The sequence below is a fragment of the Stenotrophomonas sp. AS012628 genome, assembly GCF_010608305.1.
GTDB classification, from domain to species: domain Bacteria; phylum Pseudomonadota; class Gammaproteobacteria; order Xanthomonadales; family Xanthomonadaceae; genus Stenotrophomonas; species Stenotrophomonas geniculata.
Genome location: NZ_VMBJ01000039.1, coordinates 1 through 46,765, shown reverse-complemented (window position 1 = coordinate 46,765; position 46,765 = coordinate 1). Strand labels below are relative to the sequence as shown.

The window sequence follows — 46,765 nt, the reverse complement described above, 5'->3', positions numbered from 1 at the left end:
GCGGCGACCGAGCTTACATGGACGTACTTGCAGCGACCCCTGCGCAGCCCACCCCGACCGGCCAAGCCCAGCTGCTGCTTCAAGCCACGAGGGGCTCCGCCGTTGGCCGTATCCCCGCCGGAGGCGCGATAATGACCGGATGGAAACCGTCCGCATCGCCACCCGCAAGAGCCCGCTCGCCCTCTGGCAGAGCGAACACGTCGCCGACCGCCTGCGCCAGGCCCACCCCGGCCTGCATGTGGAACTGGTGCCCATGAGCACCCGCGGTGACGAGGTGCTCGACCGTTCGCTGGCCGCGATTGGTGGCAAGGGCCTGTTCCTGAAGGAACTGGAGCTGGCCATGCTGCGTGGCGAGGCCGACTGCGCCGTGCATTCGCTGAAGGATGTGCCGATGGAACTGGACGCGCCGTTCGCGTTGCCGGCAATGCTGACCCGCCACGATCCCGCCGATGGCTTCGTCTCCAATCTGTACGCCTCGCTGGACGCGCTGCCGATCGGCGCGCGGGTCGGTACCTCGTCGCAGCGTCGTCAGGCCCAGCTGCGCGCGCTGCGCCCGGACCTGGAGCTGCTGGACCTGCGCGGCAACGTCAACACCCGCCTGGCCAAGCTCGACAACGGCGGCTACGACGCCATCGTGCTGGCCGTGGCCGGCCTGGAGCGTCTGGGCCTGGGCGGGCGCATCGTCGCGCGCCTGCAACCGCCGCAGTGGCTGCCGGCCCCGGCGCAGGGCGCGGTGGCAGTGGAGTGCGATGGCGGCGATGCGCGCCTGATGGCGTTGTTCGCCCCGCTTGATGACACGGCCACGCGTGCCTGCGTGGAAGCCGAGCGGGCGATGAACCGTGCGTTGCATGGCAGTTGCCATGTACCGGTTGCGGCCATCGCGCAGTGGCAGGGCGACGACCTGCACCTGCAGGGGCTGGTTGGCAGCGCCAGCGATGGCCGTGCGGTGCGTGCCGAGGCGGTGGGCCCGGCCAATGCCCCGGAAGTGCTGGGCCGGCGCGTGGCGAACATGCTGCTGGACGCCGGTGCCGGCGAACTGCTGAACGTCTAAACCATCGCAGGTAGTGTCGGCCGCTGGCCGGCAACCTCTTGCCCTGATTGAATGCGGTTGCCGGCCAGCGGCCGGCACTACCGAAAGAGAACGGGCGCCCTCGGCGCCCGTTCTGCTTATTTGAACTTGTAGACCACGTTCATCGTGGTCAGCGTATCGGTCTTGCGCTTGTCCTCGGCCACGTCACTGTTGTAACGCGCCTGCCAGCCGGCCTTCAGCGCCAGGTGCTCGTTCATGCTCACCGAGACACCGAAGTCGTTCTGGCCGAAGGTGTTGTACGAACCGGACTCGACCAGCAGGGTGTTGACCAGGTCGGTGTTGTCGGTCAGCGAGTACTTCATGTCGAACAGGCCGCGGCCGATCATGCCGGTGCGGGTGCGGTCGTCCTCGGTGCTGTGGGTGCGGCGCACACCGGGGCCGATCTGTGCGTCGAACGAGAAACGCTCGGTGTTCCACAGGCGGGTGCCGTAACCCAGACCGAACGAGCTCTGGCGGTCGTAGGTGGCGAAGTCATCGCGCTCGGTACGCACCGTGGCCGTCAGCTGGCGGTGCTCGCCCAGCTGCAGCGCGCTGCCGGCACTGCCGGTGTAGCGGTTGGCGGTGGTGTTGTTGCGGCGGCTGGTGGAGCCGTCGTCGCGGGTCTCGATCACCTTGGAGCTGGAACGCAGGCCGGCCAGGTCCATGCTGTGCACCCAGTCGCCATCGGTGTAGCGCAGGCGCAGGCGGCCGTTGAAGCTCTCGGTGCTGCTGTTGCCGCGTGCCGACGCAAAGCCGAGCTCGCCGCCACTGCCGCTCCACGGCGAGGACATCGCCGCCAGTTCGGAGGCATCCTGCGCATACGCGAGCGGTGCGCACAGCAGCAGGGGGATCAGCAGGGACACGCGCAGGGACATCGGGGCTTCTCCGAAGCGGTTGACAGCCGGTGATGATACTGGAAGCGTGATGGCGGTCCGAATCGATCCAAACGGTTTCTTCAGCAGACGTTGCCGCGATCGCCTATTCAGGGCAGATCGACGCGCAATGCCGGGTCGTTGAAGCGCGAATAGCGCAGGCGCAGCTGGAAGCTGCGGCCATTGCTGCTGCCGCTGCGGACGATCTGCCGCGGCAGGCCCTGCGCGTCCACCCAGTACTCCAGGCGTTCGCCGGGCTGCGCGCCACGCAGCCGGTAGTGACGCGTCTCGACCCCGTCCAGCGACTGGCTGCCCAGGTCTTCGGCCTGCAGATCGGCGGGCAGGGCATCGGCCGGCAGCGGGTTGCGCCATTGCTCGAGCAGGCCCGGTGGGGTCGGCACCTGCCGGATCGCGTCGTCGGCTTGCAGGAACATGGTGTCGCCGATGATCGTCTGCGGACCGGCCGGGGTCTGCACCCGGAAGCGGTCGGGGGCGACGAAGTCCATGGCGCTGCGCACCGGCTGCGGTGCACCCAGCACCTCCAGTTCGGCGTGGAAGCTGCGCAGGGCCGAGAAGCGCTGGCTGGCGCCCAGTACCGCCTGCGCCGGATCCGCCGCAGGCACGGGCGCGTCGGTGCTGGCCGGCGCGGGCGCGCGATCACAGGCGGCCAGCAGCAGGCAGGCCAGCAGGGACAGGGCAGGCAACCGGCGCATCGGGTGTTCCAGAGGGGTGGGGGCGACCACGATAGCCCAAACGTCCCACACAAGACCCGCGACTCGGACATAATCGGGGGTATGGACCGATACGAACGCATCACCGCCCTGCATCGTCTGCTCAAGTCCGCACGCTATCCGGTGACGGTGGCGACCCTGCAGGACAAGCTCGGTTGCTCCCGTGCCACCGTCTACCGCGATCTGGCCTTCCTGCGCGACGCGCTGATGGCACCGATCGAGGGCGACGGCGAGGCCGGCTTCCGTTACCAGGCCGACGAGAGCGACCGCTTCGAGCTGCCCGGCCTGTGGCTGAGCTCGGAGGAACTGCATGCCCTGCTGGCCTCGCAGCACCTGCTGGCGCGGACCGGCGGCGGCGTGCTGTCCTCGGTGCTGGCACCTCTGCAGCAGCGCATCGAGAGCCTGCTGGCAGCCCAGGCTGGTGTTTCCAGCTGGCCGGTGGACCGCGTGCGGGTAATTCCGCACCGTGGCCGCAAGTTCGATGAAGGCAGCTTCCGCAGCGTGGCTTCGGCGGTGCTGGAGCGCCGCCAGCTGGCGTTCGAGTACCGCGCCCGCTCCACCGACGAGCCGACCAAGCGCACCGTTTCGCCGCAGCGCCTGACCCACTACCGCGACAACTGGTACCTGGATGCCTGGGACCATGACCGCGAGGCGCTGCGCAGCTTTGCCGTGGATCGCATCCACAAGGCGCGGGTGATCGACAGCACCGCCCGCGACGTGGCCGACAGCGAACTGGACGAGCAGCTGGGGGCCAGCTACGGCATCTTCTCCGGCGCGCCGAAGGGCTGGGCGACCATCCTGTTCAGCGCCAAGGCCGCGCGCTGGGTGGCCGACGAGCACTGGCATTCCAAGCAGCAGGGCCGCTTCCTGGCCGACGGCCGCTATGAACTGAAGGTGCCGTACAGTGTCTCGCGCGAGCTGCTGATGGACGTGCTGCACTACGGCTCGGATGCCGAGATCGTCGAACCGGTGATGCTGCGCGAGCAGGCCAAGGCGCTGCTTGAGCTCGCCCTGAGCAACTACGACAACTCCTGACACTCCCCCCGAGAACCCTCCCGCCCATGAAGAAGACCCTGTTGCTGCCCCTGCTCGCCGCTGTGCTGGCCCTGACCGCCTGCGGCACGTCCGGCGAGCCCTCGCAGAAGCTGGTGGTGGCCGCCACGGCCGTGCCGCATGCCGAGATCCTTGAAGTGGTCAAGCCGATCCTCAAGCAGGAAGGCGTGGATCTGGACGTGCGCGTATTCAACGACTACGTGCAGCCCAACGACCAGCTGGTGCAGAAGCAGGTGGACGCCAACTACTTCCAGACCGAGCCTTACCTGGACGCCTACAACCGCGACCGCAAGACCGATCTGGTGAAGGTGATCGGCGTGCACATCGAGCCGTTCGGTGCGTACTCGCGCAAGATCAAGTCGCTGGCCGAGCTGCGCGAAGGTGCCGACGTGGTGATCCCGAACGACCCGAGCAACAACAGCCGTGCGCTGATCCTGCTGCACAAGGCCGGCGTGATCGAGCTGAAGGATCCGACCAACGCGCTGTCGACCCTGCGTGACATCACCGCCAATCCGAAGAACCTGAAGTTCCGCGAGCTGGACTCGGCGATGCTGCCGCGCGTGCTGGACCAGGTTGACCTGGCCCTGATCAACACCAACTACGCGCTGGACGCCGGCCTCAACCCGACCAAGGATGCACTGGCGATCGAGAGCAAGGACTCGCCGTACGTGAACTTCCTGGTCGCGCGCCCGGACAACAAGGACGACGCCCGCGTGCAGAAGCTGGCCAAGGCCCTGACCAGCCCGCAGGTGAAGGCCTTCATCGAGACCAAGTACAAGGGCGCGGTGCTGCCGGCGTTCTGATTGCCGGCGCCAATGTCCCTGTAGAGCCGAGCCCATGCTCGGCTCTGCTTTTTTGCGGCGCACCACCAACGGCAGCCGAGCATGGCTCGGCTCTACAAAGTCAGTCGACGTGGAAGGCGAGGGTGGCGGCAACGGCCTGCTGCCATCCTGCATACAGTTTTTCACGCCGGGCCTCGTCCATCTGTGGCTCGAAGCGCCGGTCCAGGCCCCACTGCGCGGCGATCTGCTCGCGGCTGGACCAGAACCCCACCGCCAGCCCGGCCAGGTAGGCCGCGCCCAGTGCGGTGGTCTCGGTCAGCCGCGGCCGCAGCAGTGGCACCCCAAGGATGTCGGCCTGGAAGCCGGCCAGGAAGTCGTTGCCGATCGCGCCGCCATCGGCGCGCAGTTCGGTCAGCGCGATACCGGCATCGGACTGCATCGCATCGAGCACGTCGCGGGTCTGGTAGGCCATCGCTTCCAGCGCCGCGCGCACGAAGTGTGCCTTGCGGGTGCCGCGGGTCAGGCCGAACATCGCGCCGCGCACATCGCTGCGCCAGTACGGCGCCCCCAGGCCGACGAAGGCGGGAACCAGATAGACGCCGCCGCTGTCGGGCACCTGCGCCGCCAGCGCCTGGCTGTCACTGGCGCGCTCGATCATCCGCAGGCCGTCGCGCAGCCACTGCACCACCGAGCCGGCGATGAAGATCGAACCTTCCAGCGCATATTCCACGCGGCCATCCAGGCCCCAGGCGATGGTGGTCAGCAGGCCGTTGCGTGAACGCACCGCCTGCGTGCCGGTGTGCATCAGCATGAAGCAGCCGGTGCCATAAGTGTTCTTGACCATGCCTGGCTGGAAGCAGGCCTGGCCGAACAGCGCCGCCTGTTGGTCACCGGCGATGCCGGCGATCGGGATCGGGTGGTCGAAGAAGAACTGTGGCCGGGTGTGCGCATACACCGAACTGGAATCGCGCACCTGCGGCAGCATCGCGCGCGGGATGTCGAGCAGGGCCAGCAGGTCGTCATCCCAGTCCAGCGTGTGGATGTTGAACAGCAGCGTGCGCGCCGCGTTGCTGTAGTCAGTCACATGCGCCTGGCCACCGCTGAGGTTCCACACCAGCCAGCTGTCGATGGTACCGAACAGCAGTTCGCCACGCTCGGCGCGCTGCTGCGCACCTTCCACGTGGTCGAGGATCCAGCGCACCTTGGTCGCAGAGAAATAGGCATCGATCAGCAGGCCGGTCCGCTCGCGGATCAGCGCTTCATGCCCGTCGGACTTCAGCCGCTCGCAGATGGCGTGGCTCTGCCGCGACTGCCAGACGATGGCATTGTGGATCGGCTGGCCGGTGGCACGGTCCCAGACCACGGTGGTTTCGCGCTGGTTGGTGATGCCCAGTGCGGCGATGTGGCGCGGGTCGATCTGACCACGGCTGAGCAGTTCGGTCAGCGTGGCATAGACGCTGGTGAGGATCTCGCGTGGGTCATGCTCAACCCAGCCCGGTTGCGGAAAGATCTGCGCGAACTCGCGCTGCGCACTGCCGACGATGTCGCCAGCGCGGTCGAACAGGATCGCGCGCGAACTGGTGGTGCCCTGGTCGATGGCCAGCACGTAGCGGGGCGTCATGCAGCGTCTCCGGTAGAACGGTCAGGGTAACTTACCTTTCTCTCTGTAGAGCCGAGCCATGCTCGGCTGCATTTGCACAGCGCAGCCGAGCATGGCTTGGCTCTACAGGGTGGGTTGCTCCATCCACGCCTGCAGCCGCGCCACCTGCGCCGCATCCAGCCGCAACCCCAGCTTGCTCCGCCGCCACAGCACGTCCTCGGCATCCAGGGCCCATTCGTGCTCACGCAGGAAGGCGACTTCCCGCGCATGCAGGCCGCCGCCAAAGTCCTCGCCAAGATCGTTCACACCCTGCAGGCCATGCAGCAGCTCCGCGCTGCGGCTGCCGTAGGCGCCGGCCCAGCGGCGTGCGATTTCCTCGGGCAACCACGGTGCCAGCGCCTGCAGGCGGGAGCGCGCCTGTGCGGCGTCACCCCAGTCGCTGCCCGGCAGCGGGTCTCCACCTGCCGTCCAGGCCGGTCCCATCTGTGGCAGGGCAGGGCGCAGCAGGTTCAGCGCTTCTTCGGCCAGCACCCGGTAGGTGGTCAGCTTGCCGCCCAGCACATGCAGCGCCGGCGCCGGGTCGGACTGCAGCTGAAGTCGGTAGTCGCGGCTCAGCTTCGCCGCACGCGGGTCCGGGTCGGCCAGCAATGGGCGCACGCCGGCGAACTGCCAGACCACGTCTTGCGCAGTGATCGGCTCGCGCAGATAACGGTTGGCGGCCGCGCACAGGTAGCTCACCTCGGAAGGCAGCACGCTGCAGCGTGCCGGATCGCCGCGGTAGTCGGTGTCGGTGGTGCCGACCAGCAGATGATCGTGGGCGAACGGCAGCAGGAACACCACGCGGCCATCGGGCTGCTGCAGCAGGCAGGCACTGTCATCGGGCCAGGGACGGCGCAGCACGATGTGGCTGCCTTGTACCAGCCGCAGTGACGGGCCGCCGCTGCGTGCCTCCATCTGCTCCAGCAGGCCGCCGGCCCATGGGCCGGCCGCATTGGCGACGGCGCGCGCGGTCACATGCTGCTGTCCGTCGGCGGATTCCAGCATGGCCTGCCAACGGCCCTGTACAGGGCGCAGCTCGATGCAGCGGCTGCGCACATGTACCTGCGCGCCACGTTGGGCAGCGTCCAGGGCGTTGAGCAGCACCAGGCGCGCGTCATCGACCTGCGCGTCGGCGTAGCTGAAGGCCTGCCGCAGGTCCGGAGAGAGCCAAGGGCCGAGCGGATCACGCTGAAGGTCCAGGGCGTGCGAGGCGGGAAATGCCGGGCTGCGCCGGCCCAGGTGGTCGTACAGCCACAGTCCCATGCGCAGCATCCAGCGTGGGCGCAGGTGGGGCTCCCACGGCAGTACGAAGCGCAATGGATGGACCAGATGGGGCGCCTGCCGGCGTACCACCTCGCGTTCGCCCAGCGCCTTGCGCACCAGGCCCAGCTCGCCCTGTTCCAGGTAACGCAGGCCGCCGTGGACCAGTTTGCTGCTGGCACTGGAGGTATGCGCGGCCAGGTCGTGCTGTTCGCACAGCAGCACGCGCAGGCCGCGGCCGCTGGCATCACGGGCGATGCCGGCGCCGTTGATGCCGCCACCGATCACCAGCAGGTCGACGTCGTGCATCGTGCCTCCGCATCCTGTTTATGTAGAGCCGAGCCGCGCCACCATTTACCGTGGGCGCCATTGAACGTAACGCATCGCAATGCGCGCGGAGCCCGCCGCTCGACTCGGGATAGGGGCTTGGCTCGACTCTACATAAAAGCAGCCGAGCATGGGCTCGGCTCTACAGGTGGAACGCGGGTGACAGAAACGACGACGGGCCCCGAAGGGCCCGTCGCGTTACATCAGTGAAGCAGGTGCAGCCTGGATCAGAAGCGGGCGCCGATGCCGAAGCCGACGGTCCACGGATCCATCTTGGCTTCGCCGATCTTCTCGCCGCCCACCTTCACGTCCGGGCGCGAACGCATGTAGCGGGCGTCAGCACGGGCGAACCAGGTGGAGTTGATGTTCATGTCCACACCGACGGTGCCGATCACGCCCTTGGCATCCTTGAAGCGGATGTCGGTGTCAGCGCCGTTGCCCAGCTTCTCGTTGCTGAAGCTCGACTGGTAGTAGCCCACGCCCACGAACGGGCGGAACACGTTGTCAGCCTGGCCGAAGTGGTACTGGCCGCTCAGCGCGATCGGCTGCTGCTCGACCGAGCCCAGGCGGGCGTTGTCCGGGCCCTTGAACTTGTTGTCGAACTTGTCGGCAGCGCCCCACAGCTCAACGGCCCAGTTGTCGTTGATGTAGTAGCTGAAGCTGACGGTCGGCGCCGGGCCACCATCGGTCTTCTTCACGCCGGTGATCGGGTCGTTCTTCGGTTCCAGCAGCGAGATGCCGCCGACAACGGCAAAATGCTTGCCCGAAGCGGTGTCGGTGCTGCTGCTGTCCTGGGCGAAAGCGGCCGGCGCGAAGGCGGCGGAGGTCAGCAGGGCGAGACTCAGGATACGGATGGAGCGCATGGGGGTATCTCCTAATGTTTCTTGTTTTGGGCCCCCGGTTGCGGGGCGAGCACACCGTAGTCGCCCCAACATGAATCGAATCCGACGCACGTTAAAAAATAGTTTTCCTTGTTCAGCGACCGGAGTGAAAAGCCTGTTTTCATGGGCTTTTCGGCCTTCGGCGACATTCATGCAGTTGGAGAAGATGTGAGCGAAGCAACGGTGTGCATCGGCCTGCAAGCGCAGGTGAACATGAAGTGCCGGGTGCTGCTGCTGGGTTCGATGCCCGGCGTTGCGTCATTGCAGGAGCAGCGCTACTACGCGCATCCGCGCAATCGCTTCTGGCCTGTGCTGGCCGATATCTGTGGCTTCGACGCGGGTCTGCCCTATGCGCAGCGACTGCAGGCACTACAGGCGGCAGGTATCGGCCTGTGGGATGTGATCGGCCAGTGCGAGCGGCGTGGCAGCCTGGATGCCGACATCGTGCGTGGCACGGAAGTGCCCAATGCGCTGCCGGCATTGATCGCTTCGCTTCCTGAGCTGGAGCTGATCGGCTGCAACGGTGCCGCTTCGCTGAAGGCATTCCAGCGTTGGGTGCTGCCCTGCCTGGAGACTCCGCCAAGGCTGCTGGCACTGCCGTCCACCAGCCCGGCCAACGCGGCCTGGTCGCTGCCGCGGCTGCGCCAGGCCTGGCAGCCGGTAGCCGACGCACTGGCGACATGAAGCGGACATCGTCCGGACAATACGCTACCGACTGGTCGCGGCCGCAACCCATGAGCAACAGCGTGTCCCGGCTGCGTGAGTACTGAAAACACCTGTAACGGTTGGCGCTGGCCCCCGCTGGCCGCACAATAGACGTTTCCCTACACCAGATTGCCGGAGTTATCCCCATGGCCGAAATCAAGGAAGCACTTGTCCCCGATATCGGTGACTACAGCGATATCCCGGTAATCGAGGTGCTTGTCGCCGTCGGCGACACGGTCAAGAAGGACCAGGGCCTGGTGACGCTGGAAAGTGACAAGGCGACCATGGAAGTGCCGTCGTCGGTGGCTGGCGTGGTCAAGGAACTGAAGGTCAAGGTCGGCGACAGCCTGTCCGAAGGCAAGGTCGTGGCGCTGATCGAAGTGGCCGAAGGCGAAGCCGCCAAGCCGGCCGCTGCTGCTCCGGCACCGGCCAAGGCCGCTGCCCCGGCCGCCGCTACCCAGGGCGCGCCGGCTCCGGCCGCTGCTGCCCCGGCCGCCAGCGGTGGCGCGGTGGAGGCGCTGGTGCCGGATATCGGCGATTACTCCGGCATCCCGGTCATCGAAGTGCTGGTCGCCGTCGGCGACACGGTCAAGAAGGACCAGGGCCTGGTCACGCTGGAAAGCGACAAGGCCACCATGGAAGTGCCGTCGTCGGTGGCCGGTGTGGTCAAGGAGATCAAGGTCAAGGTTGGCGACAATCTGTCGCAGGGCAATGTGGTCGCCATCATCGAAGCCGAGGGCGCTGGCGCACCGGCGCCGACCAAGGCTGCCGCAGCCGCCGCTCCGGCTGCCGCCGAGACCGCCACCAAGGTCGAGCCGGTCGCTGTGCCGGCGCAGCCGGACAAGCTGGCGGCCCGCGAGATCGCCTCGGCCGGTACCCCGTCCAGCCCGCCGGTGCAGTTCAACGCCGATGGCGTGCTGCCGGCCAAGGTGCCGTATGCCACCCCGGCGGTGCGTGTGTTCGCCCGCGAACTGGGCGTGGACCTGCTGCAGATCAACGGCACCGAGAAGGGTGGCCGCATCACCAAGGGTGACGTGCAGAAGTTCGTCAAGGCCGCACTCAGCGGTGGCGTGCCGGCTGCCGGCGGTGCTGCTGTCGCTGCCGGTGGTGGCCTGAACCTGCTGCCGTGGCCGAAGGTCGACTTCAGCAAGTTCGGCGAGACCGAAGTCCAGCCGCTGTCGCGCATCAAGAAGATCTCGGGTGCGAACCTGGCCCGCAACTGGGCCATGATCCCGCACGTCACCCAGTTCGAGCAGGCTGACATCACCGATCTGGAAGGCCTGCGCGTGGCGCTGAACAAGGAAAACGAGAAGGCCGGCATCAAGCTGACCATGCTCGCCTTCCTGATCAAGGCCAGCGCCGCGGCGCTGAAGAAGTTCCCGGAGTTCAACGCCTCGCTCGATGCCAGCGGTGAAAACCTGACCCTGAAGAAGTACTTCCACATCGGCTTTGCCGCCGATACGCCGAACGGCCTGGTCGTGCCGGTCATCCGCGACGTGGACAAGAAGGGCGTGGTGCAGATCGCGCAGGAAACCGGCGAACTGGCCAAGAAGGCGCGCGACGGCAAGCTGGGCCCGGCCGACATGAGCGGCGGCTGCTTCTCGATCAGCTCGCTGGGCGGCATCGGCGGCACCGCATTCACCCCGATCGTCAATGCACCGGAAGTGGCCATCCTCGGCGTGTCCAAGTCGTCCATCCAGCCGGTCTGGAACGGCAAGGAATTCGCACCGAAGCTGATGCTGCCGCTGTCGCTGAGCTACGACCACCGCGTCATCGACGGCGCTCTGGCCGCACGCTTCACCACGTACCTGTCGCAGGTACTGGCCGACATGCGCCGCGTGCTGCTGTAAGGCACCGCTTCGCCCCCACCGTGCGGCCGCAGCCCCTGGCGCGGCCGCGTGAACAGATGCAGTGACAGCCCGCCGGCCATGCCGGGCGGGCACGAGGAAAACCCACCATGGCCACGATTGAAGTCAAGGTTCCCGACATCGGCGATTACAGCGATGTGCCGGTGATTGAAGTGTTGGTCGCCGTTGGCGACACGGTGAAGAAGGATCAGGGTCTGGTGACCCTGGAATCGGACAAGGCCACCCTGGAAGTGCCGTCCTCGGCCACCGGCGTGGTCAAGGAAATCAAGGTCAAGCTGGGCGACACCCTGTCCGAGGGTGCCGTGGTCGTGGTGCTGGACGCTGAAGGCGCCGCCGAAGCCCCGGCCAAGGCCGCTGCGCCGGCTCCGGCAGCAGCTGCTCCGGCCAGCAAGCCGCCGGTGACCCCGTCGCACCGCGCCCCGGCCGAACCGGCCGCACCGAAGCCGGCGCTGTCCAGCGGCAAGCCGGCCGACATCGAATGCGAGATGGTTGTGCTGGGCTCCGGTCCGGGCGGCTACACGGCGGCGTTCCGCGCCGCAGACGTGGGCCTGGATACGGTGCTGGTCGAGCGCTACGCCAGCCTCGGCGGCGTCTGCCTCAACGTGGGCTGCATTCCGTCCAAGGCACTGCTGCATGCTGCTGCGGTGATCGACGAGGTCGCCCACGCCGGTGATTTCGGCGTCGAGTTCGGCAAGCCGACCATCACCCTGGACAAGCTGCGCGAGTACAAGGAAAAGGTCGTCAACCAGCTGACCAAGGGCCTGGCCGGCATGGCCAAGCAGCGCAAGGTCCGCAGCGTGCAGGGCGTCGGCAAGTTTGTTTCGGCCAACGAACTGGAAATCACTGCTGCTGACGGCAGCACCCAGCTGCTGCGCTTCCAGAAGTGCATCATCGCCGCCGGTTCGCAGGCGGTGAAGCTGCCGAACTTCCCGTGGGACGACAAGCGTGTGATGGATTCCACCGACGCGCTGGAGCTGGCCGAAGTGCCGGCTTCGCTGCTGGTCGTCGGCGGCGGCATCATCGGCCTGGAAATGGCCACCGTGTATGGCGCGCTGGGCAGCAAGGTCACCGTGGTCGAGTTCATGGACCAGCTGATGCCGGGCGCCGACAAGGACTTGGTCAAGCCGCTGGCCGACCGCCTGAAGAAGCAGGGCATCGAAGTGCACCTGAAGACCAAGGCCTCGGGCGTCACCGCCGATGCCAAGGGCATCACCGTGACCTTCGAAGCCGCCGAGGAAGGCCAGGCGCCTGCGCTGGCGCAGGGCACCTTCGACCGCGTGCTGGTGGCCGTGGGCCGCTCGCCGAACGGCAGGAAGATCGATGCTGAAAAGGCCGGCGTGCAGGTCACCGAGCGTGGCTTCATCCCGGTTGACCGCCAGATGCGCACCAACGTGCCGCACATCTTTGCCATTGGCGATATCGTCGGCAACCCGATGCTGGCCCACAAGGCCACGCACGAGGGCAAGCTGGCCGCTGAAGTGGCAGCTGGGCACAAGAAGGAGTGGGTGGCGCGGGTGATTCCGTCGGTGGCCTACACCAACCCGGAAATCGCCTGGGTCGGCGTCACCGAGACCGAAGCCAAGGCCAAGGGCCTGAAGGTGGGCGTGGCCAAGTTCCCGTGGGCCGCCAGTGGCCGCGCGATCGGCATCGGTCGCACCGAGGGCTTCACCAAGCTGATCTTCGACGAGGAGACCCACCGCATCATCGGTGGTGCGATCGTTGGCGTGCATGCCGGTGACCTGCTGGCCGAGATCGGCCTGGCCATCGAGATGGGTGCCGAAGCCGAAGACATCGGCCACACAATCCATGCGCACCCGACACTGAGCGAATCGGTGGCAATGGCCTCGGAAATCTACGACGGCACGATCACCGATCTGTACATGCCGAAGAAGAAGTAAGGCGTCAGCGCCGCTCCACACGAAAAGCCCCGGCATTTGCCGGGGTTTTTTTGTTGAGCCTCGATCACTCTCATTGCGAGCGTTCGGGCCGCAGCGCGGGTGGCAGGCATTTGGACAAATGTCCCCCGTCGCCCGCCTGTGGCGGTCGCCTCCTCCTTTACTTTGTCCAAACGCCTGCCACCCACGCAGCGGCTCGGCTTGCGGATAGTAAGAGCCAGTGCCAAAGCCACCCGGATGCCTGACACGCGGGGGGAGAGGGGCTTGCGTGCGAAGTAAAGGAGGAGGTGACGGCCGCAGGCCGGCGCCGGGGGACATTCGCTCGCAAGCCCCTCTCCCCCCGCGCTCGACCAACCCGCTTCTGCTTGACCGTGCAAACAAAAAAGCGCGGCCCCGATGTTCCGGAGGCCGCGCCAGGAGAGAGAATGCCGTGGAAGGGGCGGGGGATCAGAACACGAAGCTGACGCCGGCCACCGGGCCCTTGAATTCCTGCTTCAGGCCGATGGTGCCGTCGCTGCCCTTCTTGTCCGCGTCCAGCTTGAACCAGTCATAGCCGGCGAACACGCCGAAGTTCTTCGTGAAGCGGTAATCGACGATGGCGTTGGCGCGGCTCAGGTCGCCCTTGTAGTCATCAAAGCTGCCCCAGCGCGTGTTGAGGTACTGGCCCTGCAGCGTGATCATCCACTTCTCGGACGGGGTGAAACTCAGCCGCGCACCGACCACCGGCGCCACGCCGTCGGTCTTCTCGTTGAGGAACTGGCCTTCGTAGACGGTGCCCAGATCGGCGTAGGCCTTGGTGCTCACCTTGGCGTACTCGGCACCCAGCTGCAGGCCGAGGTCGAAGGTATCGGTGTCCACCACCGAGTAGTCATAGACCAGGCTGGCGACCTGGTACTTCAGCTCGCCCTTGACGAAACTGCCCGACGGCACGTTGACGTCACCGAAGGAAATGTCCTGGCCGAGAGTCTCGCGGCGGTCCTTGTCGTACTTGAAGTAGTTGAACAGCAGGCGCTGGCGGTTGCTGATGCGGAACATGCCGTCGATGCGTGGTTCCCACTCCTTGCCACCCAGCTTGAAGTCCTCGGAGAAACCGATGTCCTGGCCGGCCACGTTGGTCTTGCCGCGGAGAGTATTGTCCGAGTCGATGTTCATCGCACCCAGGCGCAGGGCGAAGCGGTCGTCGCCTTCAGCGGCGTGGGCGGCAGTGGCGAACGAGGCGCCGGCGGCGAGCAGGGAGAGGGCGAGCAGGGTGGGTACAGGGCGCATCGAAGAGTCCTTGCAGTGGTTCATCAGAATGAAGACCACTGTGCCGGACAGGCCCGTCCACCATCCGTGAACGTATGGTCCACGGCGTGTGCACGGTTCAGCGCTGTCGCTACGATGCAAAAAGATGGCCCCGGAGCCGGGCTTCGGGGCCATCGTGGGACCTGCGGGGCGGAGCGTCGACGAGGTTGCTGCAGGCAGGTCGAAAGATCGGACCGGCGCATTCGGCGAAAGTTCCGCCGGATGCGACCAAAGTTCAATATTGCGCCGCAGCATCATACGGACGTCATTGTCCCCCGGGTGGCACGCAAAAATGTAACCGTTACCGCAACTTGCGGCTTCCCGGGATGAACAGGCAGCGGTTGTCTCGCAAATTGTCCCATTGCTATAATTTGGCGGCTCGATGAGGCCCCCCTGCTGTAGCCGCCTCAGCCCTCCACTTGCAACCACGCGGGACGTCCTGTGCTGAACTCCGTTGATGCGGGTCGGCGACTGATGCTGCGCGCCGCGGTCTACCCGCTGGCCGCAGTGGCTGTCCTGGCCCTGGCCTTCCTGCTGGTAGGTCCGAAATATGCCCTCGGCGCGCTGGCGTCCGGTGTGGCCATTTCGGCCGGTGGCTGGGTGGCGGCACGGATGGCACTGGGTGGTGGGGCACTGGCCGCAGGATCGGCGATGGCTCGCCTGATCATTGCGATCGTGGCCAAGTGGGTGGTGGTTTTCGGCGTCCTGCTGGTGGGGTTCCTGGTCTTCAAGCTGCCTGCATTGGCGCTGTTGGCCGGTATCGCCGTCGGCTTGATGTTCCAGGTCCTGGCCATGGCCAGGCGTTGACAGAATTCAATTAACTGAAGGTTCCGGACACATGGCGGGCGAGGCTCTAACCCCTACCAGCTACATCCAGCATCACCTGCACAACCTGACCGCACCGGTCGGCAAGGGTGAGGGTATGTTCTGGCATATCCACGTCGATACCTTCCTCACTGCGGTCCTGATGGGCCTGGTGATCGTTGTCGCGTTCTGGCTGGGGACCCGCAAGGCCACCGCCGGCGTGCCGGGCAAGTGGCAGGCCTTCGTCGAGATCTGCCTGGAGTTCGTCGACCGCCAGGCCAAGGACACCTACCACGGCAAGAGCAAGCTGGTCACGCCGATCGCCATCACCATCTTCTTCTGGATTCTGCTGATGAATCTGCTGAAGATGATCCCGGCCGATTTCATCGCCAAGCCGCTGGAATGGGTGGGCGTGCACTACTGGAAGCCGGTCCCGACCGCTGACGTCAACGCCACCCTGGGCATGGCCATCAGCGTGTTCTTCCTGATGCTGTTCTTCGCGCTCAAGTCCAAGGGCCTGGGCGGCTTCATCAAGGAATTCCTGACGGCGCCGTTCGGCAAGTGGATGATGCCGTTCAACCTGATCCTCAACATCGTCGAGTGGCTGAGCAAGCCGATCTCGCTGGCGATGCGACTGTTCGGCAACATGTTCGGCGGCGAAATCGTGTTCCTGCTGATCTGGGTGCTGGGTGGTGCCGGTTTCTTCGGTGCCATTGCCGGTGGTGTGTTCGGCCTCGGCTGGATGCTGTTCCACCTGCTGGTGATCCCGCTGCAGGCCTTCATCTTCATGATGCTGTCGATCGTGTACCTGAGCCTGTCGGAAGACGCTCACTGAGTTTCAAGCTTCAACGCGTTTCAACCTTCATCCGTTTCATCACCCTTAGCAACTTAAGTTCCTGGAGATAACCATGTACTTCGCCGTCCTGACCAACTTCGCGCAGATTCAGAGCTCCACCGCCCTTGCCGTCGGCATCATGATCGGCCTGGCCGCGCTGGGCGCCGGTCTGGGTCTGGCCATCATGGCTGGTAAGTTCCTGGAGTCGGCCGCCCGCCAGCCGGAACTGATCCCGGTCCTGCAGGTCCGCATGTTCATCACCGCCGGCCTGATCGACGCCGCGTTCATCATCTCGGTCGCCGTCGGCCTGCTGCTGGCCTTCGCCAACCCGCTGTCGGCTGCCTTCGCTGGCGCCGTCACCAAGGCTCTGGCCGGCTGATACAGCGGTTTGAGACGACCGGGTGCTGATGCACCCGGTTTCGGATGAAGGCCGGATGCGCCGCTACGGCGGCGCGTCCACCCCGAAACCAGCGATCGAGCTAACCATGAATATCAATTTCACCCTTCTTGCGCAGGCGCTGGCCTTCGCTGGTCTGATCTGGATCATCGCGACCAAGATCTGGCCGCCGCTGATGAACGCGATCGAAGAGCGCCAGCAGAAGATTGCTGAAGGCCTCGCTGCTGCCGACCGCAGCCAGAAAGATCTGGCCCAGGCGCAGGAGAAGGTCAACGAAGCGCTGAAGGAAGCACGCACCAAGGCCAACGAGATCATCGATCAGGCCCACGCACGTGCCAACCAGATCGTTGATGCTGCCCGTAACGAAGCGATCACCGAAGCCACCCGTCAGAAGGAACTGGCCCAGGCTGAAATCGACGCCGCCGCCAACCGTGCCCGTGAAGATCTGCGCAAGCAGGTGTCCGCGCTGGCCGTGACCGGTGCCGAAAAGCTGCTCAAGCGCGAAATCGACGCCAACGCCCACAAGGCGCTGCTCGACGAGCTGGCCTCGGAGATCTAAGGATGAGCCAGGCCCTCACGCTTGCCCGCCCGTACGCCCGCGCCGCGTTCGCGACCGCGCGCGACGAAGGCGCGTTCGCGCCGTGGTCGGACGCCCTGGCGTTCTCCGCCCACGTCGCCGCCGACCCGCGCGTGGCGGCCCTGCTCGCCAACCCGGAGCTGGGTCGTGACGACGCCGTCGCCCTGCTGGCGCCGGTGTCGCACGGCGAGACCTACTCGCGCTTCCTGGCCATCCTGGCCGAATCGCATCGTCTGCCGCTGCTGCCGGAAATCTCCGGCATGTTCGACGCCCTGCGCGCCGAAGCCGAGCACGTGGTCAAGGCCACCGTCACCTCGGCCGCCGAACTGTCGGCCAGTGAGCTGGACGCGATCAAGGTCGCGCTGCGCAAGCGCTTCAACCGCGAGGTCGATGTGACCACCGCGGTCGATGCCTCGCTGATCGGCGGCGCCGTGATCGACGCCGGCGACGTGGTCATCGATGGTTCGCTGAAGGGCAAGCTGGCCCGTCTGCAGACCGCGCTCGCTAACTGAATTCATTTAACGTCCGGCCCCGCTGCCGGCACTAGGACTTGACGATGGCAACCACGCTCAACCCCTCCGAAATCAGCGAACTGATCAAGAACCGCATCGAGAAGGTCAAGCTGGCCGCGGAATCGCGCAACGAAGGCACCGTGACCAGCGTGTCCGACGGCATCGTGCGCATCTTCGGTCTGGCCGACGTGATGCAGGGCGAAATGATCGAACTGCCGAACAACACCTTCGCCCTGGCCCTGAACCTGGAGCGCGACTCGGTCGGCGCCGTGGTGCTGGGTGACTACGAGCACCTGCGCGAAGGCGACGTCGCCAAGACCACCGGCCGCATCCTGGAAGTGCCGGTTGGTCCGGAGCTGCTGGGCCGCGTCGTGAACGCGCTGGGCGAACCGATCGACGGCAAGGGCCCGCTGGGCACCGACCTGACCGCTCCGGTGGAGCGTGTCGCTCCGGGCGTGATCTGGCGCAAGTCGGTCGACCAGCCGGTGCAGACCGGTTACAAGTCGGTCGACTCGATGATCCCGATCGGCCGTGGCCAGCGCGAGCTGATCATCGGTGACCGCCAGACCGGCAAGACCGCGATGGCGATCGATGCGGTGATCAACCAGAAGGGCACCGGCATCAAGTGCGTGTACGTTGCGATCGGCCAGAAGGCTTCGACCATCGCCAACATCGTGCGCAAGCTGGAAGAGAACGGCGCGCTGGCCCACACCATCGTGGTGGCCGCGACCGCTTCCGAATCGGCTGCCATGCAGTACATCAGCGCCTACTCGGGCTGCACCATGGGTGAGTACTTCATGGACCGCGGCGAAGACGCGCTGATCGTGTACGACGATCTGTCCAAGCAGGCCGTTGCCTACCGCCAGATCTCGCTGCTGCTGAAGCGCCCGCCGGGCCGTGAAGCCTACCCGGGTGACGTGTTCTACCTGCACTCCCGCCTGCTCGAGCGCGCTGCCCGCGTGTCCGAGGAATACGTCGAGAAGTTCACCGAAGGCAAGGTCACCGGCAAGACCGGTTCGCTGACCGCGCTGCCGATCATCGAAACCCAGGCCGGCGACGTGTCCGCCTTCGTTCCGACCAACGTGATCTCGATCACCGACGGTCAGATCTTCCTGGAAACCGACCTGTTCAACGCCGGCATCCGCCCGGCCGTGAACGCCGGTATCTCGGTGTCGCGCGTCGGTGGCTCGGCCCAGACCAAGATCATCAAGAAGCTGTCGGGCGGCATCCGTATCTCGCTGGCCCAGTACCGCGAGCTGGCTGCGTTCGCGCAGTTCGCCTCGGATCTGGACGAGGCGACCCGCAAGCAGCTGGAGCGTGGCCAGCGCGTCACCGAGCTGATGAAGCAGAAGCAGTACGCGCCGATGTCGATCGCCAACCAGGCGCTGTCGATCTACGCCGTCAACGAGGGTTACCTCGACGACGTGCCGGTCAACAAGCTGCTGGCGTTCGAAGAAGGCCTGCACGCCCACTTCGCCAACACCCAGGGCGAACTGGTCAGCAAGGTCAACGCCACCGGCGGTTGGGACAACGACATCGAAGGTGCCTTCAAGAAGGGCATCGCCGAGTTCAAGACCACCGGCAGCTGGTAATCCAGCGCTCGTAGAGCGGGGCTCGCCCCGCTCAAACGGTTGAACAACGCGGGGCATCAGCCCCGCGCCACGGGAAACAAGAGATGGCAAGCGGACGCGAAATCAAAACCAAGATCAAGAGCGTGCAGAACACCCGCAAGGTGACGCGCGCCCTGGAAATGGTCTCGGCCTCCAAGATCCGCAAGGCGCAGGATCGGATGAAGACCTCGCGTCCGTACGCGCAGGCGATGAAGCAGGTGATCGGCCACCTGGCCCAGGCCAGCACCGACTACCAGCATCCGTTCCTGGTCGAGCGCGAGCAGGTCAAGCGGGTCGGGTTCATCGTGATCTCCTCCGATCGCGGCCTGGCCGGCGGCCTGAACAACAACCTGTTCCGCAAGATGCTGGGCGAAGCCAAGGCATGGCAGGACAAGGGTGCGGAAGTGGACCTGGTGACCATCGGCCAGAAGGCATCGACCTTCTTCCGCCGCGTGAAGGTCAACATGGTCGGCAGCGTGACCCACATCGGCGATGTGCCGAAGCTGGAATCGCTGATCGGTGTGATCAAGGTCATGCTCGACGCCTTCACCGAAGGCAAGGTCGACCGCGTGTACCTGGTCTACAACCGCTTCGTGAATACCATGGTGCAGAAGGCCAGCTTCGATCAGCTGCTGCCGCTGCCGCCGGCTGAGAAGCAGGTCGCTCACCACGACTGGGATTACCTGTACGAACCCGATGCCGCGACCGTGCTGGAGCACGTGATGACGCGTTACATCGAGTCGCTGGTGTACCAGGCACTGCTGGAAAACGTCGCCTCCGAGCATGCCGCACGCATGGTTGCGATGAAGGCGGCGAGCGACAACGCCAACAAGCTGATCGGCACCCTCCAGCTCGTCTACAACAAGGCGCGCCAGGCAGCGATCACCCAGGAAATCTCCGAAATCGTCGGCGGCGCGGCAGCAGTCTGACCGCGTTCGTTCAAAGCACACATTTAGAGGATGCAGCAATGAGTCAGGGCAAGATCGTTCAGATCATCGGCGCGGTCGTCGACGTCGAATTCCCGCGTGAGTCGGTGCCGAAGGTGTACGACGCACTGAAGGTCGACAACACCGAAATCACCCTCGAAGTCCAGCAGCAGCTGGGTGACGGCGTGGTGCGTACCATCGCCCTCGGTTCCACCGACGGCCTGAAGCGCAACCTGGTTGCCACCAACACCAACCGCGGCATCTCCGTGCCGGTCGGCGCTGGCACCCTGGGCCGCATCATGGACGTGCTCGGCCGTCCGATTGACGAAGCCGGCCCGGTGGCCGCCAGCGACAGCTGGGAAATCCACCGTGCGGCCCCGTCGTACGAAGACCAGTCCCCGGCCACCGAACTGCTGGAAACCGGCATCAAGGTCATCGACCTGATGTGCCCGTTCGCCAAGGGCGGCAAGGTCGGCCTGTTCGGCGGCGCCGGCGTCGGCAAGACCGTCAACATGATGGAACTGATCAACAACATCGCCAAGGCGCACAGCGGTCTGTCCGTGTTCGCCGGCGTGGGTGAGCGTACCCGTGAGGGCAACGACTTCTACCACGAAATGAAGGACTCCAACGTCCTCGACAAGGTGGCGATGGTGTACGGCCAGATGAACGAGCCGCCGGGCAACCGTCTGCGCGTCGCCCTGACCGGCCTGACCATGGCCGAGTACTTCCGCGACGAGAAGGACGAAAACGGCAAGGGTAAGGACGTCCTGCTGTTCGTCGACAACATCTACCGCTACACCCTGGCTGGTACCGAAGTGTCGGCACTGCTGGGCCGTATGCCGTCGGCCGTGGGTTACCAGCCGACCCTGGCCGAGGAAATGGGCGTCCTGCAGGAGCGCATCACCTCGACCAAGAACGGTTCGATCACTTCGATCCAGGCCGTCTACGTTCCCGCGGACGACCTGACCGACCCGTCGCCGGCGACCACCTTCGCCCACCTGGACTCGACTGTCACCCTGTCGCGTTCGATCGCCTCGCTGGGTATCTACCCGGCCGTCGATCCGCTGGACTCCACCAGCCGCCAGATGGACCCGCTGGTCATCGGCCACGAGCATTACGACACCGCCCAGCGCGTCCAGCAGACCCTGCAGAAGTACAAGGAACTGAAGGACATCATCGCGATCCTGGGCATGGACGAGCTGTCCGAAGAGGACAAGCAGGCCGTGTCGCGCGCCCGTAAGATCGAGCGCTTCTTCAGCCAGCCGTTCCACGTGGCCGAAGTGTTCACCGGTTCGCCGGGCAAGTACGTGCCGCTGAAGGACACCATCCGTGGCTTCAAGGCCATCGTTGATGGCGAGTACGACCACCTGCCGGAGCAGGCGTTCTACATGGTCGGCGGCATCGAAGAAGCGGTCGAGAAGGCCAAGAAGATGGCCGAGAAGGCCTGATCCGGGACGGGCGGGAGCGATCCTGCCCGACCTGACGCCGGCGCCGGGCAACCGCCCGCGCCGGTGGACCCCCACGGTGGCATTGCGCCGCCGCGAACAGCGAAGAGATTTGCATGAGCACGATCCGTTGCGACATCGTCAGCGCCGAGCAGGAAATCTTCCGTGGCGAAGCGACCCTGGTCGTGGCCACCGGTGAGCTGGGCGAACTGGGCATCGCGCCCAAGCACGCGCCGCTGATCACCCGCCTGAAGCCGGGCAAGGTGGTGGTGACCACGCCGAACGGCGAGCAGCTGGATTTCGCCATTTCCGGCGGCATCCTGGAAGTGCAGCCGCAGGTGGTGACCGTGCTGGCCGACACCGCGATCCGCGCGCAGGACATCGACGAAGCCTCGGTCCGCAAGGCCAAGGAAGAAGCCGAGCGCATCCTGGCCAACCGCGGCGAGGCGATGGAAGTGGCTGAGGCCCAGCAGAAGCTGGCTGAAGCCGTTGTCCAGCTGCAGGCGCTGGAGCGCCTGCGCAAGAACCTCAAGCACTGACGTGCTCGGGAACCATCGGCAGCAACGCCGGTAGTGATGGAAGATCGCCGGCTCAGTGCCGGCGATTTTCGTTGAGGAGAAGGGAGGCATGCACGGAATGCAGTACGCATCGACCACGAGCATCGGCGCCACGGATGCAGCCCGCACCCGATGGGCTCGGCCTGAAACGCTGTGGGTGGCAAGCTGGCTGCTGCTGTGCCTGCCGTGGCTGATCGGTACCAAGGTCATTCCGTACGACGCCGTGCAGCAGTTCTTCCCGGCGGTCAGTTTCAGTGCCGAGCAGCTTCGGAACCTGCAGGCCCCTTGGTGGAATCCCTACCTGTTCGGTGGCTATCCGCAGATCGCCGATCCGCAGATGATGACGCTGCAACCGACCATGGTCCTGCCGATGCTGCTGGCGCCCGCGTCGTTGCATCTGTTCACCGCGGTGGTGCTGCTGCATGTGCTGGCGGGTGGCTTCGGCGCCCTGCGCCTGGCGCGTTCATTCGGTCTTTCTGCACCCGCACAGTGGTTCTTTGCGATGGTGCTGATGTTCGGTGCGGTGGCAGCCTCCCGCCTGCAGCACACGCCGATGATCGTCAGCTACAGCCTGCTTCCCTGGATCTGGCTGGGCCTGTCGAATGTTCGGAACCAGGGCCGCGCGCGTGACGTGCTGCTGGCGGGACTCGCAGGAGGCCTGTGTGCGCTGCAGCTGACCCAGGTGACCTATTTCATCATCCTTGCGTGTGCCGTGTATGCCGTAGGTGCAGTGCTTTGGGCAACGGGCAAGCGACTCCTCCTCGCATTGCAGCTGTCCGCGGTCGCCCTGATCGCCGCAGCAGTGAGCGCCCCCCAGTGGCTTTCCACGTTGGCCTGGCTGGGGGACACCAATCGAGATGGCATGAACCTGGAGACGGCGCTGGCCGGTGCGATGCACTGGCAGGGACTGGTGACAGTGCTCTCGGGGAATGTGTTCTCACAGGTGCGTGGGACCAGCTGGTCCTTCGGCGACATCAGCACCGACTACCTCTATTTCGGCGCGGTGCCTCTTGCGCTCTGGCTGGCCTGGGGTGGCAGCGTTGTGCACCGGCAGCGACGCGCCACCTGTGTGGCACTGACCGTACTGCTGTTGACGACGCTGGTCGCCCTGGGTGACGTCACGCCGCTGTTCGCGTGGCTCTTCAACGGGTTGCCCGGTCTTGATCTGTTCCGACGGCCCTCCGATGCGCTGTTCCTTGCGGTACCGGCGGCGGCCTGGCTGGGGGCACAGGCGTTGCAGGTCGCGCTGGAAAAGCGCGCACTGCGCCCGCATCGGGTGTCGTTTGGGGTGGTCGTTGTCCTCGTGTCCGTTGCCTCCTGGCTGGCCGTGAGCCACGGGCATCTGGACGCCTTCGCGTGGCTGGCGGCCAGTGCCGGCATCGGCATTGCCGCAGTGCAGCTGCTGCGCCGGCACCCGGCTCCGATGCGGTGGCTGATCGCACTGGTCGTGTTCGACATGCTGCTGTTCAACGTAGGAGCACGCTTCAATACATCGGGTGCCCGTCCGCCGGTAATGACGGCCGAGCGCAATGGCGCCACGCAGCGCGCGTATGCGTTGCTCGCTGCCGAGCGGAGCGCAGGCCTGCCCGAGCGCGCCATCGTTTTCGGCATCGGTGTGCTGACCAATGGCGCGGCCGTGCACGCGATTCCACTGGCCAATGGCTACAACCCGCTGCTGTCCAGTGACTACCAGCAGATGGTCGGCATGCCGACAGAGCCCGTGGCTGCCTTCCAACAGAAGGCAACGACCCCTTGGGCGCCAGACATGGATGCCCCCGTGTACGACCTGCTGGGGGTCCGCTGGCTGCTGTCACCGGAGCCGTTTGCAGGGTCCGATGACCAAGGCAGCGACGTGCAGCTGGCGCTACGTGGCAGTGTGCTGCCGCGTACGCTCAACCCGCAACGCGTGCAACGGCACCTTGAACGCCTGCCACCGGCCGCTGAGTTCAACCAGACGGACTTCAGCCAGGTGGTCTGGCTGCCCAGCGGGCAGCAGACGGACTGCCCTGATCGTGAGGCAGGCCAGCTGAAGGTGCTCTCGCAGGCCTATCAGCCCGGATGGATTGCCCTTGACGTGAACGCCGAGCATCCGGCGTGGCTGGTGATCAATGAGGTGACCGCCCAGGGTTGGCAGGCCCGCCTGGATGGCGGAGCGTCGTTGCCGCTGATGCGTGCCAATGGGCTTTTCCACGCGGTGTGCGTGCCCGCGGGGCGGCATCGCGTGGAACTTGGATACAGTCCCCTGCAGCTATGGCGGGATGGGTTGCGGAAGCGATTCGCGAAGGGTGGAGCAGGCTGAAGGTCTCAGCGGAAGACCACATGGCGCAGGAGCAGGAAGGAGATCAAAGCGATCCCACCTTCGATCAGCGGCTTTGCCAGCCAGGCCCAATCCAATCCAAGGTGGCGGCTGGTCAAAGCGACCAGCACCGTGCTGGCCGCGGTAAGGGCGGCCCAGATCCCCAGGAAACGTGAAAATCGACGCCAGCCATGGCGCGCGTCACCTGCGTTGGCAAAGGTGTAACGGCCGTTGAGCCAGAAGCCCAGCAGCATCCCGGCCAGTCGACCGGCAATGTTGGCTGGCACCACGGGTAGGCCCAGCGCGGTCGCGGCGACGAACACCAGCCAGTCGAGCAGCAGCTGCACGAGCCCGATGACGAGATAGGTGCTTCCCTGGCGAACGAGGCCCATCAGCGTGGTGAAGGAGGTGGGATGCACATGTTAACGGCCCACGCTCTAGAATCACCGGCAACGAACTACGGACTGCTGCTCCCATGACCCAAGCCCTGCACGTCATCATCCTCGCCGCCGGCGCGGGCAAGCGCATGAAGTCGGTGCTGCCGAAGGTGCTGCAGCCGATCGCTGGCCAGCCGATGCTGGCGCATGTGATCGATGCCGCCCGCGAGCTGCAGCCGGCCGCGATCCACGTGGTCTACGGCCATGGCGGTGAAGCGGTGCGCCAGCACTTCGCCGACCAGCCCGATCTGCAATGGGCCGAGCAGGCACAGCAACTCGGTACCGGGCACGCCGTCGCGCAGGCGATGCCGCAGGTGCCCGACGCCGCGCAGGTGCTGGTGCTGTACGGCGACGTGCCGCTGATCCGCGCGCAGACCCTGCGCGACCTGCTGGCACAGCCGGGTCGACTGGCGGTGCTGGTCGCCGATGTCGATGACCCGACCGGTTACGGCCGCGTGCTGCGCGATGCCGAAGGCAAGGTCGGCTCGATTGTCGAACAGAAGGACGCCACCGACGACCAGCTGCGTGTGCGCACGATCAACACCGGCATCATTGCCGCCGAGTCGACCGCGCTGCGGCGCTGGCTGTCGCAGCTGTCCAACAGCAACGCGCAGGGCGAGTACTACCTGACCGACGTGTTCGCCTTTGCCGCGCACGAGTACACCCCGGCCGAGATGGCGCTGGTGGCCGACGCGCAGGAAGCCGAAGGGGCAAATGATCCCTGGCAGCTTTCGCAGCTGGAGCGTGCCTGGCAGCGCCGTGCGGTTCGGGCCCTGTGCGCGCAGGGCGCGCGCGTGCGTGACCCGGCACGCCTGGATATCCGTGGCACCGTCACCGTGGGCAGCGACGTGCTGATCGATGTCGACGTCGTTCTGGAAGGCAATATCGTGCTCGGCGACGGCGTCACCGTGGGCCCGTTCAACCGGCTGAAGGACGTCAATCTTGGCCCGGGCACCGAAGTGCGCGCGCATTGCGACCTGGAAGGCGTGGTCACCGAAGGTGCTGCATTGGTGGGGCCGTTCGCACGGCTGCGCCCGGGTACAGTGCTCGCCGATGGCGTGCATGTCGGCAACTTCGTCGAGACCAAGAAGGTCACTCTCGGTGTTGGCAGCAAGGCCAATCACCTGACCTACCTGGGCGACGCGGTGATCGGCAGCAAGGTGAACATCGGTGCCGGCACCATCACCTGCAACTACGACGGCGTGAACAAGTCGACCACCACCATCGGCGACAACGCCTTCATCGGTTCCAACAGCGCATTGGTGGCACCGGTGCTGATCGGTGAGGGCGCCACCATCGCTGCCGGTTCGGTCATCACCCGCAACGCCCCGGATGGCAAGCTGACGCTGGCACGTGCACGACAGGAAACCATCGATGGCTGGAAGCGCCCGCTCAAGAAGTCCTGAGCCACGCATCCCGCACGCCGACGAACTCGACATGCTGCCGGCAATTGAGCAACGTGCCGGTGAACTGCTGAAGGGGCACCAGGCCTACCCGGTATTTGCCGGGCATGGCCTGGACCTGCCGACGCTGCAGGATGGCCTTCAACGTGGCCAGTTGTGGGTGGTGGATGCGGCTGACGGTGGCATCGCGGGCTACCTGCTGGCCGGTGAGCTGTGCGGTGACTTCCATGTGCTGCAGATGGACGTGGATCCCGCGCACGCGCGCCGCGGTCATGGTCGCGTGTTGTTGCGCCATGCGTTGGCACAGGCCAGGGCTGGCGGCTACGGGGCAGCGGTGCTGACCACGTTGTCCGACGTGCCGTGGAATGCGGCCTTCTATGCCAGTGAAGGGTTCGAGGTAGTGCCCGAGGCGCAGTGGAACGATGGCCTGCGTGCGGTGATGGCCGAAGAAGCCGCGCTTGGGTTCCCGATGCACCTGCGGGTGGCGATGCGGCAGGTCTGGTAGGTGCCGACCTTGGTCGGCACGTCCACGCATGGCGTGGATCTGCCCGCTCAGCCCACCGGCAACAGAATCGACACGCACAGCCCGCCATCGCCGCGGTTCTGCAACGACACCCGACCACCGTGGGCCTCCACGATCTCGCGGGTCAGGGCCAGCCCCAGCCCGGTGCCATTGCGCTTGGTCGAATAGAACGGCATCAGTGCGTTCTGCAGCACCTGCTCGTTCATGCCCTTGCCACGATCCAGCACGTCCAGCCGCAGCCACTGCGGCAGCCGCGTCAGCTGCACCTGTACGTCATCGTTTGGGGGCTCTGCTTCGGCGCAGGCTTCGTGCGCGTTCTTCAACAGGTTCAGCAGCGCCTGCCCGAACTGCGCGATGTCGATGCGGCTGCTCAGTTCTTCGTCCGGCTCGCGCTCCATGGTAAACGGGATCTGCTGGCGCAGGCTGGACAGGAAGGGGGCCCAGTGCACGGTCTGCAGTTGCGGCTGCGGCAACTTGGCAAAGCGTGCGTAGCCACGGATGAAGCCTTCCAGGTGACGCGCCCGGTCCTCGATGGTGGTGAAGATCTCGGGCAGCCGGTCAAAGCGCTCACGCTGCACCAGCACGCCGCCGGAATGGGCGAGCGAAGCGATCGGCGCCAGCGAGTTGTTGAGCTCGTGGCTGATCACCCGGATCACCTTCTTCCAGGTCTGCACTTCCTGGCGGCGCAGTTCGGCGGTCAGCAGCCGCACCAGCAACAGGTCGTGCGGGCGGCCGTTGAGCTGGAACGCGCGGCGCGAGAGGTGGTAGACCTGCTCGTCATCCTCGTCGCCGTCCTCGCCCTCGGCATGCACCGCGAACAGGCTGTCACCGCCACGGGCGATGGCATCGCGCAGTTCCACCGGCACCTGTTCCAGCACGTCCTCCAGGCGCTGGCCTTCCAGCTTCCAGCCGCCATGCAGCAGCTTGCGTGCCGCCAGATTGGAGAACACCACCCGGGCGATGCCATCACCGCCGGAGGCGATCAGCAGCATCGCCACCGGCGTGTTCTGCACCATTGTGTCCAGCAGCAGTTCACGCTGCACCAGGCCCTGCCGCTGCTCACGCAGTACATCGCCCAGTTCGCGGTGGGCCTGCACCAGGTCGCCCAGCTCGTCGTTCCCCGGCCAGTGCACGCCGAAGTTGTACTCGCCGTCGCGATAGCTGCTGGTGGTACCCGCCAGGGCCCGCATCAGAGATCGCACCGGGGCGGTCGCCCGGCGCAGGGTCCACCACATCAACGACAGCAGGATCAACGCCGACACCGTGGTCACCACCCAGCCATGGTCCATCCAGTAGGCCAGCAGCCACGGCAGTGCCGCCGCCAGTGCCAATACCGGCAGCAGGCGCAGGAACAGGCGGAAAGTGAACGAGCGCCGTTTCATTCGCGGGGAATACCGTGGCGGTCCATGCGCCGGTACAGCGCCTGGCGGCTCAGGCCGAGTTCTGCGGCGGCCTGGGCGATGACGCCATGGTTGCGCGCCAGCACATCCTCGATGCGTGCACGGTCGGGATCATTGCCCGCACTGGGGGCCGGGCGCGGTGTGGCGGCTGCGCGCGGCAGGTTGAGATCGGCCACTTCGATGCGGTTGCCGGTGGCCAGCAGCTCGGCGCGCTGGATCACGTTGCGCAGCTCGCGCACGTTGCCCGGCCAGGGGTGCCGCTGCAAGGCCGCGGTGGCCGCAGTGGACAACGGCTTGCCAGCGGTCAGGAAGCGCTCGGCCAGCGGCACGATGTCGCCCGGTCGTTCGGCCAGCGGCGGCAGCACCAGTTCCACCGTGTTGAGGCGGTAATAGAGGTCTTCGCGGAAGGTACCGTCGCGGATCATCGCCGGCAGGTCGGCATTGGTCGCGCTGACCACGCGGACCTTGACCTGGCGCTCGCGGTTGGAGCCCAGGCGCTCGAAGCGGCCGGTTTCCAGCACGCGCAGCAGCTTCATCTGCCCGCCCAGTGACAGGTTGCCGATCTCATCCAGGAACAGGGTGCCGCCATCGGCGGCCTCGAACTTGCCTTCGCGGGCCTTGTTGGCGCCGGTATACGCACCGGCTTCGGCACCGAACAGTTCGGCTTCGATCAGTTCCGAGGGCAGCGCGCCGCAGTTGACTGCCACGAACGGCCCTTTGGCCACCAGGGAATTGGCCTGGATGATCTGCGCGATCTTTTCCTTGCCGGCACCGTTCGCGCCGGTGATCAGTACCGGCAGTTCCGAGCGTGCGACCTGGCAGGCCAGCGCGATCACGCGCTCGCTGGCGGGGTCGGCGAAGACCGCGCCGCACAGGTCGTACTTCTCTTCCAGTGCGTTGCGCTGGTGCAGTTCACGGCTGCGGCGCCGGTCCAGTTCGCGGCGCGCCTCGGACAGTTCCAGCAGGTTGTTGACCGTGGTCATCAGCTTGCGGTCGTCCCAGGGCTTGGCCAGGTAGTCGGCGGCGCCGGCCTTGACCAGGTCCACGGCGCTGCTCAGATGGGTCCACGCCGTGAGCAGGATCACCGGCAGGTCCGGATGGCGCGCGCGGATCTGCGCGAACAGGGCCTCGCCTTCCTCGCCGGAGGTGGTGTCCTCGCTGAAGTTCATGTCCTGGATGACCAGGTCGACCGGCTGAGATTCGAGCAGCGCCAGCCCGTCGGCGGGCGTCTGCGCCTGCAGGGTGTCGATGTCGTGCAGGGAGAACAGTACGTCCAGCGCGGTACCCACGCTGGCGTTGTCGTCGATGATCAGGATCGCAGGCATCAAACGGTTCTGCAGAAAGGGATGGGCGGCGCCGTTGGAGCCGTTCGTGTCCACGCACCGGGAGAGCCCGGCGCCACCCATCAAGCATAGCCAAACCCGTGGCTGTGCAGGAGCGGCCCCTGCTCAGCGCCGGGGGGGCGCCGGGGGCGCTGGCGGCGCAGGTGGCGGCGGCACTTCCAGTGCCTGGCGCCAGGCTGCGGCGTCGACCGCCACCGTCAGTTCGCGTCTGTCGCGGCGCAGCAACAGATAGGCGGTGGCAGCGTGGGAATGGCGCAGTGCCTCGGCCAGATGTTCGACCCGGCGCACCGCCGTGTCGTCCACGCGGAGGATGCGATCACCGCTGCGCACGCCGAAGCGTGCTTCCGGGCTGGCAGCCTCCACGCGCACCTGGCCCTCGGTCGAGCGCAGTGACAGCCGCGCGGCATCCTGGCGCCATTCCAGTGTCTGCGCGTTGCCACCGCCGGCCAGCGCCGGCAGCGGCAGGAGCAGCATCAGGCACATCGCGCAGGCACGCATCTCAGGCGCCCCGCGTGGCGACCGCAGGCGGTACCGCCGCCGCGCGCCGTGCCGGACCGAACACCGCGATCTGGCCCAGCACCCACAGCAGCAGCGCACCCAGCGGCAGGTAGTACAGCGGCATGCGCGGCAGCTCGTACAGGTTCATCAGCGCCAGGTTGATCGCGTAGGCCGCCAGCATGCCCAGCACGATGCCCAGCGAGGCCAGCAGGAAGTTCTCGGTCTGGAAGTAGCGCAGGATCTGCCCGCGGGTCGCGCCCAGCGCACGGCGGATGCCGATCTGCTTGCTGCGCTGCTGCACCCAGAAGCTGGCCAGGCCGATGATGCCCAGCGCAGTGACCACCAGCAGCGAGATGCTGACGGTGATCAGCAGGCCGACCATCGCGCGGTCGTTCTTGAAGAAGTCCTTGCGCTGGTCTTCATAGGTCAGCTTGTCGCGCATCAGCCGGTTGGGATCGTTGCGTTCCAGCGCGGCGGCACCGGCATCGAGGACCTCCTGGCGGCGCTCTGGCGAAGTGCGCAGCACATAGGTGCCACCTTCATCGAAGGTGCGCCGCATGGGCAGCAGCATCGAGTTGGTCCAGTTGTCATTCCAGCCATTGGGCGTGCTGAGCGTGTCGACGATGCCGACCACATGCAGCGGCTGCTTGCCCATGTAGTAGGTCTTGCCCAGCGCACTGCCGTTGGGTTCCATCTTGGCGGCGGTGGCCTGGGTGAAGATCACCGGAATCGCCTTTTCCTTGGCGCCGCCCTTGCTGGCGTCTTCGAAGTTCTGGTATTCGTCGGGCAGGAAATCGCGGCCTGCGATCAGGTTGATGCCCATCGTGGCCAGCCCGTTCTCGGACAGGGTGTACATCGAGGCGTTGGTGGTCGGCCGTTCCTGGTCGACCTCGCGCGAGATGCTGCTGCTGGAGGAGCCGTTGCGGAAGGGAACCTGGTTGATGATGGTGACGTTGCTGACGCCAGGAATCGCGCGCAGCGATGCCAGGTCCTCGCGGGTGCGGGCCATGGCGTCGGTCTGCTTGCCGATGCCACTGACGCGCAGCATCACCAGTTCGCTCTCGGCGATGCCGCTGGGCATGCTGATCTTCTCCACGCGCTGGCTGACCAGGAACAGCGCGTTGCAGACGATGGCGCAGGTCAGTGCGACTTCCAGCACGATCAGGGCAGCGGCAGTCTTGTGCCGGCGCAGCGTGCTGAGGATGGGGCGGATGTCCATGGGAGTCCTCGTTCGGGTGCTTACTGCGACTTGAGCTGGATGGCCGGGGTGACCTGCATGGCGCGCCAGGCGGGCAGGAAACCGGCAGCAAGGCTGGCGAGCAGGGTCAGGCCCAGTGCGAGCAGCAGCATGTTGCCGTCCAGGTGGGCCAGCTTGGCGTATTCCACCGGTTGCTGGCGCACCGCGAACAGGCCGAGCAGCGCCAGGCCGATACCCAGCACGCCACCGACCACGCCGACCGCACCTGCTTCCACCAGGCATTGCAGGAAGATCTGGCCGCGGCTGGCACCGAGCGCGCGGCGTACGCCGATCTCACCGCTGCGACGCAGGAACTTGGCCAGCAGCAGGCCCACCGTGTTGACCAGGCAGACACCCAGGAAGCCCAGTGCCAGCCACAGCTGCAGGCGCACGTCGCTGGGCACCGCGCCGTTGAAGTCAAGCCATTCCATCACGGTGCGCAGGCGCACGTTCGGCGGATGCTTGAAGCGGCCGGCCTCGCGCTGCTGGGTCGAGTAGTTCTCCAGGTAACGACGGTAGTCGCCAGCCTTGGCCGGGTCCATCTCCACCCAGTACTGCAGCCACGCGCACGGTGCGTTGAGCGAATAGCTGTTGCCGTCCGGATTCTCGCCGAAGCAGTTCATGTTGCCGTTGCTGCCCAGCTTCAGGTCGAAGGAGGTGGAGATCGGCAGCAGCAGGTCTTCGTTCTTGCCGTAGCTGCCGGTGGTCAGGTCGTAGAAGTGCGGTTCCGGGCTCCATTCCTTCATCACGCCGACGATGCGGTAACTCTGGCCTTCCATGCGCAGGTCGCGGCCCACGCTGTTGGCGCCCTGGTACAGCTTGTCATTGAGCGCCTTGGAGATGACCACCACGCGCGCACGGCCTTCATCGTCCTCGCGCGTCCAGGGGCGGCCGTACTGCATGGGCACCTCGAACATCGGGAAGAAGTCGGCCGAGGTCCAGCGGGTGTCGATGCTGAAGGGCTTGAGGGTGCTGTTGTCCGGTTCGATGGTGCCGCCGCCGCCGCTCATCAGCGCCTGGCGCTCGCCCTTGGCTTCGCGCAGCAGGGCTTCACCGTCGAAGCGGGTCAGCTGGGTTTCCGGTTCCTCGCCGGCGACGTAGGCGCCGGTCGCGGCGTCGAGCTGGACGTAGAACAGGCGGTCGCTCTTGCCGGGAATCGGGTCACCGGACAGCACGTGGAACACGGTCAGGGTGGTCATCGAGGCGCCGATGCCGAGCGCGATGGCAACCACCATCAGCGCGGTCAGGACCTTGTTGCGGCGGAAGCTGCGCACCGCCAGTCGGGCGTAGTAGGCGAACATGGTGGGGCCCTCACTCGTTGACGGCGACGATGTGGCGCGGCGGCGTGACCAGCACCGGCTCGCGCACCAGGTCGGTCACCTGGCCATCAACGATGTGCACGTTGCGCTGCGCGCGCGCGGCCAGTTCCGGATCGTGGGTGACCATCACGATGGTGGTGCCGGCAGCGTTGATCTCCTCCAGCAGCTCCATCACGCCGCGGGCCATCTGCGTGTCCAGGTTGCCGGTCGGTTCGTCGGCCAGCAGCAGGCGCGGGCTGCCTGCCAGGGCACGTGCGATCGCCGCGCGCTGCTGCTGGCCGCCGGACAGCTCGTTCGGGTAGTGCTTCATGCGCGAGCCGAGGCCGACCTGGGTCAGCGCCTTCTCGATGCGTTCGCGGCGCTCGTTGGCGCTCATCTTGCGATAGCGCAGCGGCACGTCGACGTTGTCGAACAGGTTCAGGTCGGGGATCAGGTTGAAGCCCTGGAAGATGAAGCCGATCTTCTGGTTGCGCAGGCGGCTGCGCGCATCATCGCCCAGCGTGCTCACGTCCTGGCCGTCCAGCATGTAGGTGCCACTGGTGAAGGTTTCCAGCAGGCCGGCGATGTTGAGGAAGGTGGTCTTGCCGGAGCCTGACGGGCCGGTGACCGCGACGAACTCACCTTCCTTGACCTGCAGTTCCAGTGAGCGCAGTGCGTGGGTTTCCACCTGTTCGGTGCGGAAGACCTTGGCGACCGAACGCATTTCGAGCATGTACATGGGGTGTCCTCTCTCCAGGATTCAGGGTTCAGGTATCAGTTGACGGAGACGCGTTCGGCGTCCTTGAACAGGTCGCTGCCGGAGACCACGATGCGGTCGCCCGGTTGCACACCCGACTTGATTTCCACTTCGCCCAGGCTGCTGACGCCCAGTTCGACCGGACGGCGCACGGCGGTGCGGCCATCCATCACGTAGGCCACGCCGTTGCCCTGTTCGACGAACGGACCGCGCTCGATCTTCAGCACGTTCTTGCGGGTGTCGAGCAGCACGCGCACCGACATCCGCTGGCTCTGGCGCAGGCCTTCCGGCTGCGCGCTGGCGAAGCGCACGCGGGCATTGACCTCGCCATTGACCACTTCCGGCGACACCGCGCTGATCTCACCCGGGAACGGCTGGCCATTGCCGCCGGTCAGCTGTGCCGGCATGCCGATCGCCAGGTCGCGGGCGAAGCTTTCCGGCACCTTGATCTCGACCTCGAACTTGGACAGATCGACCACGCCCAGCACCGGCGCATTGGCGGCCAGGTTGGTGGACTGGACGGCCTGCACCTGGCCGACCTGGCCATCGAACGGGGCGCGCAGGGTCAGTGCATCGACCTGGCGCTGCACCTCGGCCACCACGGCCTTCTGGCGGTCGGCCAGCAGGCGCTTGTTGCGGGCATCCAGGTCGGCGCCCTGGCTCTGCAGGCGTGCGTCGGTGGTGGCGTTGGCCAGGGTGATGTCGGCCTTCTTCAGCGAGTCCTTGGCTTTGGCCAGATCGATCTGCGGTACTGCACCGCCGTCGTAACCGCGCTGGTAGCGCTGCAGGTCGCGGTCGGCGGCCTGCCGCTCGATGGTGGCCTGGTCGGTTTCCTTGCGCGACTTGGCGCGGGCCAGGGTGGCGTCCAGCGCGGCGCGGCTGGCCTCGGCTTCCAGGCCGGCCAGGGTGGCCTGTTCCTGGGCCAGCTTGCTGCGCAGTTCCGGGCTGTCGATGATGGCCAGCTCCTGGCCCTTCTTCACCACATCGCCGGCGACCACCTTCAGGTCCACGGTACCGGCCGAGATGGCGTACAGGATCGGGCTGTTGGCGGCGATCACGCGGCCGTCGGCGGCGATGTCGCGGACCAGGTCGCCGCGCTTCACTTCGGCGATGCGCACGCGGCTGCTGTCGAAGGAGCGGCTGGCGTTGGACCAGGCGTGCACGGCCCAGCCGATGCCGGCGAGCAGCACGATGGCGCCCAGTGCCGGCCAGCGGTAGCGCTGCCAGTTGGCGCGGGTGGTGCCGGCCGGGGCGGAGGAAACGATCTGGTCCTGTGCGGAAGTGTCGCGGATCATCGGGTGCGTGCCTGACGGTGGTAGCCAGTACCAAGCACGTAGCGTGCCAAGTTTATTTCCTTTCAGGTCAATGGGTTGGGCGGCGTGCTGAAGTGTCCGGGTGTCCGCGGACACCTTTCCGGACACTTTCATTAAGCGGACAGGAGGGGGAGCGCGGGCCCGCAGGCTAGAATGCGCCGATCGTCTTCAAGGAAATGCGTGACATGTGTGGAATCGTGGGTGCGATCGCTGATCGTGACGTAGTGCCGGTGCTGATCGAGGGTCTGAAGCGCCTTGAGTACCGTGGCTACGATTCCTCGGGCATCGCGGTGATCGACCAGGGTGAGCGCCGCGATGTGCGTCGTGTGCGTCGTACCGGTCGTGTGTCGGAAATGGCCACTGCGGCCGAGGCCGAGGGCTTCAACGCGGTGCTGGGCATCGGCCACACCCGCTGGGCCACCCATGGCGGTGTCACCGAGGCCAACGCGCATCCGCACATCAGCCACGGCGTGGCGCTGGTGCACAACGGCATCATCGAGAACCACGAAGAGCAGCGCGAGAAACTGCGCGCGCTGGGCTACACCTTCGAGTCGCAGACCGACACCGAAGTCATCGCGCACCTGATCCACCATCACCTGAAGGACGGCGACGACCTGCTGGTGGCGCTGCAGCACACGGTGAAGGAACTGACCGGCGCCTACGCGCTGGCCGTGGTCAGCCGTGCCGAGCCGGAGCGCTTCGTCTGTGCGCGCATGGGCTGCCCGCTGCTGGTCGGCCTGGGCGAGGGTGAGAACTTCGTCGCCTCCGACGTCTCGGCGGTGATCTCGGCCACGCGGAAGGTGATCTTCCTGGAGGAAGGCGACACCGCCGAAATCCGCCGTGACGGCGTGCGCATCTTCGATGAGCATGACCAGCCCATCGAGCGCGACGTGCATCTGTCCGATGTGTCGCTGGCTTCGCTGGAGCTGGGCCCGTACCGCCACTTCATGCAGAAGGAAATCCACGAGCAGCCGCGCGCGCTGGGCGACACCATCGAAGCGGCGATCGACGCCGGTGGTTTCCCGGCCGAGCTGTTCGGCAAGAACGCCGAAGCCGTGCTGTCGGGCATTGAAGGCGTGCAGATCATCGCCTGCGGTACCAGCTATTACTCCGGCCTGACCGCGCGCTACTGGATCGAGGCCATCGCCGGCCTGCCGTGCAGCGTGGAAATCGCCAGCGAGTACCGCTATCGCGCGGCCTATGCGAACCCCAAGCATCTGATCGTGACCATCTCGCAGTCCGGCGAAACGCTGGATACGATGGAAGCGCTGAAGTACGCCAAGTCGCTGGGCCATAAGCACACGCTGTCGATCTGCAACGTGCCGGAAAGCGCGATTCCGCGCGCCAGCGAACTGGTCTGCTACACCCGCGCCGGCGCCGAGATCGGCGTGGCCTCGACCAAGGCCTTCACCACCCAGCTGGCCGCGCTGTTCCAGCTGACCGTGGTGCTGGGCAAGCTGCATGGCCGCATCGACGCCGCGCAGGAAGCGGACTACCTGGAGCAGCTGCGCTTCCTGCCGGGCAGCGTGCAGCACGCGCTGAACATGGAGCCGCAGATCGCTGCCTGGGCCGAGCGTTTCGCGCGCAAGAGCAGCGCATTGTTCCTGGGCCGCGGCCTGCATTACCCGATCGCGCTGGAAGGCGCGCTCAAGCTCAAGGAAATCTCCTATATCCACGCCGAGGCCTACCCGGCCGGTGAACTGAAGCATGGCCCGCTGGCGCTGGTGGATGAGGACATGCCGGTGGTGGTGATCGCGCCCAACGACAGCCTGCTGGAGAAGGTGAAATCGAACATGCAGGAGGTGCGTGCGCGTGGCGGCGAGCTGTTCGTGTTCGCCGACCAGGACAGCAACTTCAACGCGTCCGAAGGCGTGCACGTGATCCGTACGCCGCGTCATGCCGGCGTGCTCAGCCCGATCGTGCACACCATTCCGGTGCAGCTGCTGGCGTACCACACCGCGCTGGCACGCGGCACCGACGTGGACAAGCCGCGCAACCTGGCCAAGAGCGTGACGGTGGAGTAAAGCACTCCCGGCGCTGTTGGATGCTGTATGCGAAAGGGGCCTGCGTGGCCCCTTTCGTTTGCGTCGGTAGCCGTGGAAAGTGGGACAGCCGCCGCGCGCTTTGTCCGCCTTCGGCAGGGCGCACTCAATCTTTAACGCGTGGCACCGCCAGTATTCAGCGGCGGTTTCAGCCGCGGTGCCATTCTCTGGATCGTCAGTTGGTTCCCACGACGAACTGTCCCATCGATGCCGGTAGTGACCGATGGTCGCAGTCGTAGAATCACTTTGACCGAGGGCCGGGTTGCGCCGTTGAGCCCACCTCGTTCGCGTTGCAGCACGTCGTCTGCCGATCCATTCCAAGCGGCAGCCGGGTGCGCCAGACGTGCGCTGAAAGGTCTGTTCCCGGGGAGGGGGCGTATCGGAAGAGCACACTTTTTGACTTAGTGACCTGCACCAGGAAACAAGAATGAACGTCCGCGAACTCCTGCAATCCAAGAAAGAAGCTGTCATCACCATCGACGCCGAAGACACCATCGGTGCCGCCGCCCACAAGATGAGCGCGAACAGGATCGCTGCGCTGGTGGTGATGAAGGACGATGCCCCGGTCGGCATCATTTCCGAAAAGGACATCGTGCGCACCCTGGCCGACGACGGCCCGCAGGCGGGCCGCCGGGTGATTTCCAGCGTGCCGACCACCGGCCTGGAAGGTATCGCGCCGGAGGCCACCCTGAAGCAGGCCATGTCGTTGATGACGTACTCGCGGCGCCGTCATCTGATGGTCACCGAAGGTACCCGTCTGGTCGGCATCCTCAGCCTGGGCGACATCGTGAAGAACCTGCTGGGCGAGCTGGAACTGGAAAAGGCCGTGCTGCAGGACATCTACATGGCGGCCCACTGAGGGCTGGATCCTTGGACGCAGAGAAGCCGGGCATTGCCCGGCTTCTTCGTTCACGGCATCGGTGAAATCAGAAAGTGACCTTCACCGAGTCGGCGCTGTACTTGGCTGGGCCGTGGTAGACCACTTCAATGTTGTTGCCATCGGGATCGAGCACGAACGCGCCGTAGTAGCCCGGATGGTAGGGGCGTTCGCCCGGTGCACCGTTGTCGGTGCCGCCGGCGGCGATGGCTGCAGTGTGGAAGGCATCAACGGTGGCGCTGTCGCGCGCTTGGAACGCCAGGTGGTGGCGGCCGGTCAGCTGGCCGGCGGCAGCCTCGCTGCTGGCGCTGGAAATGAACAGCTCATCGGCCCAGAAGTAATCATCGCCTTCGCCGGCGATTGGAATGCCGATCGTATCGAACACCGCCTGGTAGAAGCGGCGGCTGGCGGCCAGGTCACGCACCACCAGCTGGATGTGGTCGATCAATCGCCCACGGTGCAGTTCCATCGTTTCCATACGAACCTCGTAAAAAAGGGGACGGAGTCGGTAGCGCCGGGCCGTGCCCGGCGAGCGCGCAGCGCGGCCTGCTCAAGGCCGCCGGGCATGGCCCGGCGCTACCGGAATTGTGCCCCTTTCCGGGTCAGACGTTGGAGATGATCTCGACCCAGTAGCCGTCCGGGTCCTTGATGAAGGCCAGGTTCTTCATGCGGCCGTCGGTCAGGCGCTTCTGAAAGGTCACGCCCAGGGCCTCGAAGCGCTGGCAGGCGGCCTCGATGTCCGGCACCGACACGCAGATGTGGCCGAAGCCGCGCGGGTCGCTGTTGCCGTCGTGGTAGACCGCGCCGTCCTGGGTCTCGGTGCCGTGGTTGTGGGTCAGCTCCAGCACGCCCGGCAGGCCGGCCATCCACAGGCGGCGCTGGGCATCGTCTTCCGGCACCACCGTACCGGCCGGTACGTAGGCCAGGAAGTACAGGCTGAACTGGGCGTCCGGGAAGTCGCGCTTGTCGATCAGCTGGTAGCCGAGCACGCGGGTGTAGAAGTCCAGCGAGGCGGTGATGTCCTTGACCCGCAGCATGGTGTGGTTGAACACGAAGCCGGTGGTTTCGGCCGGGGCCTGGGCGGCGACGCCGGGGACATCGCGCAGGGCGGGAATGGTCATGGGGGAGGTCCTTCAGACAGGGCCGTTGCAGGCCGGATGGGGTCATTCTACCGGCCGTCACCTGACGGCACCGCGACGTACAATGGGCGGATCGCACCGTTCCGTTCTGAGCATTGCCCGCCATGTCGCAGCGTGAATGGGTGGCTGCTGCCATCCGCAAGATCGAAGCCGATTTCAACCGTTCCGCCGATACCCACCTGATCCCGTTGGCGCTGCCCGGGTTCGAGGGCATCGACCTGTACCTGAAGGATGAATCGAGCCATCCCACCGGCAGCCTCAAGCACCGGCTGGCGCGCTCGCTGTTCCTGTATGCGCTGGCCAATGGCTGGCTGCGCGAAGGGCGACCGGTGATCGAGGCGTCCAGCGGCTCGACCGCTGTCTCCGAAGCCTATTTCGCGCGACTGCTCGGTTTGCCGTTCATTGCGGTGATCCCGGCCACGACCTCGCCGGAGAAGATCGCGGCGATCGAATTCCATGGCGGTCGCTGCCATCTGGTCGAGCGTGCCTGCGACCTCAACGGTGAGTCGGAAAAGCTGGCCCGTGAAACCGGCGGCCACTTCATGGACCAGTTCACCTATGCCGAGCGCGCCACCGACTGGCGGGCCAACAACAACATTGCCGAGTCCATCTTCAAGCAGATGGCGGAAGAGCCGAGCCCGGTTCCGGAATGGATCGTGTGCAGCCCCGGCACCGGCGGTACCGCAGCGACGCTGGGCCGCTATGTCAGCTACCGTCGGCATGACACCCGCATCCTCTGTGCAGACCCGGAAGTATCGGTGTTCTTCGACGGATACCAGTCCGCCGTGGCCGGTGAGCAGGACTGGCGTGGCCTGACCTGCAGCGGTGGCTCGCGCGTGGAAGGCATCGGCCGGCCGCGGGTGGAGCCGAGCTTCATCCCGACCAGTGTGGATGCGATGGTGAAGGTGCCCGACGCGCTGAGCCTGGCCGCGATGCGCCATGTCAGCCGCCAGCTCGGCCGCCGCGTCGGTGGCTCCACCGGCACCAACTTCATTGGTGTGCTGCAGGCCGCGCAGTGGATGCGCGAGGCGGGCCATCAGGGCAGCATCGTCAGCATTCTGTGCGACAGCGGCGAGCGTTACGCGCAGAGTTACTACGACCCGGCATGGTACGCGCGGCAGGGCATTGATGTTGAGGGCGCCGATGCACAGCTGGCCGCCGCAGTGGCCGGGCAGGGGTTGCCGGAACTGCCGTGGTGCAGCCTGGAGGCGCTGTAGGTCGGTCGACGTTGTCGCCGGGCCACGCCCGGCGATCACGAGGGCGTCTCAATACCCCGCCGCGGTGAACGCATCCAGCACCGCATCACGCAGCGCATCGGGCAAGGCCTCGATGTCCATCGCGCGATCATCCAGGTGCAGGCTCGGGTCCAGCATGCTGGCGCGGCCTTGGGCCAGCGCCTGCAGCCACAGCAGCACGCAGATCACGAACTCGCGCTCATGGCCCAGCCGCAGCTGGCTGGCGCCGCGTTCGATCACTTCGAACGGGTACCACTCCTGGGCATCGCTGAACGTGCCGCCCTGCTGCAGCACAGCCTGCAATTGCTGCAGGTGACGCGGGGCGTCGTCGTCGGCATCGCACAATGCGGCGATCCAGGTCAGTTCGGCCGGGCTGGCGGACAATGCCAGTGACCGGGCCGGTGAGGCGGATGCAACTGCAGCCAGACCTTCCATGTAGGGCCTCGTTCGGTGCGTACCGCTGCGGACTCCCCCGCAGCCAGAGCTTCGAACCGCGACCGTAAGGCCGACGTGAATACCGGGCCGCGCCCCCTTGTCAGCCCCGCCTGCCAGCGCCATATCTACTGGGCTGCCCGCCTGCCGGGCCCGTACCCTGGAGATCTGCCGTGACCGTTGCCAACCCCCTGCTCGATTTTTCCGGCCTGCCGCGCTTCGAGGCCATCCGCCCCGAGCACGTGGCGCCGGCGCTGGACGTGCTGCTGGCCGCGGCCGAAGCCGCCGTCAGCGCGGCCGAGCAGGTGCAGCCGGTCACCTGGCAGACCTTCGTTGCCCCGCTGGACGATGCCACCGAGCGGCTGTGGCGTGCCTGGGGCCTGGTCGGCCACCTGCAGGGCGTGGTCAACACCCCGGAACTGCGTGAGGCCTACAACAGCAACCTGCCACGGGTGACCCGCTTCGCCAGCGCGCTGGGCCAGAACCTGGCGTTGTACCGGCAGTACCAGACACTGGCCGACAGCCCGGAAGCCGCAGGCTTTGACGAATCCCAGCGCAAGGTGCTGGACAACACCTTGCGCGATTTCCGCCTCGGTGGTGCCGAGCTGGCGCCGGAGGCGCAGCAGCGCTTCGCGGCGATCAAGGAGGAGCTGTCGGCACTGTCGGCGAAGTTCTCGCAGAACGTGCTGGACGCTACCGATGCGTGGTCGCTGATCATCGAGGACGAAGCGCGACTGAAGGGCCTGCCGGAAGATGTGAAGGCCGCCGCGCATGCCGCAGCACAGAAGGATGGCAAGGCCGGCTGGAAACTGACCCTGCAGATGCCGTGCTACCTGCCGGTGCAGACCTGGGGCGAGGACCGCGACCTGCGCGAGATCCTGTACCGCGCCAGTGCGCAGCGTGCGTCCGAATTTGGCGACGACGCGCTGGACAACAGCGGCAACATCGACCGCATCCTGGCCCTGCGCGCGGAACTGGCCGCGCTGCTCGGCTTCGGTTCGTATGGTGATTATTCGGTGGCGACCAAGATGGCGCATGACCCTGCCGAAGTGCTCGGTTTCCTGCGTGACCTGGCCTCGCGCGCCAAACCGTTCGCGGCCAAGGACCGTGCCGAGCTGGAGCAGTTCGCGCGCGAGCAACTGGGTATCGGGCAGCTGCAGGCCTGGGACCTGGCGTTCGCCGCCGATCGCCTGAAGCAGGCGCGTTACAGCTATTCCGAGCAGGAAGTGAAGCAGTATTTCACCGAACCGAAGGTGCTGGGCGGCCTGTTCTCGGTGATCGAGCAGCTGTACGGCCTGCGTGTGCAGGAGGACAGCGCGCCAGTGTGGCACGAGGATGTGCGCTTCTTCCGTCTGGTCGATGCGCAGGGCGCACTGGTTGGCCAGTTCTACCTGGACCTGTACGCGCGCGAAGGCAAGCGCGGTGGCGCGTGGATGGATGATTGCCGCAACCGCCGCGTGCGCGCGGACGGCAGTGTGCAGACGCCGCTGGTCTACCTGGTGTGCAACTTCGGTCGCGGTGCCAATGGCAAGCCGGCTACCTTCAGCCACAACGAAGTGACCACGCTGTTCCATGAGATGGGCCATGGCCTGCACCAGCTGCTGACCCGCATCGGCGAGCTGGGCGTGGCCGGCATCAACGGCGTGGAGTGGGACGCGGTCGAGCTGCCGAGCCAGTTCATGGAGAACTTCTGCTGGGAATGGGAGCACCTGCAGGCGATGACCGCGCATGTGGACAGTGGCGAGCCGCTGCCACGCGCGCTGTACGAACGCATGCTGGCTGCACGCAACTTCCACAGCGGCATGGCGACCGTGCGCCAGCTCGAATTCGGCCTGTTCGACATGCTGCTGCACAGCCAGTTCGAACCGGCGCAGGACAGCGTGCTGGCGCTGCTTGATCGGGTGCGCGCGGAGGTAGCGGTGAACCATCCGCCGGCCTGGAACCGCTTCCCGCACCAGTTCAGCCACATCTTCGCGGGGGGCTATGCGGCCGGCTACTACAGCTACAAGTGGGCCGAGGTGCTGAGCGCCGATGCCTACGCCGCGTTCGAGGAAGCGCCGCAGGCGCTCGCGGAAACCGGTGCACGCTTCCGCGATGAGATCCTGTCGCGGGGTGGCAGCCGCCCGGCGGCGGAGAACTTCAAGGCCTTCCGCGGCCGCGCACCGCAGATCGACGCGCTGCTGCGCCATTCGGGCATGGCGTAAACCGCTCTGGTAGGTGCCAACCTTGGTTGGCACTTCCTGGCAATGGTGCGGACCAAGGTCCGCACCCACCGGAAAGCGGTGATTATTCGGCGTAGATCATCTTCCGGGTCATGCCGCCGTCGACGACGAAGTCCTGGCCGGTGGTGAAGCCGGACAGTGACGACAGCAGGTACACCGCCAGCGCGCCGATGTCCTCGGGCTGGCCGACCCGGCCGACCGGGTGCTGCGCATGGTCGATGGCCGAGTACTCAGGCTCATGGCGCCGTGAGGGTGCCTGCCACGCAGTGGTGCCGATCCAGCCAGGGCTGATGCTGTTCACCCGCACCGCCGGGCCGCTGCTGATCGCCAGCGCATGGGTAAAGGCCACCAGTCCGCCCTTGGCCGCGGCATAGGCTTCGCTATGTGCTTCGGATTGCCAGGCGCGGGTGGAGGCGATGTTGATGATCGCACCGGCAGCGCTGGCGGTCAGCGCGGGCAATGCATGCTTGCTGCACAGGAACGCGCCGTGCAGCGAGGACAGCCGGCGCTGCCACTCATCCCACTCCATGTCCTGCAGCCGCGTGCCGTGCGGGCCGGCGATGCCCGCGTTGTTGACCAGTCCGTCGATGCGGCCGAAACGCTGCAGCGCCACGGCGATGAAGTCGCGCACGCTGGCTTCGTCGGTGATGTCCAGGCGCTGGAACGCGGCGTCATCACCGCGCTGCCATTCCGCCAGGCACGCCTCGCCGGCCTCCATGTCCAGGTCGCCGATCAGCACGCGGCCCCCGGCACCGAGCACGGCCTGGGCGATGCCGCGGCCGATGCCGTTGGCGCCGCCGGTGATCAGCGCCACCTTGCCCGACAGCGGCGCGACCGGCCATGCGGCAATCGGCGGCACGCGGCTCATGACAGGTCGTCGCCACGCAGGCGGCGATGCCAGCCGTCCACGCCGATGCGGTCCAGCGTCTGGATGTTGCGCTCGACGATCACGTCCGGGTCCGGATAGACATCCACTGCGCGCGCCACGCTGTCTTCGCGCAGCAGGTGCAGGGTGGGGAAGGGCGCACGGTTGGTGTAGTTGCTGGCGTCGTTGGCGGCCACGCCTTCGAACTGGTAGTCCGGATGGAAGCTCGCCACCTGCAGGATGCCCTGCAGGTCCAGCGCTTCGATTGCCGCGTCGGCGTTGTCGAGGAAATCGTTGTAGTCGAGGAAGTCGGTCAGCACCTGCGGATGCACGATCAGCGTCGTGTCGATCTGCTCGGCCGGCGTATCGCGCAGCAGCACCAGCTCCTCGGCCAGCTGTTCGACCAGCGCTTCGGGCGTGGTCGCATCACTGAGCACGAAACGGACCTGGTCCTTCACGTACACCGCCTTGGCGAACGGGCACAGGTTCAGGCCGATGACGATGCGCTCCAGCCACAGGCGGGTGGCGGCGATCGGGTCATCGGTGGGCAGGTGGGTGTCGGTCATGGCGGGCACGTCGGCTGGCGGGGCGGACATTGTAGGCAGTGTGCCGCTGCCGCGCTGTTCACTGTGCAGGAACTGGACAGTCGCCATGCTGGAAATTCCCGCCGATTCAAGCCCTTGCGGGCGACCGCTGGATGGCCGATTGCCTGTCGCGGACGGCGGGCGTGGAATGGACGCACGACACAGGAGGACACCCATGACTGCATCTTCTCCGTGGCTGCCGGATGCCCTTTGGGCCGGCGCCTTCTTCGATGGTCACTGGCAGGCGGCCGAGCAACGGCAGCCGGTGATCGAGCCGGCCACCGGCAACACCCTCGGCGAAATCGGCCTGGCCGACCCGGCGCAGGTAGCGCGTTCGGCGGCGGCCGCTGCACAGGCGCAACAGGCGTGGGCGTCAGCGCCTTACGAGCAGCGCGCGGAGGTGCTGCGCAACGCGGCACGCCTGGCCGAGGAACACATCGACACCCTGGTGGAGTGGCTGGTGCGCGAAAGCGGCTCGACACGGCTCAAGGCCGGCTTCGAAGCGAAGGTGACGATCAAGGCGCTGCACGAAGCTGCGGCGCTACCGTCGCGCAGCACCGGCGAGATCCTGCCCTCCGAGCCGGGTCGGCTGAACCTGGCGCGACGCCGGCCGCTGGGCGTGGTCGGCGTCATCTCGCCCTTCAACTTCCCGCTGTACCTGGCCATGCGCGCGGTGGCGCCGGCCATCGCGCTGGGCAATGCCGTGGTGCTCAAGCCGGACCCGCGCACGGCGGTGTGCGGCGGCGCGGTGATCGCACGCCTGTTCGAACAGGCCGGTCTGCCGGCCGGCGTGCTGCACATGCTGCCCGGCGATGGCGCGGCCGGTGCAGCGCTGACCAGCGATCCGCACGTGGCGATGATCCAGTTCACCGGTTCCACCGCCGCTGGACGCAAGGTCGGCGAAGCGGCGGGCAGGCACCTGAAGAAGGTCTCGCTGGAGCTGGGCGGCAAGAACTCGCTGATCATTCTCGACGATGCCGACCTCGACCTGGCGGTGGCCAACACCGCGTGGGGCGTCTACCTGCACCAGGGCCAGATCTGCATGGCGACCGGCCGCGTGCTGGTGCAGCGGAAGATCCATGCCGCGTTCCTGCAGAAGCTGGTGGCCAAGGCCAATTCGCTGAAGGTGGGGGATCCGGCACGCGAAGAGGTGGCCATCGGCCCGCTGATCAATGCTGGCCAGCGTGACCACGCCACGCGCGTGGTCGAACAGGCGGTGCAGGCCGGCGCCTCGCTGGAGGCGGGCGGTACCCATCGCGATCTGTTCTTCGCACCGACCGTGCTTGGCAACGTCTCCGCCGACAATCCGGCGTTCAACGAGGAGATCTTCGCACCGGTGGCGGTGGTGGTGCCGTTCGACGATGACGAGGATGCCGTGCGCCTGGCCAACGACAGCGAGTACGGGCTGTCGATGGCGATCGTGTCCAGCAACGTCGGCCGCGCGCTGAAGATCGGCGAGCGCCTGCGTACCGGCCTGCTGCACATCAACGACCAGACCGTGAATGACGAGGTGATCAATCCCTTCGGCGGCGTCGGTGCGTCCGGCAACGGCACCAGCATCGGTGGCCCCGCCAACGGGGAAGAGTTCACCCAGTGGCAGTGGTTGACCGTCAAGGGCGAAGCGCCCGCTTACCCGATCTGATCGAAGGAGCCATCACGATGAACGACAACAACGCAACGCGTGAGATCACCGCCGCCGTGGTACGCGGCAAGGAGCAGCCCTTCGTCATCGAGCAGGCGACGCTGCGCGGCCCGCAGGACGACGAGGTGCTGGTGAAGGTGGTGGCCACCGGCCTGTGCCACACCGACCTGATCGTGCGCGATCAGTACTATCCGGTGCCGCTGCCGGCGGTGCTCGGCCATGAGGGTGCGGGCATCGTCGAAGCGGTTGGCCCGAACGTGCGCGACCTCAAGGCGGGGGATCACGTGGTACTGACCTATGGCGCCTGTGGTCACTGCAATCCCTGCCGGGGCGGACACGGTGCCTATTGCAGGGATTTCTTCGCCCTGAATTTCGGTGGCGACGATGGCCACGGCCATACCGCGATCACCGATGCGCAGGGCCAGCCGCTGCACGATCACTTCTTCGCGCAGTCCTCGTTCGCCACCTACGCGCTGGCCCGCGAGATCAATGCGATCAAGGTGCCTGATGACGCACCACTGGAATTGCTGGGCCCGCTGGGGTGCGGCATCCAGACCGGTGCCGGTGCGGTACTCAACTCGCTGCAGGTGCGCTCGGGCAGCAGCTTTGCAAGCTATGGTGCCGGTGCGGTGGGCCTGAGTGCGGTGATGGCGGCCAAGGTGGCCGGCGCCACCACCATCATTGCCATCGACGTGGTGCCTTCGCGCCTGGAGCTTGCGCTGGAACTGGGGGCCACCCACGTGGTCAACAGCCGGGAGACCGATGTGGTCGAGGCGGTGCGCGCGATCACCGGTGGTGGTGCTGACTTCGCGCTGGAATCGACCGGCCGTCCGGACGTGCTGTCCGCCGGCATCGAGGCGCTGGGTGGGCTGGGCATGATGGGCGTGGTGGGCGCGCCGAAGCTGGGCACCACCGCCAGTTTCGATGTGAACAACCTGCTGCTCGGCGGGCGCAGCATCCGCGGCATCGTCGAGGGTGACAGCGTGCCGCAGGTATTCATTCCGCAGCTGGTGACGCTGTATCAGCAGGGGCGCTTCCCGTTCGACAAGCTGGTGAAGTTCTACCCGCTGGAACAGATCAACCAGGCGGCGGAGGACAGTACGAAGGGAATCACGCTCAAGCCGATCCTGCGCATCGCGGCGTAAGGGTGGGGGAGGGTTTGCAGGGCTGCGCCCTGCACCCGCCGAAGCAAC

Annotated in this window: 43 protein-coding genes; 24 read left to right on the top strand and 19 right to left on the bottom strand. The window is 66.3% G+C overall.

Features of this window, described 5'->3' with window-relative positions:
* Positions 1–139: 139 nt before the first annotated feature.
* The gene (gene hemC, locus G5A07_RS16165; protein WP_191863610.1) at positions 140–1,051 is read left to right on the top strand and encodes a hydroxymethylbilane synthase; all 912 of its coding nucleotides are present in this window, start codon (positions 140–142) and stop codon (positions 1,049–1,051) included.
* 116 nt (positions 1,052–1,167) lie between these two features.
* Here the strand turns inward: hemC and G5A07_RS16160 are convergent, their stop codons facing one another.
* Both G5A07_RS16160 and G5A07_RS16155 read right to left on the bottom strand, forming a co-directional pair.
* Positions 1,168–1,944 (bottom strand): DUF481 domain-containing protein, encoded by a 777-nt coding sequence (locus tag G5A07_RS16160; RefSeq protein WP_010481298.1) that lies wholly within the window; start codon positions 1,942–1,944, stop codon positions 1,168–1,170.
* A 107-nt stretch (positions 1,945–2,051) separates the two neighbouring features.
* Positions 2,052–2,654: a hypothetical protein gene (locus G5A07_RS16155; RefSeq protein ID WP_010481299.1), complete on the bottom strand. Its 603-nt coding sequence runs from the start codon at positions 2,652–2,654 to the stop codon at positions 2,052–2,054.
* Positions 2,655–2,735: 81 nt separating this feature from the next.
* Here G5A07_RS16155 and G5A07_RS16150 point away from each other — a divergent pair, with 81 nt between their 5' ends.
* Entirely contained in the window at positions 2,736–3,707 is a 972-nt protein-coding gene (locus G5A07_RS16150; protein WP_010481302.1) for a YafY family protein, read from the top strand.
* A 26-nt stretch (positions 3,708–3,733) separates the two neighbouring features.
* Complete coding sequence (locus tag G5A07_RS16145) at positions 3,734–4,528, top strand: MetQ/NlpA family ABC transporter substrate-binding protein (RefSeq protein ID WP_049452875.1); 795 nt, start codon at positions 3,734–3,736, stop codon at positions 4,526–4,528.
* Between the two features lie 100 nt (positions 4,529–4,628).
* Here G5A07_RS16145 and glpK read toward each other — a convergent pair whose 3' ends face one another.
* The 3 genes from glpK to G5A07_RS16130 all read right to left on the bottom strand — a co-directional run bounded on the left by glpK (position 4,629) and on the right by G5A07_RS16130 (position 8,596).
* Positions 4,629–6,128, bottom strand: coding sequence for a glycerol kinase GlpK (gene glpK, locus G5A07_RS16140; protein WP_049452873.1), 1,500 nt, complete (start codon positions 6,126–6,128; stop codon positions 4,629–4,631).
* A gap of 102 nt (positions 6,129–6,230) precedes the next feature.
* Positions 6,231–7,715 carry a glycerol-3-phosphate dehydrogenase gene (gene glpD, locus G5A07_RS16135; protein ID WP_191863609.1) on the bottom strand — a complete coding sequence of 495 codons (1,485 nt, stop codon included), beginning with the start codon at positions 7,713–7,715 and terminating at the stop codon, positions 6,231–6,233.
* Between the two features lie 245 nt (positions 7,716–7,960).
* The gene (locus tag G5A07_RS16130) at positions 7,961–8,596 is read right to left on the bottom strand and encodes an OmpW family outer membrane protein (RefSeq protein ID WP_010481310.1); all 636 of its coding nucleotides are present in this window, start codon (positions 8,594–8,596) and stop codon (positions 7,961–7,963) included.
* 186 nt (positions 8,597–8,782) lie between these two features.
* On the opposite strand from G5A07_RS16130, the gene G5A07_RS16125 reads away from it, so the two are divergent.
* The 3 genes from G5A07_RS16125 (at position 8,783) to lpdA (ending at position 13,085) form a co-directional block, all read left to right on the top strand.
* Positions 8,783–9,298, top strand: a complete 516-nt coding sequence (locus tag G5A07_RS16125; RefSeq protein ID WP_029379745.1) for a DNA-deoxyinosine glycosylase — start codon at positions 8,783–8,785, stop codon at positions 9,296–9,298.
* Between the two features lie 167 nt (positions 9,299–9,465).
* A complete protein-coding gene (gene aceF, locus G5A07_RS16120) occupies positions 9,466–11,169 on the top strand; it encodes a dihydrolipoyllysine-residue acetyltransferase (RefSeq protein WP_159360609.1) in 1,704 nt (567 codons plus the stop codon).
* 107 nt (positions 11,170–11,276) lie between these two features.
* Positions 11,277–13,085, top strand: coding sequence for a dihydrolipoyl dehydrogenase (gene lpdA / locus G5A07_RS16115; RefSeq protein ID WP_191863608.1), 1,809 nt, complete (start codon positions 11,277–11,279; stop codon positions 13,083–13,085).
* A gap of 444 nt (positions 13,086–13,529) precedes the next feature.
* On the opposite strand, the gene G5A07_RS16110 is transcribed toward lpdA, so the two are convergent.
* Complete coding sequence (locus G5A07_RS16110; RefSeq protein WP_010481314.1) at positions 13,530–14,348, bottom strand: hypothetical protein; 819 nt, start codon at positions 14,346–14,348, stop codon at positions 13,530–13,532.
* 459 nt (positions 14,349–14,807) lie between these two features.
* Between G5A07_RS16110 and G5A07_RS16105 the strand changes: the two genes are divergently transcribed.
* The 10 genes from G5A07_RS16105 (at position 14,808) to G5A07_RS16060 (ending at position 24,328) form a co-directional block, all read left to right on the top strand.
* On the top strand, positions 14,808–15,173 hold the full coding sequence (locus tag G5A07_RS16105; protein WP_006394654.1) for a hypothetical protein: 366 nt from the start codon (positions 14,808–14,810) through the stop codon (positions 15,171–15,173).
* 31 nt (positions 15,174–15,204) lie between these two features.
* Positions 15,205–16,005 (top strand): F0F1 ATP synthase subunit A, encoded by an 801-nt coding sequence (gene atpB / locus G5A07_RS16100; protein ID WP_010481316.1) that lies wholly within the window; start codon positions 15,205–15,207, stop codon positions 16,003–16,005.
* 73 nt (positions 16,006–16,078) lie between these two features.
* Positions 16,079–16,384, top strand: a complete 306-nt coding sequence (atpE, locus tag G5A07_RS16095) for a F0F1 ATP synthase subunit C (RefSeq protein WP_005411133.1) — start codon at positions 16,079–16,081, stop codon at positions 16,382–16,384.
* A 106-nt stretch (positions 16,385–16,490) separates the two neighbouring features.
* Positions 16,491–16,961 (top strand): F0F1 ATP synthase subunit B, encoded by a 471-nt coding sequence (locus G5A07_RS16090; protein ID WP_005419512.1) that lies wholly within the window; start codon positions 16,491–16,493, stop codon positions 16,959–16,961.
* Positions 16,962–16,963: 2 nt separating this feature from the next.
* The gene (locus G5A07_RS16085) at positions 16,964–17,491 is read left to right on the top strand and encodes a F0F1 ATP synthase subunit delta (RefSeq protein ID WP_010481321.1); all 528 of its coding nucleotides are present in this window, start codon (positions 16,964–16,966) and stop codon (positions 17,489–17,491) included.
* A 44-nt stretch (positions 17,492–17,535) separates the two neighbouring features.
* Positions 17,536–19,083, top strand: coding sequence for a F0F1 ATP synthase subunit alpha (gene atpA, locus G5A07_RS16080; protein WP_005411130.1), 1,548 nt, complete (start codon positions 17,536–17,538; stop codon positions 19,081–19,083).
* Positions 19,084–19,166: 83 nt separating this feature from the next.
* A complete protein-coding gene (gene atpG / locus G5A07_RS16075; protein WP_010481324.1) occupies positions 19,167–20,030 on the top strand; it encodes a F0F1 ATP synthase subunit gamma in 864 nt (287 codons plus the stop codon).
* Between the two features lie 38 nt (positions 20,031–20,068).
* Complete coding sequence (gene atpD / locus G5A07_RS16070; RefSeq protein ID WP_010481327.1) at positions 20,069–21,475, top strand: F0F1 ATP synthase subunit beta; 1,407 nt, start codon at positions 20,069–20,071, stop codon at positions 21,473–21,475.
* A gap of 113 nt (positions 21,476–21,588) precedes the next feature.
* The gene (locus G5A07_RS16065) at positions 21,589–22,011 is read left to right on the top strand and encodes a F0F1 ATP synthase subunit epsilon (RefSeq protein ID WP_005419509.1); all 423 of its coding nucleotides are present in this window, start codon (positions 21,589–21,591) and stop codon (positions 22,009–22,011) included.
* Between the two features lie 175 nt (positions 22,012–22,186).
* The gene (locus G5A07_RS16060) at positions 22,187–24,328 is read left to right on the top strand and encodes a hypothetical protein (RefSeq protein ID WP_262102409.1); all 2,142 of its coding nucleotides are present in this window, start codon (positions 22,187–22,189) and stop codon (positions 24,326–24,328) included.
* Between the two features lie 5 nt (positions 24,329–24,333).
* On the opposite strand, the gene G5A07_RS16055 is transcribed toward G5A07_RS16060, so the two are convergent.
* The gene (locus tag G5A07_RS16055; protein WP_049481458.1) at positions 24,334–24,717 is read right to left on the bottom strand and encodes a GtrA family protein; all 384 of its coding nucleotides are present in this window, start codon (positions 24,715–24,717) and stop codon (positions 24,334–24,336) included.
* An 83-nt stretch (positions 24,718–24,800) separates the two neighbouring features.
* On the opposite strand from G5A07_RS16055, the gene glmU reads away from it, so the two are divergent.
* Together glmU and G5A07_RS16045 are read left to right on the top strand one after the other, a co-directional pair.
* Positions 24,801–26,168 carry a bifunctional UDP-N-acetylglucosamine diphosphorylase/glucosamine-1-phosphate N-acetyltransferase GlmU gene (gene glmU, locus G5A07_RS16050; RefSeq protein ID WP_010481330.1) on the top strand — a complete coding sequence of 456 codons (1,368 nt, stop codon included), beginning with the start codon at positions 24,801–24,803 and terminating at the stop codon, positions 26,166–26,168.
* Positions 26,137–26,670: a GNAT family N-acetyltransferase gene (locus G5A07_RS16045; RefSeq protein ID WP_191863607.1), complete on the top strand. Its 534-nt coding sequence runs from the start codon at positions 26,137–26,139 to the stop codon at positions 26,668–26,670. Before glmU ends, G5A07_RS16045 begins: the two co-directional genes overlap by 32 nt.
* 47 nt (positions 26,671–26,717) lie before the next feature.
* Here G5A07_RS16045 and G5A07_RS16040 read toward each other — a convergent pair whose 3' ends face one another.
* The 7 genes from G5A07_RS16040 to G5A07_RS16010 all read right to left on the bottom strand — a co-directional run bounded on the left by G5A07_RS16040 (position 26,718) and on the right by G5A07_RS16010 (position 34,516).
* On the bottom strand, positions 26,718–28,070 hold the full coding sequence (locus G5A07_RS16040; protein ID WP_010481333.1) for an ATP-binding protein: 1,353 nt from the start codon (positions 28,068–28,070) through the stop codon (positions 26,718–26,720).
* Positions 28,067–29,413, bottom strand: coding sequence for a sigma-54 dependent transcriptional regulator (locus G5A07_RS16035; RefSeq protein ID WP_010481334.1), 1,347 nt, complete (start codon positions 29,411–29,413; stop codon positions 28,067–28,069). The genes G5A07_RS16040 and G5A07_RS16035 overlap by 4 nt, the downstream gene beginning before the upstream one ends.
* Before the next feature lie 123 nt (positions 29,414–29,536).
* On the bottom strand, positions 29,537–29,914 hold the full coding sequence (locus tag G5A07_RS16030) for a PDZ domain-containing protein (RefSeq protein WP_019338856.1): 378 nt from the start codon (positions 29,912–29,914) through the stop codon (positions 29,537–29,539).
* Positions 29,915–29,930: 16 nt separating this feature from the next.
* A complete protein-coding gene (locus G5A07_RS16025; protein WP_010481336.1) occupies positions 29,931–31,148 on the bottom strand; it encodes an FtsX-like permease family protein in 1,218 nt (405 codons plus the stop codon).
* Between the two features lie 20 nt (positions 31,149–31,168).
* Complete coding sequence (locus G5A07_RS16020) at positions 31,169–32,467, bottom strand: ABC transporter permease (RefSeq protein WP_049411040.1); 1,299 nt, start codon at positions 32,465–32,467, stop codon at positions 31,169–31,171.
* A gap of 10 nt (positions 32,468–32,477) precedes the next feature.
* Positions 32,478–33,203, bottom strand: a complete 726-nt coding sequence (locus G5A07_RS16015; protein ID WP_010481339.1) for an ATP-binding cassette domain-containing protein — start codon at positions 33,201–33,203, stop codon at positions 32,478–32,480.
* 35 nt (positions 33,204–33,238) lie between these two features.
* The gene (locus G5A07_RS16010) at positions 33,239–34,516 is read right to left on the bottom strand and encodes an efflux RND transporter periplasmic adaptor subunit (protein ID WP_191863606.1); all 1,278 of its coding nucleotides are present in this window, start codon (positions 34,514–34,516) and stop codon (positions 33,239–33,241) included.
* Between the two features lie 203 nt (positions 34,517–34,719).
* Here G5A07_RS16010 and glmS point away from each other — a divergent pair, with 203 nt between their 5' ends.
* Together glmS and G5A07_RS16000 are read left to right on the top strand one after the other, a co-directional pair.
* Positions 34,720–36,558: a glutamine--fructose-6-phosphate transaminase (isomerizing) gene (glmS, locus tag G5A07_RS16005; protein WP_010481343.1), complete on the top strand. Its 1,839-nt coding sequence runs from the start codon at positions 34,720–34,722 to the stop codon at positions 36,556–36,558.
* A 445-nt stretch (positions 36,559–37,003) separates the two neighbouring features.
* Entirely contained in the window at positions 37,004–37,435 is a 432-nt protein-coding gene (locus tag G5A07_RS16000) for a CBS domain-containing protein (protein WP_053450852.1), read from the top strand.
* A 67-nt stretch (positions 37,436–37,502) separates the two neighbouring features.
* Here the strand turns inward: G5A07_RS16000 and G5A07_RS15995 are convergent, their stop codons facing one another.
* Together G5A07_RS15995 and gloA are read right to left on the bottom strand one after the other, a co-directional pair.
* On the bottom strand, positions 37,503–37,931 hold the full coding sequence (locus G5A07_RS15995) for a VOC family protein (protein ID WP_019338853.1): 429 nt from the start codon (positions 37,929–37,931) through the stop codon (positions 37,503–37,505).
* A 124-nt stretch (positions 37,932–38,055) separates the two neighbouring features.
* Positions 38,056–38,574 (bottom strand): lactoylglutathione lyase, encoded by a 519-nt coding sequence (gene gloA, locus G5A07_RS15990; RefSeq protein ID WP_019338852.1) that lies wholly within the window; start codon positions 38,572–38,574, stop codon positions 38,056–38,058.
* Positions 38,575–38,696: 122 nt separating this feature from the next.
* Between gloA and G5A07_RS15985 the strand changes: the two genes are divergently transcribed.
* The gene (locus G5A07_RS15985; RefSeq protein WP_010481349.1) at positions 38,697–39,809 is read left to right on the top strand and encodes a PLP-dependent cysteine synthase family protein; all 1,113 of its coding nucleotides are present in this window, start codon (positions 38,697–38,699) and stop codon (positions 39,807–39,809) included.
* A 48-nt stretch (positions 39,810–39,857) separates the two neighbouring features.
* On the opposite strand, the gene G5A07_RS15980 is transcribed toward G5A07_RS15985, so the two are convergent.
* Entirely contained in the window at positions 39,858–40,262 is a 405-nt protein-coding gene (locus G5A07_RS15980; protein ID WP_010481352.1) for a hypothetical protein, read from the bottom strand.
* A gap of 170 nt (positions 40,263–40,432) precedes the next feature.
* Between G5A07_RS15980 and G5A07_RS15975 the strand changes: the two genes are divergently transcribed.
* The gene (locus G5A07_RS15975) at positions 40,433–42,463 is read left to right on the top strand and encodes a M3 family metallopeptidase (protein WP_191863605.1); all 2,031 of its coding nucleotides are present in this window, start codon (positions 40,433–40,435) and stop codon (positions 42,461–42,463) included.
* 82 nt (positions 42,464–42,545) lie between these two features.
* On the opposite strand, the gene G5A07_RS15970 is transcribed toward G5A07_RS15975, so the two are convergent.
* Both G5A07_RS15970 and G5A07_RS15965 read right to left on the bottom strand, forming a co-directional pair.
* The gene (locus G5A07_RS15970) at positions 42,546–43,349 is read right to left on the bottom strand and encodes an SDR family oxidoreductase (RefSeq protein WP_010481356.1); all 804 of its coding nucleotides are present in this window, start codon (positions 43,347–43,349) and stop codon (positions 42,546–42,548) included.
* Positions 43,346–43,912: a DUF1415 domain-containing protein gene (locus tag G5A07_RS15965; protein WP_029379749.1), complete on the bottom strand. Its 567-nt coding sequence runs from the start codon at positions 43,910–43,912 to the stop codon at positions 43,346–43,348. The genes G5A07_RS15970 and G5A07_RS15965 overlap by 4 nt, the downstream gene beginning before the upstream one ends.
* A gap of 193 nt (positions 43,913–44,105) precedes the next feature.
* Here G5A07_RS15965 and G5A07_RS15960 point away from each other — a divergent pair, with 193 nt between their 5' ends.
* Positions 44,106–45,572 carry a benzaldehyde dehydrogenase gene (locus G5A07_RS15960; protein ID WP_191863604.1) on the top strand — a complete coding sequence of 489 codons (1,467 nt, stop codon included), beginning with the start codon at positions 44,106–44,108 and terminating at the stop codon, positions 45,570–45,572.
* 17 nt (positions 45,573–45,589) lie between these two features.
* Positions 45,590–46,717, top strand: coding sequence for an NAD(P)-dependent alcohol dehydrogenase (locus G5A07_RS15955; RefSeq protein ID WP_191863603.1), 1,128 nt, complete (start codon positions 45,590–45,592; stop codon positions 46,715–46,717).
* Positions 46,718–46,765: the final 48 nt, after the last annotated feature.

Bases quoted from the DNA above. Each gene is read 5' to 3' on its own strand.
- hemC (WP_191863610.1), top strand. From the start codon at position 140: ATGGAAACCGTCCGCATCGCCACCCGCAAGAGCCCGCTCGCCCTCTGG.
- G5A07_RS16160 (WP_010481298.1), bottom strand. From the start codon at position 1,944: ATGTCCCTGCGCGTGTCCCTGCTGATCCCCCTGCTGCTGTGCGCACCG.
- G5A07_RS16155 (WP_010481299.1), bottom strand. From the start codon at position 2,654: ATGCGCCGGTTGCCTGCCCTGTCCCTGCTGGCCTGCCTGCTGCTGGCC.
- G5A07_RS16150 (WP_010481302.1), top strand. From the start codon at position 2,736: ATGGACCGATACGAACGCATCACCGCCCTGCATCGTCTGCTCAAGTCC.
- G5A07_RS16145 (WP_049452875.1), top strand. From the start codon at position 3,734: ATGAAGAAGACCCTGTTGCTGCCCCTGCTCGCCGCTGTGCTGGCCCTG.
- glpK (WP_049452873.1), bottom strand. From the start codon at position 6,128: ATGACGCCCCGCTACGTGCTGGCCATCGACCAGGGCACCACCAGTTCG.
- glpD (WP_191863609.1), bottom strand. From the start codon at position 7,715: ATGCACGACGTCGACCTGCTGGTGATCGGTGGCGGCATCAACGGCGCC.
- G5A07_RS16130 (WP_010481310.1), bottom strand. From the start codon at position 8,596: ATGCGCTCCATCCGTATCCTGAGTCTCGCCCTGCTGACCTCCGCCGCC.
- aceF (WP_159360609.1), top strand. From the start codon at position 9,466: ATGGCCGAAATCAAGGAAGCACTTGTCCCCGATATCGGTGACTACAGC.
- lpdA (WP_191863608.1), top strand. From the start codon at position 11,277: ATGGCCACGATTGAAGTCAAGGTTCCCGACATCGGCGATTACAGCGAT.
- G5A07_RS16110 (WP_010481314.1), bottom strand. From the start codon at position 14,348: ATGCGCCCTGTACCCACCCTGCTCGCCCTCTCCCTGCTCGCCGCCGGC.
- atpB (WP_010481316.1), top strand. From the start codon at position 15,205: ATGGCGGGCGAGGCTCTAACCCCTACCAGCTACATCCAGCATCACCTG.
- atpE (WP_005411133.1), top strand. From the start codon at position 16,079: ATGTACTTCGCCGTCCTGACCAACTTCGCGCAGATTCAGAGCTCCACC.
- G5A07_RS16090 (WP_005419512.1), top strand. From the start codon at position 16,491: ATGAATATCAATTTCACCCTTCTTGCGCAGGCGCTGGCCTTCGCTGGT.
- G5A07_RS16085 (WP_010481321.1), top strand. From the start codon at position 16,964: ATGAGCCAGGCCCTCACGCTTGCCCGCCCGTACGCCCGCGCCGCGTTC.
- atpA (WP_005411130.1), top strand. From the start codon at position 17,536: ATGGCAACCACGCTCAACCCCTCCGAAATCAGCGAACTGATCAAGAAC.
- atpG (WP_010481324.1), top strand. From the start codon at position 19,167: ATGGCAAGCGGACGCGAAATCAAAACCAAGATCAAGAGCGTGCAGAAC.
- atpD (WP_010481327.1), top strand. From the start codon at position 20,069: ATGAGTCAGGGCAAGATCGTTCAGATCATCGGCGCGGTCGTCGACGTC.
- G5A07_RS16065 (WP_005419509.1), top strand. From the start codon at position 21,589: ATGAGCACGATCCGTTGCGACATCGTCAGCGCCGAGCAGGAAATCTTC.
- G5A07_RS16055 (WP_049481458.1), bottom strand. From the start codon at position 24,717: ATGGGCCTCGTTCGCCAGGGAAGCACCTATCTCGTCATCGGGCTCGTG.
- glmU (WP_010481330.1), top strand. From the start codon at position 24,801: ATGACCCAAGCCCTGCACGTCATCATCCTCGCCGCCGGCGCGGGCAAG.
- G5A07_RS16045 (WP_191863607.1), top strand. From the start codon at position 26,137: ATGGCTGGAAGCGCCCGCTCAAGAAGTCCTGAGCCACGCATCCCGCAC.
- G5A07_RS16040 (WP_010481333.1), bottom strand. From the start codon at position 28,070: ATGAAACGGCGCTCGTTCACTTTCCGCCTGTTCCTGCGCCTGCTGCCG.
- G5A07_RS16035 (WP_010481334.1), bottom strand. From the start codon at position 29,413: ATGCCTGCGATCCTGATCATCGACGACAACGCCAGCGTGGGTACCGCG.
- G5A07_RS16030 (WP_019338856.1), bottom strand. From the start codon at position 29,914: ATGTGCCTGATGCTGCTCCTGCCGCTGCCGGCGCTGGCCGGCGGTGGC.
- G5A07_RS16025 (WP_010481336.1), bottom strand. From the start codon at position 31,148: ATGGACATCCGCCCCATCCTCAGCACGCTGCGCCGGCACAAGACTGCC.
- G5A07_RS16020 (WP_049411040.1), bottom strand. From the start codon at position 32,467: ATGTTCGCCTACTACGCCCGACTGGCGGTGCGCAGCTTCCGCCGCAAC.
- G5A07_RS16015 (WP_010481339.1), bottom strand. From the start codon at position 33,203: ATGTACATGCTCGAAATGCGTTCGGTCGCCAAGGTCTTCCGCACCGAA.
- G5A07_RS16010 (WP_191863606.1), bottom strand. From the start codon at position 34,516: ATGATCCGCGACACTTCCGCACAGGACCAGATCGTTTCCTCCGCCCCG.
- glmS (WP_010481343.1), top strand. From the start codon at position 34,720: ATGTGTGGAATCGTGGGTGCGATCGCTGATCGTGACGTAGTGCCGGTG.
- G5A07_RS16000 (WP_053450852.1), top strand. From the start codon at position 37,004: ATGAACGTCCGCGAACTCCTGCAATCCAAGAAAGAAGCTGTCATCACC.
- G5A07_RS15995 (WP_019338853.1), bottom strand. From the start codon at position 37,931: ATGGAAACGATGGAACTGCACCGTGGGCGATTGATCGACCACATCCAG.
- gloA (WP_019338852.1), bottom strand. From the start codon at position 38,574: ATGACCATTCCCGCCCTGCGCGATGTCCCCGGCGTCGCCGCCCAGGCC.
- G5A07_RS15985 (WP_010481349.1), top strand. From the start codon at position 38,697: ATGTCGCAGCGTGAATGGGTGGCTGCTGCCATCCGCAAGATCGAAGCC.
- G5A07_RS15980 (WP_010481352.1), bottom strand. From the start codon at position 40,262: ATGGAAGGTCTGGCTGCAGTTGCATCCGCCTCACCGGCCCGGTCACTG.
- G5A07_RS15970 (WP_010481356.1), bottom strand. From the start codon at position 43,349: ATGAGCCGCGTGCCGCCGATTGCCGCATGGCCGGTCGCGCCGCTGTCG.
- G5A07_RS15965 (WP_029379749.1), bottom strand. From the start codon at position 43,912: ATGACCGACACCCACCTGCCCACCGATGACCCGATCGCCGCCACCCGC.
- G5A07_RS15960 (WP_191863604.1), top strand. From the start codon at position 44,106: ATGACTGCATCTTCTCCGTGGCTGCCGGATGCCCTTTGGGCCGGCGCC.
- G5A07_RS15955 (WP_191863603.1), top strand. From the start codon at position 45,590: ATGAACGACAACAACGCAACGCGTGAGATCACCGCCGCCGTGGTACGC.